The following is a 52393-nucleotide window of genomic DNA, read 5'->3' as shown; positions in this document are numbered from 1 at the left end:
GGCGGTCAGTCCGCTCGGCTGCAGGTGGGCCGCGGCCACCCGGATGATATCGCTGGTATCGACCGCCCGGATCCGCTCCAGGTAATCGTGTTCGCGGGGATCCCCGGTGAGCAGCTCAAAGTTGCCCAGCACCCGGGCCATCCCTTCGGCCCGTTCCAGGTTGAAGACAAAGTCCGCTTCCAGGTTGCGCTTGGCCCGCTCCAGTTCCTGCTCGCTGACCGGGAAGTGCTGCAAAGCGAGAATTTCGGTCATGATTTCCCGCAGGACCTCCCGGCTCTTGACGGCGTCCAGGGTCGCCCCGACATGGAAAAGGCCGGGATCGCGGGAACTGAACAGCGAGGAGTTGACCCGGTAAACCAGCCCCTGTTCGTGGCGCAGGCGCTCATAGAGGCGCGAGGCTTCACCCTGGCCCAGGATATGGGCCAGCACGTTGAGGGCGGCCGTATCCGGATGCCGGAAGGCGGGAATGGGGAAGGCCAGGGCCAGGTGGGTCTGGTTGATGCTCTGTTCTTCCAGGAAGAATCGGAAATCATCCTGGGCCGGCTCCGGGGGCAGATCGCGTTCGGCCACCGGGCTGCGGGGCAGTTCGCCGAAAAGGCGCCGGCTCTGGGCCAGCACCGCGGCGGCGTCTACATCGCCCACCACCACGATGGTGAAGTTTTCCGGATGATAATGGCGTTCGTGGTAGGCGAGGATGTCCTCCCGGCTGATGCCCCCCACGCTTTCCTCGCTGCCGCTGATCGGCAGCCGGTAGGGATGGGTGGTGTAGGCGCGGCCCAGCAACTCCTGGAAAAGGTGCAGTTCCGGACGATCCTTGCGCATCCGGATCTCCTCGAAGATCACCGGCTTTTCCCGCTCCAGCTCCTCGGCGTCGAAGAGCGAGTTGAGCACCGCGTCGGCCAGGACATCCATGGCCAGGGACCAGTGGCGGGCATCGAGGGTGGCATGATAGACCGTGTGCTCGAAGCTGGTATAGGCGTTGATCCGCCCTCCCACCGCTTCGATGGCCCCGGCCACCCCGCCGATCCCCAGGGTCGGGGTGCCCTTGAAGATCATGTGCTCGATCAGGTGGGTGATGCCGGCCTCGTGCGGCTCCTCGTAAACGCTGCCCGCGTTGACCCAGATCTGGACGGTGGCCACGCCGGTGCCCGGCGTTTCCCGGGAGATCACGGTCAAGCCGTTTTCGAGGACGCTTTTGTGGAGCCGGGGTGCCAGTTGTTGGGCCTGCAGGTCGTTGGTGGTCATAATGAAGCCCAAAATACCAGGCAAGAGGAAAAGGACAAGTTGTTTAAACCAAGAATGACGTAACATTATTGCTCTCGTTGACCAGCGTTTTTCTCGACCCCGGGACCGAAAATCGCCGCCGGGGGGTGATTGCTCAGCCGCCGGCCCGGGCAGGTCGGCGCCGGCTCACCAGCAGCCAGAGAACGGCCCCGGCCAGGATCATCAGGGCGCTCAAAAGCTGGCCCCGGCTGAAGAGCCCGAGCATCAGCCCCAGGTGGGCGTCGGGCTCGCGGAAGAATTCGACCAGGAAGCGCATGGTGCCGTAGCCCAGCAGAAAAACCGCGGTCAGGCGGCCGGCCGGCCACTGCCGGCGCCAGTAGAGGCGCATGGTGAACCACATGATGACAAACAGCACCAGGCCCTCGAGGAAGCTCTCGTAGAGCTGGGAGGGGTGGCGGGGCAGGGGGCCGCCGTCGGGAAAGACCATGGCCCAGGGCACATCGCTTACCCGGCCGTAGAGTTCGCCGTTGATGAAGTTGCCCAGCCGGCCCAGGCCCAGGCCGATGGGGACCGCCACCGCGTAGGCGTCGGCGGAGCGCAGGAAGGCAAGCCCGCGGACCCGGCAGAAGATCCAGCCGCCCACCACCAGGCCGAGCAGGCCGCCATGGAAGGACATGCCCCCCTGCCAGGTGGCGAAAATTTCCAGGGGATGCTGGATATAGTAGGAAAAATTGTAGAACAGCACATAGCCCAGCCGGCTGCCCAGAATCAGGCTGAGGATCAGGACCAGGTTAAGGCTGTCGAAATTCTTTTCCAGGCCGGGATGGGGATAGCGCCGGAACTGGTAACGGACCAGGAAATAGGCGGCCAGAAAGCCCAGCACATACATCAGGCCGTACCAGCGCACGGCCAGGGGACCGACCTGGAAGATGATCGGATCGATTTGAGGATAGGTAAGCATCGTGGGTTTCGTTATCGGCTGTGGTTGGCGGGTCGGGTTTGGGCGGCAGCGCCCGCGCTTGTCAAGGATTGCCGCGGCCGGTATGATGGCCTTTTGCCGCCGCACTTTGTATTTTTAACCCTTCCCTGCCGGAATGACAATGCTTATCCGTCTGGTCGCCCTCAATGCCCGCTTTGTCCACTCCTCTCCGGCCCTCTTTTATCTCCGCAACCTGCTGGCGGAAAATCTGCCCGATGGTGAGCTGGAGCTTTGCCAGTTCACCATCAACGATCCCTATTACGACACCCTGCTGCGCCTGGCCCAGGGATCCCCGGCGGCCATCTTTTTTTCGGTCTACGTCTGGAATGCCGCTTATGTCCGCCGCCTGATCCTCGACCTGGCTCAAATCCGGCCGGACCTGGCCCTGGTGGCGGGGGGGCCCCAGGCCGCCCACCTGGAACTGCCGGCGCCCGTCAAGCTTACCGTGGCGCAGGGCCCGGCGGAGGGGCTGGGGCCCGATTTTTACGGCGACCTGGTCCAGGGCCGGCTGGGTTCCCTTTACCGGGCCGCTGCCGCCGCCCCCTTTGTCATGCCTTACCGGCCCGAGGACTGTCGCGGCGAACTGCGCCACCGTCATATCTACTATGAATCCTCCCGGGGCTGTCCCTTTGCCTGTTCCTACTGCCTCTCGGCGACCCGGCGCGGGGTGGCCTATCGCGACCTGGCTGCGGTGCTGGCCGAGCTGGAGCTGCTCCTGAGTTGTCGCCCCCCGGTGATCCGCTTCGTCGACCGCACCTTCAACGCTCCCCCGGAACGGGCCCTGGCGATCTGGCGTTTTCTGGCCCGGCGGGGCGGGGATACCCGTTTTCACTTCGAGATCGCCCCCGATCTTTTCGATGAGGCCGGCCTGGCCTTTCTGGCCACGGTGCCGCCGGGTCTTTTCCAGTTTGAAATCGGTCTCCAGTCCTTCAACCCGGCCAGTCTGGCCGCGGTCAATCGCAACCCCGACCTGGCCAAAGCCCGGTCCAACATCCGCCGCCTGGCGGCAGCCGGCAATATTCATCTCCACCTTGACCTGATCCTGGGCCTGCCCTTTGAAACTGCAGCCAGTTACCGGCACTCCCTCAACGAGATCCTGGCTTTAAGGCCCCACCACCTGCAACTGGGCCTGCTGAAGGTTCTGCCCGACACGCCTCTGGCCCAGCGCCGGGAGGAATTCGCTCTGCGCTGCTGCCAGGAGCCGCCTTACCCGGTTTTGGCCACCCGCTGGCTGGCCCAGCCCGACCTGGCCGAACTTTACTTACTGGGGGAATTGATCGAGGCCTATTACAATCCCCGCTACTTCCTGGCGACCCTGGCCTATATAATGGACCGGGAAACCGACCCGGCCGCCTTTTTTACCGCCCTGGCCGCCACCGCCGGGGAACACGGGTTTGCCGGCCGGGCCCGGACCCAGGAGCTGCTCAGCACCATCCTGGCCCACCATTGGCGGCGGCGGCCGGATGGCGAGCTGGGCCTGGAACTGCTCCGCTTCGACTGGCTGGCCTGCGGCCATCGCCGCCTGCCGGATCATCTGGTTCCGGCCGGGGTTGGCGATGAGCTCAAAACAGCCCAGGATCGGCTCTGGCGGGCCCTGCCCGACCATTATCCCCCCCTCTTCAGCCCCCAGAGCCGGAGCAGCTTTTTCAAGCGCAGCGTCTTCGCCCCCTTCAGTGCCGCCGCCCTGAACCAACTGGGCATGGGGCCGGGCGACCAGCCCGGCATCGTCGCCTTCCTGGCCGAGTCCACCGGCGGGCTCAAACCCCGCCAGGCCACGGTTTTTTTTCCGAGCCCTGACCGGTGACTAATGAGCGTCCCAAAAAAATATGGACAAAAAAGCAAAGCGGACTAGGTTGCCAAGGGGTCTTTAACCAAAACATGGGGTCGGCTCGGCCGGCAAAAACCAATGGCCTGATAAGGAATAGAGAGCAATGACAGCAGGTGAAAAAATGAGGGTGGCGCTGCTGGCCGGCGGCAAGTCCGGCGAGCGCGAGGTTTCCCTGGCCGGAGCCGAGGGCGTGGTCAAGGCGCTGGATAAAACGCGCTACCAGGTGCGCCGCTACGATCCGGCCACCGATCTGGCCCGGCTGGCCGATGAGGCCGGGCAGATCGATGTGGCCTTTATCCTGCTCCACGGCCCCCTGGGCGAGGACGGCAGCGTTCAGGGTTTTCTCGATCTGCTGGATATCCCCTACCAGGGCAGCGGGGTTCTGGGCAGCGCCCTGGCCATGGACAAGGACCTGGCCAAGCAGCTTTATCGCCAGGCCGGCTTGCGGGTGCCGGAATGGGAGATGGCCCGGCGGGCCGACCTGGCCGATCCCCGCCGGCTGCTGCGCAACCTGGCCCCGCCCCTGGTGGTCAAGCCGGTGCGCCAGGGTTCCAGCCTGGGCATGAGCATTGTCGACCGGGAGGAGGACCTGCCGGCGGCCCTGGAAAAGGCCTTTGCCTTTGATGAAGAGGTGATGGTCGAGGAGTTCATCGCCGGCCGGGAACTCACCGGCGGAGTTTTGGGCAATACCGAATTGACCGCGCTGCCCCTGGTCGAAATCATACCCGGCGAGGATTTCCGCTTTTTCGACTACCAGGCCAAGTATCAGCCCGGGGCCAGCCGGGAGATCTGCCCCGCCGAGTTGAGCCCGGAGCTCAGCGCCGAAGCCCAGCGCTGCGCCTGCCTGGCCCACCGGGTGCTGCGGCTGCGGGGTTACAGCCGCACCGACATGATCCTGGCCCCCAACGGTCTTTACGTTCTGGAAACCAATACCATTCCGGGGATGACTCCCACCAGCCTGCTGCCCCAGGCCGCGGCCGCCCATGGCCTGAGTTTCTCGGCTCTGCTGGATCGCCTGATCGAGCTGGCCCTGGAGGGCCGCCGGCCCTGAGAAGCGCCGGGGCGCCCCTGGCAAACCGCGGCGGTTGACGCAGCCTGGGCCGGCTGGAACGGGTTCCGCCTCAGGGGCTCAGGCGGGAGGCGAAGTAGGGCTTGAGGGCCTCCGGCAGGCGGATGGTGCCGTCGGCCTGCTGGTGGTTTTCGTAGATTGCCGCCAAGGTCCGGCCCACCGCCAGGCCGCTGCCGTTGAGGGTATGGACCAGAGCGCTTTTGTTGCGGCCGGCGGGGCGATAGCGGATCGAGCCCCGCCGGGCCTGAAAATCACCGAAGTTGCTGCACGATGAAATTTCCCGGTAGCAGTTCTGGGCCGGCATCCACACCTCGATATCATAGGTCTTGCGGGCCGAAAAGCCCAAATCGCCGCTGCAGAGGGTCACCACCCGGTAGGGCAGCTCCAGGTGCTGGAGAACGCTTTCGGCGTTGGCCAGCAGCTTCTCCAACTCCTGGTCGGAGGTCTCGGGGGTGGTGAACTTGACCAACTCCACCTTGTCGAACTGGTGCTGGCGGATCAGACCCTTGGTGTCCCGGCCGTAGGAGCCGGCCTCGGAGCGGAAGCAGGGAGTGTAGGCGCAGTAAGAGAGGGGCAGATCCTTTTCGGCCAGGGTCTCGTCGCGGTGCATGTTGGTGACCGGCACCTCGGCGGTGGGGATCAGCCAGAGATCGGTCTCGGCCACCCGGAAGAGATCGGCGGCGAATTTGGGCAACTGGCCGGTGGCGGTCATGCTGGCGGTATTGACCATGAAGGGCGGCAGCACCTCGGTATAGCCGTGCCTTTCGGTGTGCAGATCGAGCATGAAGTTGATCAGGGCCCGTTCCAGGCGGGCGGCAAAGCCGCTGAGCAGGGCGAAGCGGGCCCCGGCCAGCTTGGCGGCCCGGCTGAAATCGAGACTGCCGTCGGCCTCGCCCAGTTCCCAGTGGGCCTTGGGGGGGAAGCTGAATTCCGGCGGCGTGCCCCAGCGGCGATACTCGACATTGTCGGCCTCGTCGGCTCCCACCGGCACCGAGTCGTCAAAGAGATTGGGAACCCCGAGGACAATTTCAGCCAGGCGGGCGTCGATCGCCGTCAGTTGCTCCTCCAGCTCCTTGAGCCGGTCGCCCAGCTTTTTGGCGGCCGCCATTCGGGCCGCCGCCTCCTCTTCCCGCCCCGCCTTTTTCAATATCCCGATTTCCTGGGATTCGCTTTTGCGGCGGTTGCGGCCGCCTTCCAGCTCCGCCAGAATATCACGGCGCTGCCGATCGAGGGTGCTGAAATCTTCCAGCGGGGCGGCGTCCTGACCGCGCCGGGCGGTCTTCTCCTTGACCAGATCGAGATTTTCCCGAATAAAGCGTAGTTCCAGCATGGGGTGTCCTTACCAGGGGTTGGTGGTGAGCCGGCCCCAAACGGGGGGGCATCTTGCTTTAAAAACGTAAAATTTACCACAGAGCGCGGCGAGAGCCCAGGGGAAATGGGGCCGGCCGGCAAAAAGCGACTTCTGCGCCCCGCTAAAGGCCAAGGCCCGGCAGGCCGGCGGCCAGGGGCTGGACCCGGACCAGTTCGCCCTTTTTCAGTTGCCGGCGGTTGGGCGGGACCAGGATGATGGCGTTGATCGCCTCGTCGGGTCGGGTCAGGCGTACCAGCAGGGTTCCTGCTTCGGCATCGAGCCGACTCCCTTTCAACTGGAGAAAATCACCCCGGCGCAGGGGCAGGGGGTCGGTCAGGCGGGCCTGGACGGTCACCGGCCGGGGATGCCGATAACCCTGGGCCCGGCGCAGGGCCGGCGCGACCAGCAGGTAAAAGAGCAGATGAACGGCCGGGGGCGGACCCGGCAGCCCGAAAAAAAGAGTTTTGCCCAGGACCGCTGCCATGGTGGCCTTGCCGGGCCGCAGGCGCAACTCCTCGTAAAGCAGCTTGGCTTCCAGCTTGGCCAGGGCCCGGCTCACCAGGTCATATTTGCCCGGCCCCATGCCGCCGGTGGAAATGAGAGCGTTGAACCCCCCCGGGGCCTCGGCCGCCAGGATGGCGGCAATGGCATCGACGTCGTCCCGGACCGTGCCCAGGTCCACCGGCTCGCCGCCGTAGCGGCGAATCAGGCCGGCGAGGAGATAGCGGTTGCCGCTGATCAGGCTGCCGGGCGGGGGATTGCCCTCGATATCATCGAGCAGTTCGTTGCCGGTACAGAGCAGACCCACCCGGGGGCGCCGGTAAACCGCCAGTTCGCCGACTCCGGCGGTGGCCAGCAGGGGCAGGTGCTCGGGGCAGACCGGCCGGCCCGGCGGAACGATGATCTGGTTCTGGCGCAGATCGGTGCCCACCGGGCGGATATGGGCGCCGGGGCGACAGGGGACGGTGAGCATGATGTGGTCCGCTGCTTCCCGGGAGACCTCTTCGAAGGCGATCACGCTGTCGGCTCCGGGGGGCAGCATTCCTCCGGTCATGATCCGGTAGGCCTGGCCGGCCCGCAGCCCGGTTGCCGGTCTGGTCCGGCCGGCGGCGATTTCCCCCCGGACCTGGAGACGGACCGCGGCCGCCGGTTTTTGGGGCCTACCGGGCCCGGAGTTGCTTGCGCTGGGCCCGGCGCCGGCGGCTTGGGTGTCCTCGGCCCGGAGGGCGTAGCCGTCCCGGCAGGATTGGGGAAAAGAAGGTACGGCCAGACGGGCCCGGATCGCGGTGGCGGCAATTCGCCCCATGGCCTGGTCCAGGGGGACGATTTCGCCGGCGCCCGGCTGGATATGGGCCAGGATCAGGTTTTGCGCTTGCTGGAGGGTGGGGATGGTCATCTTTCAGGCCCGGGCTTGAGGTTCAAGGGTCCGGGAATCGCCGGCCTTCAGGGCAGGTCGCGCAAGTCCCGGGTAAAGTTGATGTTGGCGAAGGGGACCGGCCGGTCGTCGGCGAGGCCGAGTTCGGCGGCACTCATGGTTCGGACCCGCAGGGCGGCCAGGAGGCGGCTGATTTTGCCCTCGCCCCGGGCCAGGGCGGCGTCGATGGCCGGCAGGATCCGGCGGTGGTAGACGGCATGCAAAGGTTCCCCGCCGCCGGGCAGTTCCGGCATAATCACGTCCCAATCTCCCGGGCATCGGCAGATCCGGGTGATCACGGCGGCATCCAGCCGGGGCATGTCGCAGGCGACGATGAAGGCCCGTTCGGCCTGGATCTTGTTCAGGGCGGCCTGGATTCCCGCCAGGGGCCCGGCGTTGGCCACCAGGTCGCCGGTCATCGGCCAGCCGAGGAAGGCGTAGGCCTCCGGCGTATTGGTAACCAACAGTTTTTCGGTGAATATTTCGGCCATCACCGTTGCCGCATGGGCGATCAGGGGGCGGCCCTGGTAGAGGGCCAGGGCCTTGTTGCTGCCGAAGCGGCTGCTCTTGCCGCCGGCCAGAATCACTCCCGCCGGCCAAGGTCCAGCAGCAGCGGATCCCGCGTCGCTCGGCCCTGCTTGCCCAGCCGGCCCGCTCACCCCAACCTGCGGCCCTGCCGCGCCTTTGCTTATGCTGGAAGCCATGGGTTGATCCTTGGGAACCGTTACTCCGGCGGTTGTTCGCCGGTGGGTGCGCTTTCCTGGATTTCGATTTTGATCCGGCCGGGCTGCTCGCAACCCCGGAGGCTGGCGATCATCCCCTTGATGCCCAGGCGCAGGAAGGATTCGGCAAAGCTGTTGAGGGGAACCGGGTTGCCGTCGACCTCCAGGTAGATGAAAGAGCCGGGGGTCTGTTCCTCCCGGGCCGGCGCGGCCAGGAAGCGCTCGATCACGAAGTCGGCCAGGTCCGCCACCTGGTCCGGGGCGAAGCTGGGCAGGTTGCTCGCCGGCGGATCGGCGCTCACCATGGCGATCCAGGTCCGGTCCCGGCCGGGCAGGGGCTCGGGGTGAATTTCCCGCCGGTAGACCTCGATTTTGGGCAGGCCGGTTCGCTTGTAACCTTCGGCGATGACCAGGTCCATCCCGCTGAAATAACGCGCCACCAGCTCATCGACCCCGAGATCGCGGTCGCTGTCGCAAACCATGCCGATCCCGGCCGGGGAGGAAAGCACCACGGTATGGGCCCCGGCCTGCTTGTGGCGCCAGGTATCCTTGCCGGGGGTGTCCATGGCAAACTCATGGACATGGTGCTTGATGGTGCCGATTTTATAACCCCGCCGCTGCAACTCCGGCAGCAGCTTCTCCAGCAGGGTGGTCTTGCCGCAATCGGGTTTGCCGACCAGGGCCACAACAGGAATTCTCATCACTTATCCTTGCGCCATAAAGGTCAAAATCAAAATCTTCCCCGGCCTGCGTGAAAGCGGAAAACGGTTGTTAGTGCCGCAGGTTGCGGCCAGCGGACCGGCGCCGCGGTGTCAGAGGACAGAGAACAGAAAGCAGAAGACAGAAGAGGTTGGAGATTGAAAGCCTTCTCGGTTTTTTTCTGTCCTCTGTCCTCTGTCCTGTGGTATGCCGATCACCGCAAGACGATTTGCCGACCAAGGCCACAACAGGAATTCTCCTCGTTTATCCTTGCGCCATAAAGGTCAAAAACAAATTTCCCCCCCGGCCTGCGCGAAACCGGAAAACGGTTGTTAGTGCCGCAGGTTGCGGTAAGCGGACCGGCGCCGCGCAGCCCGCCTGCGTAAGCCGGGCCGATCGCCGCAAGATGCGGTGCTAACAACCGTTTTCCCCGTCAACCGGGGGGCCACGATAAAGGCCGTCCGCCCAGCACATGCATGTGGAGGTGAAAGACGGTCTGGCCTGCCGCCGCCCCGTTGTTGATGACCAGGCGGAAGTCGGGAATCCCGTTTTCCGCTGCCAGTTCGGCGCCCTTGCGAACCACGGCGCCGATGATTTCTTCATCCCCCGGACTCAAAGCGCCGGGTCCGCGCACATGCTGCTTGGGGATCACCAGAAAATGCTTGGGGGCCTGGGGGGCGATATCCCAAAAGGCCAGCAGTTTGTCATCTTCATATAATTTGCGGGCGGGAATATCACCTTTGATGATTTTGCAGAACAGGCATTCTTCCGACATGGGATCCTCCTGGCGCTGAATTGCGGCGGTTGCCGGGCGGCGATGGTGACGACGCGGGACACGGAAGCCGGTCACGGCGTGGTGGCGGTCGTTATCCGGTGGAAAATACCGGTCCCGGCCGGAACCTGTCAAGCCGTAAAAGGTAGGCCCAACATGGCGGCGGCCGATCCGGGCAAAGAGATCGTTTTTCCCGTCGTTCTCAAGAACATTATCAGTTATTATAATATTTTTCCAAGCGCCGCCCTGACCATCCGGCGCCGGTTTTTTTGCCGAGAGGACAATATGCGTCAACTGATGATAGACCAACTCAGCCGGGAAGAGTGGCTGAATCTTGAAAATTACTGCAAGCGCAATCTGCGTTCCGGCCCGATGGAGGGTCTTTTCTGGCTGGAGCTGCCGCCGGAGCTTTGGGGGAGCGCCCAGCAGGGCCACGAAGAATGCGCCCCTTTCTTTTTCGCCGTCGAACTGCCGGAAAACAAGCTTGTTTGCGAGCTGCTGGTCCGCAGTTCCTCCAATCTCCACTGCAGCTGCATCGGTTATGCCGATCCCGCCCAGCGGAACTTTCTGCTCGATTTTTTTGACCGGTTGCTGGCCGAGGAAAAAATCACGGCCTGACCACCGGCCTGCGGTCGGGCCTTGACATCGGTGAGGGCAAGAGCATAGCATAAAGCAACCAGTTGCCAGTTTCGGCCGGGGCGGCTTGCCGCGGCTGACTCGGCCCGATCCAACCTTATTAGCAGGGGGTGGTTTTTCTTCATGGTGGTTTCTTCTCCCGGCATCCCTCAGCAAGTCTCCCTGAGCCTTGATCAGCTTCTCCACAATGGCGAAATTGTGGCCATTGTCGACGATGACGCCACGATCCGCGAAGCCCTGCGCCGCTACTTCGTCCAAAAGGGTCTGGCCCTGGAAGAGAGTTCCAGTGCCGCCGGTCTTCTCGAGTTGCTGGCCAGGCGCCGGGTGGCCCTGGTGCTGCTCGACATCGGCCTGCCCGATATCGACGGAGTGACCCTGTTGCCCCGGATCCTCGAGCAGGATCCCGATCTCAGCGTGGTCATGCTTACCGGGGTGGCCGACCTGCAAGTGGCCATGGACTGCATCCGCAAAGGGGCCGCCGATTACATCTCCAAGCCCGCCGGGCTGGACGAAATTTTCCATGTGGCCCGCAAGGCCCTGGAAAAACGGCGGCTGATCCTGGAAAACCGCCGCTACCAGGAGCAGGTGGCGGAAGCTCATTTCCAGCTCCGCCTGCTCCACCAACTCTCCCTGAAAATGAACAACGTCTATCTCAGCGCCGGTGAGCTGGACGAAACCCTGCAGGCGATCCTGGTGGGAATCACCGCCCAGGAGGGGTTGGGCTTCAACCGGGCTTTTCTGGCCATGTTCAGCGAGGATGAACAGGTGTTGCACGGCCACATGGCCATTGGTCCCGACTGCCGCGAGGAAGCGAACCGGATCTGGGGGGAGATGCGGGAACGGGGGATGGATTTCAGCCAGATCGTGCAGGATGTCCGCAAAGCCTGCGGCAGCGAAGACCGGGAGATCAACCGGGTGGTCCGGCGGCTGACGGTGGCGGCCAGCGAAAGCGATAATCTGCTGATCAAGGCCGCCCGGACCCGGCGCAGCATCCTGCTTACCCGGGCGCGCAACGGAGTGCCGCTTCTGTTGGCCAAGGGCTGGGGCGACGAACTGGCCAACGACGAAGGGATCCACTTGCCGGAGGGAGATTCGCTGCCGGTACCCCATGAACTGATCGAGATCCTGGGCGAGGACAGTTTCGTGGTGGTGCCCCTCTATTCACCGGGACGGGCCTTCGGGGTGATTATCGCCGACAATTATGTAACCCGGCGGGACATCAGCAGCGTCCATGTCAGTGCCCTGGAACTCTTTGCCAGCCAGGCCAGCCTGGCCATCGAGCAGAGCCATCTCCACCAGGAGATGCAGCGCAAGCTGGCCGAACTGGAAGCCATTTACCAGGAACTCAACCGCAGCAAGGATCTGCTGGTGGAAGCGGAGCGCTATTCGGCCATCGGTCAGATGGCGGCCCAGCTGGTACACACCATCCGCAATCCCATTACTTCCATCGGCGGGGTTTCCCGGATCCTGGCCAAGAAGACCAGCGATGAAAGCTGGCAGAAATACATCAACGTGATCATCAAGGAAACCGCCCGCCTGGACACCACCCTTAAAGATCTTTCCGATTTCGTCAGCCCGGCCAAGCTGGAAAAAAAGCCCACCGAGCTCTGCGACCTGGCCAACCGGACCATTCTGTTGCTGCAGCATGAGATGGTGGCCCAGAAGATAAGCTGGGATGTCCAGTGCCCGACTCCGGGGGTGACGGCCAATGTTGACGAGCGCCAGATGCGCCAGGTCCTGCTCCAGTTGATCAAGAACTGCATCGAGGCCATGCCCGATGGCGGCAGGCTGACGGTGGCCCTGGGGGAAATGGAAGACGGCTATGCCTTTTTGCGCATCAACGACACCGGCCCCGGTCTGCCGGCTTCCCAGGTCGAGCGGGCCCGGGATCCTTTTTTCACCACCAAGACTTATGGCACCGGGATGGGCCTGACCTTGGTGGAGAAGGCAGTGGAGGCCCATGGGGGCGAATTCTGCCTCAAAACCTCGCCCAGCGGGGGGATGGAGGCGATGGTGCTGGTTCCCTTATGAAACCGGCTCGAGCGGCGGGCGGCCTGGCCGGCCTGTGACACGAGCATCAAAAAAGGGCTATTGGCAAACAAGGCTGGATATAGGGTTGGATAATAAAAAAGGGATTCAGCCGAATGGCGGCTGAATCCCTGTTATTGCTGGCGTCCCCAACCGGATTTGAACCGGTGTTGCCGGCGTGAAAGGCCGGTGTCCTGGACCTGACTAGACGATGGGGACCTGGTTGCCTGAACTTAACGGCGGCAAGGGTGCGGGCGGAAAAGCTATAACCGTCCGGCCGCCTTCCGCCTGTGGTCGATGGTGGGTCGTGTTGGACTCGAACCAACGACTCTCTGCTTAAAAGGCAGATACTCTACCGACTGAGTTAACGACCCCCCTTGCAAAGAGGACTTTTTTTACAACAGCCCGGTGGCGATGTCAAGCCTAAGCTTGCCGGCTCATATTTTTTTCGCGCGGCTCCGGGCCGGGAAAGTTCTTGTCGGCCCCGCCGGGGTCTGCTATCCTGCGAACTTTGTCCGCCGGCCGGGTAAAGCCCGTTCCGGGGGCATCTTCGAGTACTCTGCATCCGCGACGGATTGGGGGGCAGCCGCCCGGCCCAACCCCCCTCGCCGCCCTTTGTTTTCCGGGCGGCGGCAGCCGGGGCCTGAACGTATTTGCGAACTTGTCATCATTTCCTTGTGAGGAGAATTGTATGGGACTTCTGGCCCGGGCCGGCGGCTTCGTCCGTTACGCGGTGGAAGGGGAACTGCCGGAAAATTTCTGGGATTTTGCCGCCCCCCGCATCACCGCCAACGCCTTTCGCGATATCGATGAGACCTTCGACGAGCAGTCGGTGGGCTGGGTTTCCCTGGCCGGCATGTTCGACAGCGATTTCAGCCAGGCCCCTTACGCGGTGGGTGATTATCTGGCCCTGAGCATGCGGGTGGACGAGCGCAAGGTCCCGGCCCGGATTCTCAAAAAGTTCTGCCTCAAGGAAGAGGAGCGCTTGAAAAAAATGCACCAGGTGCCCAAGCTGAGCCGGGCCCAGCGCCTGGACATCAAGGACAACATGCACCTGATGCTGCTCAAGAAGGCCCTGCCGGCTCCGGCGGTTTACGACCTCTGCTGGAACCTGGCCACCGGCACCATCCTCTTCTTTTCCGCCAACCAGAAGGCCCAGGAGATGTTCGAGGAGCTGTTCCGCCGGACCTTCGAGCTGGGCTTGATGCTTCAGCCCCCTTTCCTGGTGGCCGAGCATCTGTTGCCCGCCGAGCGCCACCGCGCCCTGGCCGAGCTGACCCCGGCGATTTTCGTTTGAGGCTGAATCTACCGCGTCTTCTGGGCGCCGGAGGAAAATAAGTGGATCTGGTTGACCTGATAGAAGAAAAACACTTTCTCGGCCAGGAGTTTCTCGCCTGGCTCTGGTACAAGAGCGAAGAGCGGGGCGGGGCGGTGCTGGTGCCGGAGATCGGCCAGGATATTCTGGTGGTTTTCGAAAAGCACATGCTGCTGGAGTACGGGGAAGGCGAGGCCCACGAAAAGCTGGTCTGCCGGGGGCTGTTGACCGAGTTGCGGGAGGCCCGGGCCGGTCTGGCTTTGGGCAAGAAGCCCGAACAGGCCCGGATCCGGATCGAACGCGACGACCACGAGTGGAGCCTGACCCTCAAGGCCCGGCTCTTCGAATTCCAGAACGTCCGCTTGCCCAAAACCGAAGCCGGGGAAGCCGGGGGCAAGGAGAGCGATGATCCTCTGGCTCTCGAAGCACGGCTGCTGGACCAGATCGGCCTTTACGAACTGGCGGTCCGCACCGTGGACCAGCTTTTCCGGATGTTTCTTGAAATTCGCTGCGGTGACCAGTGGCCGGAGGAATTGGGCCGGGTCCAGCGCTGGGTCCGCAAAGGGAGCTAAGGTCAATGGAATTTGAAACCGTCATCGGGCTGGAAGTCCATGCCCAGCTGAAAACCAGGAGCAAAATTTTCTGCGGCTGCAGCACCGAGTTCGGTCGCCCCCCCAACAGCAACACCTGCCCGGTCTGTCTGGGCCTGCCGGGGGTGCTGCCGGTCCTCAACCGGCGGGTGGTGGAATTCGCCATCAAGCTGGCCCTGGCCACCGACTGCCGGATCAACCACAAAAACATTTTTGCCCGCAAGAATTATTTCTATCCCGACCTGCCCAAGGGCTACCAGATTTCCCAGTTCGACCTGCCCATCGCCGAGCACGGCCGGATTGAAATCGAGGTCGAGGATTGGCGCCGGACCATCGGCATCACCCGGATCCACATGGAAGAGGATGCCGGCAAGCTGATCCACGACGAGCGCGAGCCGCTAAGCTATGTCGATCTCAACCGGACCGGGGTGCCCCTGCTGGAGATCGTCAGCGAGCCCGATCTGCGCTCCCCGGCCGAGGCTGCCGCCTATCTCCGCAAACTCCACGCCATCGTCCGCTATCTCGATATCTGCGACGGCAACATGCAGGAGGGCAGCTTCCGCTGCGATGCCAACATTTCCCTGCGGCCCAAGGGCCAGGCGGAATTCGGCACCCGCACCGAACTCAAGAATATGAATTCCTTCCGCAACGTGCAAAAAGCCCTGGAATATGAAGAGCGGCGCCAGCGCGACCTGCTCCTCGACGGCGAGGAAGTGATCCAGGCCACCTTGCTCTGGGACGCCGACCAGGGAGTCAGCCTGCCCATGCGCTCCAAGGAGGAGGCTCACGACTACCGTTACTTCCCCGACCCCGACCTGGTGCCGGTGATGGTGGACGAGGCCTGGATCAGCCAGGTCCGGGCCGGCCTGCCGGAGTTGCCCCTGGCCCGCAAAAACCGCTTTATCAGCGAGTTGGGCCTGCCGCCGGATGACGCCGAGGTGCTGACTTCCAGCCGCGAGCTGGCCGATTACTTCGAACAGGCCCTGGCCGCTTACCCGGCGGCCAAGAAGCTGGGCAACTGGATCATGACCGAACTGCTGCGGGCCCTCAAGGGGGAGGAGGGGATCGATATCGGCGCCTGCCCGGTAACCCCGACCGGTCTCGCCCGCCTGCTGACCATGGTGGACGAGGGGCTGATCAGCGGCAAGATCGCCAAGACGGTCTTTGAAGAGATGATGCTCTCCGGGGCCGATCCGGACACGGTGGTCAAGGAAAAGAACCTGGTCCAGGTCAGCGACGAGGGCGAGCTGGTGGCCATCGTGCGGGCCATCATCGCCGCCCATCCTGACCAGGCCGAACAGTTCCGGGCCGGCAAAACCAAGGTCCTGGGCTTTTTCGTCGGCCAGTTGATGAAGGAAACCAAGGGCAAGGCCAATCCCCAGATGGCCAATGAGTTGTTCAGCCAAGAACTGCAGGGTTGATGACCGGCGATCAGGAGCGGCATAAGGGGGCGGGGCACCGCCAGCGGCTGCGGGACCGCTTTCTGGCTTATGGTTCAGCGGGCCTGACCGACAGCGACATGCTGGAACTGCTGCTGACCATGGGAACTCCCCGCCGCGACTGCAAGGAGGCCGCCCGGGAGCTGCTGGCCCGGTTTGACGGTTCCCTGAGCCGGGTGCTGGACGCCTCCCAGGTCGAACTGGAGCAGGTCCGGGGAGTGGGGCCGAAAAACGCCTTCGCCCTCCAGTTCCTCCAGGCCGTGGCCCGCCGCTACCTGCGGGAGCGCCTCAAGGGCAAGCACTATCTCCGTTCCAGCCGGGAGGTGGGCGATTATCTCCTCCATGCCATGCGGGGCAAGAACCGGGAAACCCTGGCGGCCATCATGCTGGACGCCTCCTACGGCATTCTGGCGGTGGAGGACGAAGTTGCCGTCGGCACCCTGACCGCCGCCTCGGTCCACCCCCGCGAACTGGTCAAGCTGGCCCTGGGCCATAACGCCGCCGCGGTGATCCTGGCCCACAACCACCCCTCCGGCAACACCACCCCTTCCGAACAGGACCGGCGCCTTACCCGCCACCTCTTTCTGGCCCTGGCATTCTGCGAAATCCAGCTCCTCGATCACTGCATCGTCGGGGCCGATCAGCGCCCTTACAGCTTTGCCGATCACGGCCTGATGGAGGAAATCCGCCGGGCCTGCCAGCCGGTCCTTTCGGGTTCGCCCGGATGACCGCCGGGAGACGCTTCCCTATCTCGCTTCAAGAACCTTCGGGATTGCCGGCGCCCGATGCCTCACCAGCCATGTCTGCAAACGCCGGAATTTATGTCCATATCCCCTTCTGCCGGAGTAAGTGCGCCTACTGCGCCTTTGTTTCCCTGCCCTGCCGCCGGCCCCCCGCCGCCTACCTGGCCGCCCTGCTGACCCAGGCCCGGCAACTGGCGGCCCTGCCCTGGAGCCGGGAGCGGATCTTTACCACCCTCTTTATCGGCGGCGGCACCCCGACCATATACCCCGCCGCGATGCTGACGGAACTGCTGGCCGGCCTGCGGAGCAGCTTCAATTTGGCCCCCGCCCCGGAAATTACCATCGAAAGCAACCCCAACACCCTGGACCTTGCCTTGCTGCAAAGCCTGCGCCGGGCCGGGGTCAACCGGCTCAGCATCGGAGTGCAGAGTTTCAGCGACCGGCTGCTGCGGACGGTGGGCCGGGGCCACAGCCGCCGAGACGCCCTCCAGGCCTTGGCCTGGGCGGGCCAGGCCGGCTTCACCAATCTCAATCTTGATCTGATTTACGGGCTGCCCGGCCAGACCCCGGCCCAATTTGCCGCCGACCTGGCCCGGGCCCTGGAGTTCGCCCCGGCCCACCTGGCCCTCTACCAGTTGACCCTGGAGGAGGAAACCCCGCTGGCCCGGGCGGTGGCCGCCGGCAGCCTGACCCAGCCCGACGAGGACCTGGTCGCCGAGATGGAACTGACCGCCCGGGCGACCCTGCAGGAGGCGGGCTACGAGCATTACGAGGTCGCCAATTACTGCCGCCCCGGCCGCCAGTGCCGCCATAATCTCCACTACTGGCACAACGGCTCCTACCTGGGCCTGGGGGCGGGGGCGGTTTCCTGCCTTTCAGGCCTGCGGATCAGCAATGTCCGCAGCCCCGGCCGTTATCAGCGCCTGCTGGCCGCCGGCCAGGTTCCCTACGCCGAAGCCGAGGCCCTGGGCCGGCCGGCCAGCTTCCGGGAAACGGTGGTCATGGGTCTGCGGCTGCGTCGGGGGCTCAAAATCGCCGAGCTGCAACAGCGCTTTGCTTTGACGCCGCAAGAGTATTATGGAACAATCCTTGAGGAACTGGTTCAGGCCGGCTTGCTTGAAGTCGATAGCCGGCGAATCGCCTTGAGCGAACGGGGCTTTGCCCTGGCCAACCAGGTCCTCAACCGGCTGGTATAATGATTATAAAAACTGCGTAAGGCTCTGGTTGATGGCGACTGACCCAAGTAAACAACAAGTTGCCCCGGGTTGGGGGTTATGCTTCGCAGCTTTTGCCGGGTTCAGCAAAAATTTTGACCACAGAGGGCACAGAGGACGCAGAGGGTAAACAGGAAAATCCCATCCGGTTTTTCGCCGGGCCAGCTCTGCTCACGGTCGTGTTTAATAGGGCCATGAATTTATCTGGCCCGCCAATTGAGTTCAATATATCCTGTAAGTAAAAAAAATGGCTAAAAACAAAACCATATATGTCTGCCAGGCCTGCGGGGCGTCCAGCGGCAAGTGGGCCGGCCAGTGTCCCGACTGCGGCCAGTGGAACAGCCTGGAAGAGCGCCGGCCGCCGCCGGCCGCTCCTGCCGATTCCGGTCGCTTGGGGGGCTACAGCGGGGTGGTAAGCCCGGTTCAGGCCATCGGAGCGGTTTCCCTGGACGAGGTCGCCCGGATCAGTACCGGCCTGGCCGAGTTTGACCGGGTTCTCGGCGGCGGTCTAGTGCCGGGTTCGGTGGTCCTGATCGGGGGCGATCCCGGGGTGGGCAAGAGCACCGGTTTGCTGCAAGTGGCCTGCGCGCTCGGGTCGCGCCAACCGGTGCTGTACGTCTCCGGCGAGGAGTCGCCCCGCCAGATCGCCATGCGCTCCCGCCGCCTGGGCCTGCCCCAGGAAGGGGTAATGCTGCTGGCCGAAACGGTGGTGGAAAATATCCTGGCCACCGCCGAGGAAGTCAAACCGGCGGTGCTGGTGATCGATTCGATCCAGACCATGCAGGTCGGCGCCCTTGCTTCGGCCCCGGGCAGCGTCACCCAGGTGCGGGAGGCCGCCGCCCTGCTGACCCGGTTCGCCAAGCAGAGCGGCATCGCCGTCTTTCTGGTGGGCCATGTGACCAAGTCCGGCGACCTGGCCGGCCCCCGGGTGCTGGAGCATATCATCGACGTGGTCTGTTATTTCGAAGGCAACCTGGACAGCCGCTACCGGATGCTGCGGGCGGTCAAGAACCGCTACGGGGCGGTCAACGAGCTGGGGGTTTTCGCCATGACCGACAAGGGGTTGAAGGAAATCAGCAACCCCTCGGCCATTTTTCTTTCCCGCCAGGAGGAAGTAACCCCCGGCAGCCTGGTGACCGCCCTGTGGGAAGGAAGCCGTCCCCTGCTGGTGGAAATGCAGGCCCTGGTGGACGAGTCCCGGGCCGAGATTCCCCGCCGGCTGGCGGTGGGTCTGGACAACAGCCGCCTGGCCATGCTGCTGGCCGTCCTCCACCGCCACGGCCGGTTGGCCACCTATGACCGGGATGTTTTCATCAACGTGGTCGGGGGGGTCAAGGTCAGCGAAACCAGCGCCGATCTGCCCCTGTTGCTGGCAGTGGCCTCCAGTTTGCGCAACCGGGCCCTGCCCGGCGACCTGGTGGTTTTTGGCGAGGTGGGCCTGGCCGGGGAAATCCGGCCGGTGCTCAACGGCCAGGAGCGCTTGCGCGAGGCCAAAAAACACGGCTTTCGCCGGGCGGTGCTGCCCAAGGCCAATGCCCCCCGGGAGAAGATGGCCGGCATGGAGATCACCACCGTGAGCAGGCTGGAGCAGGCCCTGGAAATCCTCTAGAAGGCCGGCCGGGCCGAAGGTCGTCGGCGCCCAAAGCTGCGCCGCCGACTGGGCGTGCTTGGTAACTGGTTGTATTGCCATTACCGACCAACCAGTTTTAGGGGTTTTTGCAAGGTTGTCATGATTGACAGGAGGGCGGGGGGATGGTACATAGTGCTTCCTGCTTGGAGGAGTGGCCGAGTGGTTTAAGGCGGCGGTCTTGAAAACCGTTGTACGAAAGTACCGTGGGTTCGAATCCTACCTCCTCCGCCAAAAAGAGACCTAAAGCCCTGAATCACGGGGCTTTTTTTATTTGTGCTTTCGGCTCCCCAACAAAAGAGCCAACAATCCCAAAATGGTTAAAAAACCCTACCAATACTCGTTAGCCGGGCAACCAGTAATTTTAGTGTCGTTATTTGTTCATTTCATAAATAAATACAATAGCTGGGATAATGAACAATATAAGTATTATTGCAAAGCAGCCAATTCTGCCCGTTGTCCATATATAACGCCCACAGTGCGGGCATCTTCTTGCGCTACCATCAATTTTCCCCCCACAGCTTTTGCATGTTTTCATCGCCATATTAGCCCCCTTTTTTCTTAGTTTGATTTTCAACCCTTCAAAGTCCCGTCAAGAAATTATTAAGAGGGTCATTTTATACTCGACACAGCCAACCTTTCGTTCCCAGTGGGAATGGGGAAATATGAAGGATTATGTCGGGTAACAAAGCTTCTTATTAGTATAAACCCGCCGCTCTCGGAAGGGCGGGGGGCCAAGTCCAGCAGGATCAAGCGTCATCGATCAGCGCATCATGCCTTTTCTTCATCCATCTTGGCCGGGTGGGGCGGATGTCCCTAGGCGGTTCAGTGTAAGCACCGCTAAAAAAAACTTGACAAGGAAGCCGCCCGGAAATATTTTAATACTTAATAGCGCTCTTGGTGGCATCTCTCCATTGGCTGACCTTTTAAGGTGTCGGCCTACCCATATAGCGGAGACTTGCTGCCAGGGGCTTTTTTTTGTCTACTTTATCTGGACGAAAAGGAAAAAATTTTGAACACGCATTTTAGCACGGCGATACTTATTGATGGCGGTTTTTTCTGTAAAAGATACCCGAAAGTTTTTGAGAATGGTACGAATCATGATTCAGAGGTTATGGCCAAAAATCTGTACAAGATGGCCTTGATGCATCTGAATCAAAAGCCAGTCAACCACTCTTTATATCGCATTTTGTACTATGACTGTCTACCTTTCTCTGGAGGCTCGCATAATCCGCTGACAAATTCTTACATCGATTTTTCCAAGCAACCCCAAGCAATTAAAAGAATTAAGTTTTTTAACGAGTTAAAAAAAAGGCGCAAGGTAGCTCTTAGGCTTGGAGAGTTGAAAACCTCAAAAAACTGGCTTATAAACCCACGCAAAACGAAAGCTCTAATTTCTGGAACAACCAATATACAAAGCTTAACTGAACAAGATGTTTGTTACGATTTGCGGCAGAAAGGGGTTGACATGAAGATTGGCCTAGATATTGCTGCTCTATCCATCAAAAGGATGGTGTCGCAGATTATCTTAGTTTCTGGGGATAGCGATTTTGTTCCAGCGGCTAAAACTGCCAGGAGAGAAGGTTTGGATTTTATCCTAGACCCTATGTGGAACTCTATCTCACCAAGCCTTCATGAACACATAGACGGATTGAAGTCCACTTGCCCAAATCCAAATAAACCAAAACCTAGCCCATACCATTTTGTAATATAATTTTTAAGAGATGGTTTCCTTTCGGGAGAATGAATTTAGCACCAATTCAAGCATTAAGATTTCCTAAATTCCCGCGATTTCATCCGGCCTATTTACAAGGCAAAATAAAGCCCGCTCCCCCTTTCGAGAGAGCGGGCCAATACAACCAGGAGTGGATAACGGCTTTATTTCGGCCTCACCGACCGGCACACAGCATGGTAATAGCGCTCCAGCGCTTCCAGGTCATGCCCTGAGCCTGGGACGGTCAGGGTAGCCAGCACATCGCCCTCGGCGGTGCAGGCCATGACGAGGGCCTCGTCGCCGTTCTGCTGTGCCTCGCAGTGATGATACGTAAAGCCCTTTGCCAATTCTTTCGACAATTCCGCTATCATCTTCCACCTCCTCGGCCATCCCGTCCTTTTTTTACCGCCAACTGCCAATCAGGCCCTGGGGGCGAGGCGGACGTCGCCTTTCTGCAAGCCCATAAACCGCCGTCAAAAGTTACAAAATCGCCAGGTCCATATTTCCCGCCAGGGGCATACACGCCCCGGTACTCGAACCCTCGCAGGTTCCCGGCTTGATCCTTCAAGGCGGCGATCTCAGCCCTCAGCTTTTGGATCTCGTCGGCCAGGGTGGAAAAAATCTCGTCGTCCATTTCCCGGGCAATCGCCAAGGCCCCCACCGGGCCAACCGTGTACTCCTGACCATCCACAAGACCCCGAAGAGCGGCCAAGCTGCCGACCTTGATTATCTTATTTTCCGCAGTCGAGCGCGATTCCATGATTTAAGCCCCCCAGGTGATCGTTTCAAGCACCGCCGCCGCGCTTGCCCGTTTCAAATCAGCGGCAAAAGAACGGATCGCCAGCACGCCGACACTTTCACTCTGGAACATCCCGACCAGCTCCGGGGTGCCTACGCCGGGGTTGTCATCCATCAGCAAAGACGCTTCGGAGGTGTATTTGATCCGCACATCGTCGGAGCCGGTGAACAAGCCCCGGGCGTCCAACAGGATGATGCTGTCATCCAAGCCAGCGGTGACGATTGCTTCAACTCCGAGCAGAGAGCCGCCCAGCGGCCCCATATCAGGAAAAACCAGATTATCGCCGTCAGTTTCACGCCAGGAGCAAAGCACAGAGGCTACGCTCGGGCCGATCAGGAAAAAGAGCCGCCCAAACCCGGTCGTATTAACATGCCCGATCAGCTTTCCCAGGTCGGCCACCGGATCGCCGGTCGCTGTTTCGGACTCAGCCGCACCGTCGGCCAGAATGCCGCAGAAAGCCTGGTCGGTCGCTTGCGCCACCGCTTCGCCCAATTCCCCCTCCAAATCAGCCGCACCCGCAGGAGACGCCATAGCCTCGGCAGTAGTCGCAGCCAGAGCCGCAACCTTGATGGGAGTCAGGCCGCTTGCGTCGAGGACGTATTTTGACATCAGCACTGCTGCACCCTCGGCAACGACACTACCCGTCAATGGCGCCGAGCCGATGAGCAGCCGGGTCCGAAATTCGGCTTGTCGGGAAAATGGCCTAACTCGGTCAAAGGCGCTCGGACCATGTTCCAAAATCCGCATCAACTCGCCAGCAGCAACGCCGGAAAAATCACCGGCCAGGTCGTCCAGGGCGGTCGATCCAACGCCCGCCTTTACCAGCCAGGGTGCGTGGTTTTTTACCATCATCGCCGCCTGCTCGCCGTCGCCTCCGGCTTGGTGGAGCAGTTGCAACCTTTTTGCCAGGTCTGAATTTTGTCGTTTGTCCATGATGATGATCTCCATCTGTGGTGGCGTTACCGCCTTTAATTGATGCCTAAATATTACCCCCCCAGCGCCCTCTTTTCCAGTTAGGCCGTGACGCTATGTGATGGAATGTGCAACCTTTTTCAATATTCCTCGGTTTCCATAAACTCGGCCAAATCTGCGAGAAGGTAATACGCTCGACCGCCGCGTCGGCTGAACGGTGGCCCATCGCCCCGGCACCTCCAATTTCTGAGGGTTCCCGGCTGCCGATCCAGGATAACGGCTGCAACCTTCTCGTTTACGGTGTCGTTGAAGGAAACAACTAGCCCCCGATCTCTACACCATCCCCTCAGCCGATCGGTTGCATCTGCCTCTTTATGACCACAAATCGGACACCGATCCATGTTTGCCCCCCCTAGTCGCGCAAAACCGGCGGGAGCGGATCGGGGGCCAGGTCGGCAAAAAAACGAGGATACCATCGCGCATAAGCAAGCCGCGTCCAGGGGTCAGCCTCGGCCAGCACGTCGCGGGCCGCCTCGATCTCTTCCGGGGTCACGCGCCCCAGCGGGCGGCCACCCGGCCAGTACATGGGTTTTACGCGCCTGTACAATTCAGGAAGTAAGCTAATCTCCATCGTTTCCTCCATTTATCCTCTTGATTTCCGCGAGGCGATTTTTGAATTTTTCGTTGATGTCTCGGGACGCTGTTTTTTCGGCGGCTGCCTGCTGCTGCTGGGGGGACTTCGCCGTCAGCGGGGAACGCTGCTTTTTTTGCTGATACGGCAAGATCGCCTTTGCAGCTTGCAGGCGTAGGGGATCAGCCACCACTCGGCCCTGAACCACCGCCAACAGGTAGCTCTCCGCGTCGGGAAATTCCATTAACTCCGGGCGCGCTTTTTTGGGCCGTCCAGCGCCTAGCCGTTTCCCGCCATGTCTTGCCATCTTGAATACCTCGTTTTTTTGGACATTTTATAAGCGTAAAATTGAACGTGGTTTCTGGGTTTCGCCTTCAACTAACAATCTCATGCCCCCCCCGGCCTCGCGCGCGCGCACGACAAAGCATTTAATTAATTGTTTGGGCTTAGCGATAGCAAAAGGGGATTACCCCGGTTTAATCACGATGGTCGCCAACACTGTAAGCCGCCCCCCCGCCTGCTGGTCTGTACCTCGGGCCGCCCTTTTGTAATAATCTGCGCCAGCAACGGCTTGATCTTCAACAGCCCTCGCCGGAGTTGGTCGTCGTCATACCCGGCCACCGCGCCCCAGAATTGACAGCAGCCGGAGCAAAGAAACCGGGCCGCTTCCCACCGCTGCCGGGGGGTGCCGCTGCTGAGGTCGGCCAGGGCATCGGCGATAACTGCCGCCGCCAGTGGTTGGTAATCCTCTGTCAACCATTCACCTCCTACGCGCGCGCGAGTGATCCGCATCCATTCTTAGTCATGCTCTGTCCTCTGCTTCGGTTCCTTTACTGTAAAATGTAGAGAATGTAGTACGCGCGTGTGTAGTGTAGATAAGACTTCTTGCCTCTCTCTTATATTCTAGTCCTTTTTCTTTCTTTGTTACGTGCGCGCATACTACAATTTCTACATTCCATCTTGATTTGTTCTTTTCAGGTCTGCCATGATCTTGGCAACCTCGGCCCGCCGTTGCTTCTCACGTTCTGCTTGACCAGTAAACCGCCGGTGGATATCAGGGTTGACCAGATACGCGGAAGGCTTGCCCCGCTCATTGATCTTTCCTTGTTCGGGAAATATCCAGCCGTATGCCGCCAGCCGATCAAGCATTTCTTCGCGCTCCCATTCCATCATCTTGCGGAATGCAATCATATTGTTGTGGAGGTCACGCTTAACGGTGAACCGCTCCCATCCACGGGCCAAAAGCAGACCGGCCAAACTCTTGGCGTGTGATTCTGTTGCGTCCAGACCGTCATAAAAGCGGATCGCGTGAGGCAAAAGCACCCGCCAGAGCAAGGCGGCAACGTTCCGGGCCGTCTGCTCCGGCACCTGCTTTTCGGTGGGATATTCCCGGCGGGCTGCACACTCGGCAACGTGGAACGTCAAGAGTACGCGGGCAAAGGTTCCTTCCCACTTGCCCAGCATTGCCGCCAGGTGGGGGTTGGGCAAGTTGACGGTGGCCCGGTGTAACTTGTCGTTAAACGCCGCTCTGACGGCGTGAGCGCCGTCTGACAGCTTCACCGGCTCATCGGTCGGCTGCAAACATGCAAGCTGCTCTACCAAGTCGGAATAGGCCTTCTTGGCTTCCATATCGGGGCGGCGGTCAATTCCTGGTTTAGCCGGTGCTGCGTGTACCAGAATTAACCGTTGCAGCATGCCGTCGTGATTGGTCACTTTGGCGTAACCTTGGATAACTTGCGGTTGAATGCCGCCCACCACACAAGCAGACCAGTTAGGCACCCAAAGGCTGCCCCGTTGGATTCGGTCCACTTCCTGGCCGCCGCCGTTGTATGCTTCCAGCCAGGCGGCCCGGTCCTTCCCGCCGCCGTTCTTGTAGGCGTCCATCGAATTGAGCCAGCCGGTCAACTCGTCGCGGTCAACCAAGATTCCACGGGGTTCCATTCCGGCCAGGATTTCGCCCAGCTTTTCAACGGTGCTATCGCTTACGGTTAGGCGTTTTGCTGCCGGTTTCGGCGGGAGTTTGGCCTTTTTATCATCGGTTTTGAGTTTTTCGCATTCATCCTCCCACTGCTGCACCGCCTCGGCGTGTTTTTTGCGCCATTCAGCGGCAACACGATTGGCGGGGGAAATGGCCTTTTTCATGCCTGGTGATTTCTTGGTCGCTGGATCGCCGATAATTCCAATCCATAACCGGGCCGATTCTCGCCAGGTGGGGTCATAGCGTTTTGGTTGAATCTGCAACCGATCATCAATGCACCCGGCCAAAGCGCCCAGGGCGGCCATGCAAATTATGGCGGGATCCACTCCCATCAACTCGGCCTGGTCTTTTGCAAAGTCGGCCACCACCGGCGGGAACAGGTCCACGGGGAAAGGCGGTTGCTCCATGTTCCCGAACAGGTCAACGGCGGCCACCGTTTCGTTGTTTTCCTGGTTTTCCTGCTGGCTTTCGGCGGCCTTTTCGGCCATGTGTTGGCGCTGCCGGGCTTTCTGTCCATGCGGGTCTAGCAGGTTGGCGTAGTTCCTGACTGCGGCCTCGACGTCCCCGCCATGCTCAAGGTGACAAACCGCGTCGAAAACGTCCAGGCTGTGGCCCCGGTCGTTTCGGCGAGATGTATGGTTGAGATGTGATAGCGGGTCGCTTTCGCCGTGGTGGGAGTAAACGCGCTCTTTCCCGCTGCCGCCCAGAATCACCACTCCGGGGTTGCCGCTCTCGCTGTTGGGTGAAAGGTACTTGCCGCCCACCTGCCGGTAGCCGTTCCTGACTAAAACCTCGTGCATGGTGTAATGTTTGCAAACCTTTTCGATTATGCCGCCATCGTCCGGCACGTTTGCCCGTGGTTTAGCCGGTGCTTGGTCTGCCTGCTGCCGCTGCTCTTTCTCGGCTTGCTGGTATGCCGCCAGGCAAGCGGAAACGAAAGGGGCAAGGGGATCATGGGGGTTAAGTGGTGGCCGGTCGGTGGCGTCGATGTAATCAAAGGGATTGCTGCCCCTGGTGATGTTGGGGGCGTAAAATACTTGTTGAATGCGGGCCTGTGCTTTGTCGGTTCCCATGACCAGGGCCGCGCCAACTGCCAGGGGCACGAAGTCAACGTGGTTGATCGGCTCGGCAAAGGGCACGACAACCTTCCAGCGGTTGGCGACAACTCCCTTTTTCGGCTGCCGGTGGCTGGACGTGGTAAAAGCAAGGTAAGCCACGCCATAACCATCATAAAGGGCTTTTATTCCTTCGCGGGTCAGGTTGTCGTGGTCGTGGTCATTGACCTGTGCGTAAAATTCAGAGGTCGCCGCTGCGTCTGCCGTTTTGGCGTCTGCATGAAACGGGGTGATCGCCGGGGCGGTTTCCTTCGGCCCGATGTTGATATCTCTCGCAAGCTCCACGATAGCAGCCAGGCTAACATAGCGGCTCGGCTTCGTGTGCTTGTGCGTGAGGTAGTAGGGATAGACCGGGGCGGCCAAAAAGGCTTGATTGCCGCCGCCGCCCGTGGTATTATTTTTTTGTGGATCGTGTGCGGCCTCGTTCCGGGCGCTTGGTGGGCATTCCGGGGCGGGGCCGATACTTTTTTCAAGCATGGCCTAGCCCTCCATGCTCTGTTCGTGAGCAGCAAGGGCAGAACCGCGCCACCGAGTACAGCCCGGCGACAACTTAATCGGTTTGGGGAATTGGCCGCGCTCAACCCATCGCCAAATGGTGCAACGACTGACGTTATAGCGGGCGGCGACCTGGCGGTCGGAATGGAAAGTTTCGGGCGTTTGCATCGTGTGCCTCCTTGCTGTTTTTAGTAGCACCTAGGCACACAATAGACGAAAAAACAGATAGATAAAGCGCAGTAAGCACTTACTGCGGGGTTTTGTTGAACTCAGCCTTTATGCAATTGACTATGCGGTCGACACTGCGGAATGAAAGTCGGCCCTTGCCGCCGCATCGAATGCACTTGCAGTTGAGGTAATGTTCGCCGGTGTTCTCATCGTTTTCCTCGATGTAGGTATCCCCGGCGCTGTTCCTGTATTTTACCTTAAGCCGCCGCTTGACCATAGCCGGAGTTGGATTTTCCATTCCCTCCATGATCTCCCTGATTATCTCGACAAAGTGCTGATTCCGTAAGTTGCCGGGAGCCAATTTTTGGCTTTTTTTCCTTTTCCACAGCTTGTTGTCGAATGATAGCTCGCCGAAGCTCGCCGTCATCATCCCAGCGAGAAATGCAGCTTTAGCCAATTCCTCAATTTTTCCAAAGGTTGCGGGGCTAACCTCTTGCTTAACCGCATCAAGAGCGGAAATTATTTGACCAAAGGATGATGCGAACCTTTCAACTCCTTCCTCGAGGCCGGACAAGGAAATAGGACTATTAGGGAAAACACTTGTCGTTTTCCTTTCGAGAAGGGCGACTCGAGCCTCAAGTTTTTCAATAAAGATATCCTCAAGCCTTCCGTCCATAGTCCAATCAGGCAAAAAGTCGCGTTTCATCTTTGCACCTCTTGATAGAGATATTCGGCCCAATCATTCATCAATGGGCGGCGCTTTTCCAGTAAATCCCCGCGCCTATATGCTGCCTCAGATTTGTCCCTGATTCCGTGCGCCAGGGCTTTTTCGCAAACCTCGTTAGGGTAGCCGGTGGCCTCTGCCGTCCAGTCCCGGAAGGCGGAGCGGAACCCGTGAGGCACCGCGTCAACCTGCATCCGCTTGCAGACAGCGGAAAGGGTCATGTCGGATAAGGGGCCACCACGGGGGGCGGGGAACAAGTACTCCGAACCTTCCAGCCGGGGCAGGGCGGCTAAAAGCTCAAGGGCGGCACCAGGTAACGGAACACGGTGTTCCCGGCTGGCCTTCATCCTGGTGGCTGGAATAGTCCATACTCTCTCTTGAAGGTCTATCTCTGCCCAGGTTGCACCGCGTACCTCGCCGGATCGGGTAGCCGTCAGGATTAAAAACTCCAAGGCACGGGCGGCCATGCCTTCTCGTTGGAGCAACAGGGGAATGAAGGACGGCATTTCCTTCCAAGGTAAAGCCCGGTGATGCTTGACGGTTGCCACCTTGCCGGGCTTCGGTAATACCGCGTCAAGATTGCCTTGCCACCTGGCGGGGTTGTCTCCTTTGCGGTAGCCGTGAACGGTGGCCCAGCTCAGGACGTTTTCGATCCTCCCCCGCAGCCGGGTCATGGTTTCGGTCTTGGTCGTCCATTCCGGCTCGAGGACACGGATAATATGGGCAAGCTCAATATCGGCCACCTGCATCTTGCCCAGCACCGGGGAAGCGTAGGTTTTTAGCGTCGCCTCCCATTGGGCCGCGTGCTTGGGATTGCTGAACTCCTTAGTTTTGCCAGCCAGGAACCGCCTGGCCGCCTCGTCAAACGTCACCACGTTCCTCTGTGCGGCTATTCTGTGCGCTCTAAGGGCTTTCTTGGTGTCCACCGGGTCAACCCCTGCCTTGAGTTGTTCCTTCGCCTCCACGGCCTTTTGCCGGGCCATTGCGAGCGATATTTCCGGGTAGGCGCCTAAGCCCAGGTCACGCCGAACAGCATATTCTCTGCCGGTGCTGCTGGTGCTGGTCTGGCCGGTGGCATATCTCAATATCCACGATCGCGCACCAGAGGGGGAAACACTCAGGTGCAGCCCGGCAACACCTCCCACAGCATACAAGCCCGGCTTGGTCAGTCGCTTTACCTCGATTGCCGATAACTCCTTTGCGCGTTTTGGCATGGGGCCACCTTTCCCTTGACGTTTACCGCTTAAAAAACTATCTTGCCAGATTCGGATGGGGCGGCGATAGTATGGCGGAGCCTTTCGGAATCGAACTCAAAATAAGTTGCTGAAAGTTCGTTACCCAAATCCCTACATCCTTCCCAACATAGAAACTAACATTGATCGCATTTAATTGCAACAACATGCGACAAGACGGAACCGGGAAGCGGTGTAAGTAGCGGTAAAATCAAGGGAAAAAAGGCGGGGTAAGACGGGGTGCAACACGCTAAAAGCGGCTACCTCCTCCGCCAGATCAACCCCGGCCTGACCCCGGTTGACGGTGGCCGTCCAGGCGGATAAAGTGCGTTGCAGATTGCGGAGAGATGACCGAGCTGGCCGATGGTGCTCGCCTGCTAAGCGAGTGTAGGGTCAAAAACTCTACCGAGGGTTCGAATCCCTCTCTCTCCGCCACTTCATAAGCCGGCTAGTCCGGAGCAGTTACAGAAGCCCTGATTTCTCAGGGCTTTTTCTTTTTCCTTTCCCCGTTTTTCCTTTAGGTAGGGCCCATCAATGTTTGATGCCCTGGGGTACTTCCCGGACGATAGGGCTGCCGCGGTCCTCTTAGATGTTATCGAGGTTTGCTCGTCGAGCTTAAAACAAAGTACCGGAAATTAAAAAGTCCGGAGGTTGACGGACGGCAATTATCCCCACCGGCGGTGTTCTGAGCCGCCGGTTGACAACGCCTTGCAATCACGAGAGGATGATTACAATCGGAACTTTCCGCACCATAACAGGTCAGGAATACAACAAAGATATAGAGGGAGTTTTGCCTTAATGAAAGCACGGTTGTCGCATCGTTGGGAAATCGCTTTGATCGCCTGCCTGGCCCTGACGATCTCAGCGGTCAAATTGGCCGGGGCCGAACCCTTGAGCGAGCGCGAACGGGAGCGCGAGACCTTCCGCCAGGGCTGGGCGGCGGCTCAAAGCGGTGATCTGGCCGGCTTCATAATGGCCATGGGCGCCTTGCCGGATTATCCGCTGGTCCCCTACCTGGAAGCCGAACTTTTGCGCCAGCGGGTGGATCAGGTGCCGGAAGCGGTGATGACCCATTTTCTGGCCCGCCATCGCGGCTGGTCGTTTGCGCCAACGCTGGAAACCACCTGGTTGCGCAGTCTGGGCCAGCGCGGCGAGTACCAGGCTCTCCGGCGGCACGGCCGGGATTCCACCGACCCGGAAGTCCGCTGTTACCAGGCCGCAGGCCGGATCGAGGCCCAGGAGCATGAGGGGCTCGCAGAAGAAATCGCGGGACTTTGGCTGGTCGGCCGCTCCCAGCCCGAGGCCTGCGATCCGGTTTTCACCTGGTGGCAGGCTCAGGGCAATCCCGCCCCCGACCTCGCCTGGCAACGCTTCCAGCTGGCCTTTGAGGCCGGGGATTTGGGCCTGGCCCGTTACCTGCGGCGCTACCTGGCCGGGGAAGAGCGTGAATGGGCGGAGCGCTGGCTGAACATGCAGGCCCGGCCCCACGAGACGCTGGGCCAGGCGCGGCAGTGGCGCGACCAGCCCCGGGCCCGGCAGTTGATCAGCAACGGACTCCGCCAACTGGTCCGCCGCGAATGGGAGCGAGCCGAACTGCACTGGCAGGCCTTGGCCCCGGCCTTCAGTTGGTCTGCCTCCGAGCAGGCCGCCATCGCGCGGGAACTGGCCCTTTACCGGGCGGTGAGGCTGGATGGCGAGGCCTTGGCCGCCATTGACGCCCTGCCCGATTCCGCCCGTGATCAACAGATGCTGGAATGGCGGGCCCGGGCCGCCCTGGCCCACGGCAACTGGCCGGCGGTGCTGGCCAGCATCGAGGCCATGACGGCCGCTGAACAGGAACAAGGGCGCTGGCGCTACTGGCGGGGGCGGGCCATGGCGGCCCTGGAAAGCCCGGAAGCGCTGACGGTGCTGGCGGCATTGGCCCGTGAACCCCATTATTACGGTTTTTTGGCCGCGGCCCACTTGGGCCGGGCCTTCAACCTCTGCAGCGAGGAGTTGGCCGTCGACAGCGCCGTGCAGGCCCGGCTGTTGGGCGATCTCGAGTTCGAGCGGGCCCTGGAGCTGTTTCAGGTCGGGCTTTACGATCATGCCAGGCGCACCTGGAACAGGGTGGCCCGGCGCTTGAGCCAATCCGAGCTGGAGCAGGCGGCTCTGCTCCTGACCGCTTCCGGCTGGTACGACCGGGCCATCGCCGCGCTGAACAATCCCCAAAATCGCCAGGCCTATCCCTGGCGATTTCCCCTGGCCGAAAAAGGGCTCGTCATGGCGGAAGCCGAACAGCGGCGGGTCAATCCGGCCCTGGTTTACGGCCTGATGCGGGCCGAGTCGGCCATGCAGCGGGATGCCCTCTCGCCGGCCGGGGCGCGGGGCCTGTTGCAGTTGATGCCGGGCACGGCCCGGGAGGTGGCCCGCCGCAACGGGCTGGCTTACAATGGCGCCGGCGATCTGCTCGATCCGGCCACCAACATCGCCCTGGGCGTTGCCCATCTGGCCGAGCTGGAAGAGCGCTATGCCGGCAATTGGGTACTGGTCGCCGCGGCCTACAACGCCGGGATCAACGCGGTCGCCCGCTGGCTTGAGGAGCGCCCGCTTGCCGCTCCCGACATCTGGTTGGAAACCCTGCCCTACCACGAAACTCGCGAATATGTGCCCCGCATCCTGGCCTTTGCCACCATCTACGAATGGCAACTGGCGGCCAAGCCCGGGGTGCTGGCGGCCAACATGCTGGGCCGCGTTTCCGATTCCGGCCGCTTCGCCTGTCCCGAATAAGGGGACGCTGAAGGAAGCGGGATCAGCAGAAATTAATTATCGGGGGGATTTCTGTTGGGGCCCCCGCAGGAGATCTTAGCCATGCCAACCACCAGTTTTCCCAGCCCGGCGCCGCTTCGCCCGGAGCGGCGCTTGCCGCGATCACTGATCGTTCTGCTGATCCTGGCGGTGCTCGGAGCCGGCCTCTGGGGTCTGATCCGCCTGTATTCCGGCCAGCCGGAGGCGGTTATCCTGGACGCCCGGGAAGAGAAGGTGCTGGATGCCAAGCTCGAGGCCGTTTCGACCCCCTCCGACCCCGACCAGCCCCTGGTGGCGGAAATCTACCAGGAAACCGACGCGGCCCGGGTCATCAGGTTCAGCGAGCGGGAGCTGAACGCCCTGATCGCCCGCGACCCCGACCTGGCCGGCCGGGTGGCGGTGCGCCTGAGCCCGGGCCAGGTGAGTACCCGCGTGCGCCTCGATGTACCGGCCGACGTGCCCCTGCTGGGCGGGCGGGTCCTCAACGTGCGCTCCGGGGTCCGCATCGAACACGCGGACGAGACCCTGACGGCGCGGCTGATCGGGGTGAGCGTGGCCGGGATCCCGTTGCCGGCCGCCTGGCTGGGCGGCCTGAAGGATGAAGATCTGCTGGCCCTGACGGCCTTCCGCGGCCTCGGGGCCGGCATCGAGCAGCTCGAGGTCGGCGAGGGCGAACTGATCTTGCGGCTCGCCCGCTGAGGGCAGGGAGACGGCGTGGCAAACCCGCCGCTATGACAGCCGTCTGCCCCAGCGCAGATAGGTCGGAATCTGCAGGTATTCCTCGCAGGCCGGCCCGACCAGCGGGGGTAAATTCCACCTTTCCCGCTGCCCCTGGTCCTTGGTCTCCCGCTTATCGTTAAGCGGCCCTTGGGGCCCGACCCCCCCGCATCCCGGGCAGACCCTGTTCGCTCTGCTGTTTGCTGCACTGTTCATCCCGGCATCCTCCTGTTGGAAAAAATCTTTGCTTCGACCATGCCGTGATTGTATGCTCCCGGGTAGGACATATGGTGTCCTGCCCGGAAAAAATTTTGCCTGGAATACACATGGCCGCCAACAAATCCCAGCTCGCCCGTCTGCTGTTCATCGACGACCAGATCCGCCAGGGCATGCGCGGCGGCCGCCTGGCCAACTGCTCGACCCTGGCCCGGGAGTACGAGGTTTCAACCAAAACGATTCAGCGGGACCTGGAGTTCATGCGGGAGCGGTGGGATGTGCCGGTGGCCTACGACCAGCGGCGGCGAGGATTCTATTACACGGAGGAGAATTACGGACTGCCGGCCTTGCACGTCAACGAAGGAGAAATCTTCGGCCTGCTGGTGGCCCGGCGGGGACTGGAGGCTTATCGCAACACCCCGGTGCACGACAGCCTGGTTTCGGTCTTTAAAAAGCTGGCCGAATCGCTGCCCGACAAAATTTCGGTCGATGCCGCCTGGCTGGGCAACCGGATCTCGGTGCTGCCGGAACACCATACCATCATCGACCCCGAGGTCTGGAACACGGTGTGCCGCGGTCTCCAGCAGAGCAGGACGCTCGAGCTCTCCTACCGGAAACCGGGGGCCGGCGCTGCCGGTTGCCGGCAAATCGATCCCTATCACCTGGTCCATTACCAGGGGGGCTGGTATCTGCTGGGCCGCTGCCACCGCCGGCGGCGGACCCTGACCTTTGCCCTTTCGCGAATCAGCGAAGTTGCATTGTTGACCGGAACTTTTGCCGTTCCGGCGGCTTTCAACCTGGAAGCAAGCCTGAAAAACAGCTTCGGCATCATTCTGGGCCGCCGGCCCCGCCGGGTGCGGCTGCATTTTTCCCGGGCCGCCGCACCCTATGTCGCGGAGCGAATCTGGCACCCGGGGCAGAGCTTGCGGCGGCACCGGGACGGCACCATCACCCTCGGCCTGCCCACCACCGACCTCACCGAAATCCGTCGCTGGGTGCTTTCCTGGGGCAGTGAAGCGCGGGTCCTCGCCCCCCGGGAACTGGTCCGGGCCGTCCGCCAGGAACTGGCCGGGGCACTGGCCGGCTACGATGTTAAGCTAAAATCCCGGCCGACCACGAAAGTTAAACGGTAACTCTGGCAGGTTGTCCGCGGGTCAGGCCACCTGGCAGCGATTGCGGCCGCCCCGCTTGGCGGCGTAAAGGGCCTGGTCAGCGGCGCCGATAACCTCGGCGGCGGTCTGGCCGTGCTCGGGAAACCCCGCCACCCCGATGCTGATCGTATTGCGCAGCTTCAGGCCGTCCTGGCAGTGAAAGAGGTGTTCGCTCACCGTCCGGCAGAGGCGGATGGCGCTCTGTTCGGCCTCCCGGGCACCGCCGGCCATCAGGACGATAAACTCTTCGCCGCCGTAGCGACAGGCGATATCGTCCTGGCGAATGTGCTGCCGGATCAGGTCGGCCAATTGGGCCAGCACCTCGTCGCCGACTAGGTGGCCGTACGTGTCGTTGACCGGCTTGAAGTTGTCGAGGTCAATCATCAGGACGCTGAAGGTCCGACGCCGATCTGCGCCATAGGTATCGATAAACTTGCGGATTTCCGCTTCACAGTAACGCTTGCTGTAGAGGCCGGTCAGACCGTCGGTGATCGCCAGCCGGTAGTGGCGGGCATTGGCCAGGGCCACTTCGATCTGCTCGCAGACCGCCGCCAGCAATTTTTTTTCCATCTCGTCGAAGGGCCGGCTCTCCGGCCGATGGATGCAGAGCAGGCCCAGGGAGACATGCTGGGTGGCCAGGCTGGCCAGGGCCACGGAACCTTCCCGCCCAAAGGCGATGCCGCTGGCCGGGTTCCGGCGCCAATGCTCCCAGGCCTGCTCCAGCCAGGCCGGCAGTTCCCCAGCCGCCGGCGGCGCCGGATCTTCCCGGTGCTGGCAGCGGCGGTCGTCGCTTTCCCGCCAGGATATTTCGGTAATTTCGCTCTCCCGCTTCTCCCGCCGCAACAGCAATGCCGCCTGCTCGGCCTTGAAGGTCTCCAGCAGCAGCTCGACGATCACCCGGCGCAGTCTGTTGTGCCATTCGGTTTCCTGGCTCAGGCGCCGGACGAAGGTGTAAAGCTGCTCGGTTTCCCAGTTTTTGCGGCGGATCTCGGCGAACGAGCGCTTGATGGCCTGGTTCATTACGTTGAACTGGACGGCCATGTCCTGGAATTCACCCCCGCCCTTGACTTCGACCCAGTGGTCGAAATTTCCCTGTCCGGCGCGGACGAAGCCCTCCTCGAGCTGCCGCAGGGGCCGGTGGACGTAGCGTCCGACAATCAGCGACAGAACCAGGGCCAGGACCAGGAAGGTCAACGCCCCGGTCAACAGGGTGCGGGTCAGCACGGTGCGCAAGGTGGCGAACAGTTCGCCAAGGGGGGCGTCATAGAACAAAACCCCCAGGTTTTGCTGGCCGGGATCGTGACAGCTCCGGCATTCCGACTCGTTGGTCAGCTTGATGACGTGGCGCAGCACCGGTCCGGCCGGGGTTTCGAGGAAAATCTCCCCCTGGCTCGGCGGGCTGTCCGGCCGGGAATGACAGGCGGTACACTCCGGCGCCCGGTGGCGGTCGAAGCGATGACCCTCGAGGGTTGAATCGCCGGCGACCAGCACCGTGCCGTCGCCACCGATGATGCCGAGATTGGCCGGCGCGAAGATCTCGTAAATATCGGCCGTCGTCCGGCGGATCAGCCCCCAGTCGTTGGCCACCATGGCCGGGAGCAGGGCCCGCTCAACGGAGCGGTTGGCCCGCAGCGCCTCGGCCTTGGCCAGCTCGGTATAGCGGTCCTGCTGGTAGGTCCAGATGCCGATCAGCGAGGCCCCGATCGAGAAGCCGAGCAGCAACAGAAGGCTGGCCAGCAGCTTGAAGCGCAGGGTGCGGATGATTTCGCCGATGGGTCTAGCCATCTTGCTTGCTCCCGTTCGCCGGTTGGATTGCCGGCCTAAGTTTCCCAGCTGAATGCCCGTTCGCGGAAGACGCGCAGACAGGCATCCACCACCAGCGGATCATATTGCCGGCCGCGGCCCCGCTCGATTTCGGCCAGGGCCTGCTCGGTGCCCAGGGTCGGCCGGTAGGGGCGGTGCGAGGCCATGGCCTCAACCACGTCGGCGACGGTCATGATTCGCGCCTCCAGGAGGATTTCGCCGCCCTTGAGGCCGCGCGGGTAACCGGAGCCGTCCATTTTTTCATGATGCTGGAAGACGATCTCGGCGATGGGCCAGGGGAATTCGATATCCTTGAGAATGGCATAGCCGACCTGGGGATGGGTGTTGACCAACATAAATTCGATATCGCTCAACCGGGTGGGCTTGGTAAGAATCTCCGAGGGGATTTGAATTTTGCCCAGATCATGAACCACCCCCGCCAGGTGGAGCCCATGAATTTTGTCTTCCGGCAGGCTCAGCTCCCGGCCGATGGCAACCGCCAGGTCGGCAACCCGGCGCTGGTGGCCGGCGGTGTAGTAATCGCGGGCCTCAACGGTGGAGGCGATGGCCTGAATCGATTGTTCCAGGCTTTTTTGCAGAATCTCGGCGTGATGCTGGTGCCGGTAGGCGATCAGGTCACGCTCGGCCCGGATCCGCAGGGTTTCGATCCCAAAGGAGAGATCATGGGCCAGCTCGGTGAGCAAAGCGACCTCATATTCATTGAAGGCATCGCGTTCCAGGGCATGGATGGATAAAACGCCGATGATTTTCTCCTTGACCACTAAAGGCAGAACGAAGCTGGCCGTATAGACGGGCAGCGCCGGGATGGCCGCTTTCAGGTCCATGATGCCCGGGGAGTCGGAGTCGGATCCAAGAACGATCTGGGCCTTGCCGGCAGCGATGGCGCACCGCATCGTCCCCTCACCGTCTTGCGGCCCGCATTCGGCGGCCAGGGCCCGGGAAACACTTTCTCCCTCGAGTCCGGCCCAGGCCTTGGGGATGAGGGTCCCCTCCGGGTTGTCGTCGACATACCCCACCCAGGCCAGGCAGTAGCCGCCCTCTTCCACCGCGACCCGGCAGATCGAGCGCAACAGTTGGGTTTCGTCGGTGGCCCGGACCAGGGTCTGGTTGCCGGCGCTCAGGGTTCTCAGGGCCCGGTTGGCGTGAGCCACCTCTTCCTCGGCGGCCTGGATGGCGGCGGCTGTTTCATCCATGGTCCGGGCCAGGCGGCCGATTTCGTCATCGGAATGGGGCAGGCCGCTGCGAGCGGTATGATCGCCGGCCCCAAAGCGAGCGGCGGTGGCGGACAGGGTCAGCAAAGGCCGCACCAGCAGCCGGTCGCCATACCAGTAAACCAGGCCGAAAATCAGGGCGAGGACCAAGGACGCCCCCAGCAGCTGGTTGCGCAGCTTGCGCCAGGGCTGGGCGAGCACCATTTCCCGCGGCAGGCTCAGGAAGAGGGTCATCTGTCCGGCAACGGTTTCAAACAGAGGAGCGAAAGCATAAAAGCGCCATTCCCCCGTCACGCCGGGTATTTCCAACACTCCCGCTTCCGTCGCCTTAACCGCGTCCTGCAAGATCTGGCGGGCGGAGCCGCCGGCCAGTCCTTCCTGGTCGGGGTAGCGCGCCACCAGCAGGCCGGTCCCGTCCATCAGCAGGATGCGTGCTTCCTCCTGGGGACGAATTCCCGCCAGGTCCTCCTTGAGCCATGAAAGGTCCATGGCCAGAAACAGCACCCCCGTCACTTCTTCCTGCGGGCCCTGGAGCGTCTTGGCAAAGGTAAAAAGGGTGACCCCGGTAATCCGTCCGGTCACCACATCGCTGACCACCAGGCGCTCGAGTTGCAGGGCCTGCTGGAACCAGATCCGGTCGCTGAAATTGACTTCGTTAAAGCCGGGATGGGCACTGCACATGACGGACCCGTCGGGCCTGGCCAGACCGATATTGATAAAGCCGGGATTTCTTTGCTGCTTCAATCGTAGCGCCGTTTCGCACTCCGCGGTCGAGGCCCCGGGCTGTAGGGCCGGATTTGCCGTTAAAGCCAGGGAGATCGCTTCAGCGTGGGCGGCAACGGCCTGCTGCCGGGCGGCCAGCAGCTTTACTTCGGCCAGGAGCCTGGACTGGGCTTCGACCTTTTTTTCTTCGCCCTGCTCGATGGTGTGCCAGACAATGACCCCGACCAGCAAAAAGAACATCGCCATGGGAATGAGCAACAGGCGGCCGCGCAAGCCGAAAAAGGAGGGTTTGGCAGGATTGGTCATCGTTTCGATCGGTTCCAGCTTGCCGCAGTCGGGATTGTCCAGCGGAATAACCACTTGGTAGCAGCTTAGAGGAGGGCCGCTTCGGTAGCCCGTCAGGGAGTCTCCCGTGTCGGGCTTGGTTGAAAACACCGGTAATAATTTACTTTTTTGTCGACCTGCCGGTTTTCGACCCCAAGTTCAACTGGTTAATCTTATTTCGTTTTAATTGCAAATAAATTTCCAAATCCCGCCGGCCGGCCAAACGGTTCAGCCCGGCTCAAAAAAGCAACCGCAAGTTGGTGCCCGTGTGGACGGGCGCCGCAATCGGCAGCTACCACTTGACCACGTTGACCAGGGCGGGGCCCCGCTGCACGCAGCGGTGATATTCCACGGCCGGTTCGCCGAAGGCCATGGCATAACCCAGGGTATGGTCGGCGGGGATGCCGAGCCGGCCGAGCGCGTCGGGACAGGCGGCCAGGGCCATCATGCAGATGCCGTCCCACACCGTGCCGAGCCCGTGGGCATGGGCGATGAGGTCGAAAGTAGTCAGGGCGATGAGGCAATCCTGCTCAGGGCAGGGGGCGGCGGTCGGCGCGCTGGTGATCAGGAGATGCGGCGCCCCCCGGAAGATAATGTCCCGGCCCTTCTCCTGCCAGGCATTGACCACCCAGTTGAGATAATTGCCGGCCAGGCCCCCGGGCAGTTGGCCGGCCTGCTGCAATTGGGCCAGGCGGCCGATGAGATGATCCCGCAGGCGATTGAGCACCGCCCGCTCTTTGACCACCGTGAAAAGCACCGAACCGGCATTGACCCCGGTGGGGGCATGGCAGGAGATCTCGAGCAGCCGGTCGATCAGCTCCGGGTCCAGGTCCTTTTCCTGGTAGCGGCGCACCGTGCGCCGGCCCTTGATCAGGGTGGTCAGTTGGTCCGGGTCGGGCAGGTTGCCGGGCAGCGGGGCGCTGGCGGCGGGATCCTTGCCGAGAATGGAGATGGCGGCGGTGGGGCAGACGGCCAGGCAGTGCTGACAGCGGATGCAGCCGCCCTCGTTGGTAATCTGCGGAAAGTCGTCCAGGGCAATGACCCCCGACGGGCAGTCCAGCGCGCACTCGCCGCATTGGATACAACGTTCTTGATCGACTTGAAACTGGAGCATGGTTTTCCTCCTCGGTGCGTTTTATGGCCTGATGCCGGCCGGCGCCGCCAGGATCTCAATTTCCGGGCATCGGGGACTGATCACGGCAGGCAAGCAAATTTATCGCGTAGTTTTACTCGGGGATTATTACGGTTACCTGGGTTTGGCGCCGCCCGGGGCGGGCAATTCGATTTAAAAGGTCAGGGGCTGCCAGGGTCTCTGCTGGGCCTCGGCCACCAACCGGTTGACCAGGCGGCCCCGGTAAACCGTAAGGCCGCGGGCCAGGGCCGGATCACGCCCGGCGGCCGCCTCCAGGCCCTGATCCGCCATGGCCAGGGCGTACGGCAGGGTGGCGTTGGTCAAGGCCATGGTGGCGGTGCAAGGGACCGCGCCCGGCATGTTGGCCACGCAGTAGTGAAGAATTCCCTCCACCTCGTAAACCGGGGCGGAGTGGGTGGTGGGCCGTGAGGTCTCGGCGCAGCCGCCCTGATCAATGGCCACATCCACGATGACCGAGCCTTTGCGCATGATGGTGAGCATCTCCCGGCTGATCAGGCGGGGAGCGCGGCCGCCGGGCACCAGAACGGCGCCCACCACCACGTCCGCTCGGGCCAGCTCCGCCTCGATGTTGTGCCGGCTGGAAACCATGGTGGTCAGCCGGCCGCGGAAGAGCTGGTCAAGTTCGGCCAGCCGCGGCAGATTGCGGCCGAGCATGGTGGTTTCGGCGCCCAAACCCACGGCCATCTGGGCGGCATTGACGGCCACGGTGCCGCTGCCCAGAATGGTCACATGCCCCGGGGGAACGCCGGGCACGCCGGGGAGCAGCACCCCGCGCCCGCCCGCCTCTTTTTCCAGGAACCGGGCCCCTTGCTGGATGGCCATGCGGCCCGCCACCTGGCTCATGGGCGCCAGAAGCGGCAGAAAACCGTTGTCGAGCTGGACCGTTTCGTAGGCCACCCCGATGACTCCTTTGGCCAGCAGCACCTCGGTTAGTTCGGCCAGCGGGGCCAGGTGGAGAAAAGTGAAGATAATCAGGTTTTCCCGCAAGAGGGGATATTCGGCCGGCAAGGGTTCCTTGACCTTCATCACCAGCTCGGCCCGGGTCCAGACTTCTTCGGCGCTGGGCGCCAGGACCGCCCCGGCCGCCCGGTATTCCTCGTCAGCCAGCCCGCTGCCCAGGCCCGCGCCCTCTTCGACCACCACCGTGTGGCCGGCGCTGACCAGGGCCTGCACCCCGGCCGGCACGATCCCGACCCGAAATTCTTTGTCCTTGATTTCCCCGGGAACTCCGATGATCATTTTGCCCCTCCTTGAGGGTTGCTTCCCCTGTAAAAAGCCTGATCAATCATAAACCATAATGGCCCGGGTCAGCAGGGCTAAAATTGCCTTTTACGCGAGTCCCATGACAAACTGACCGATCAGCAGGAAGGCCACCACCGCCAGCAGCCGGTGCAGCCAGCGGCGGTAGGTGGCCACCGGCAGGCGCTCCCGCAGCCGCATCCCCCAAAGCAGGAAGATTACCGAGAGCGCCAGCAAGGGCAGCGAGATGAGCAGGAACTGGCGATTGAACTCGCCCAGGGCGCTGAAAGTGGTGAGCTGGGCGACTTTGCCGGCCAGAAAACAGAGATTGATGATCTGGACCATGGCCAGGGGGGGCAGGCTCAGCTCCAGCAGGTAGATGAGCAGGATGGGGCCGCTGACGTTGACGGTCCCCCCCAGCATCCCGGCCAGCAAGCCGGTGCCGGCGATGCTGCTCCGGGGGTGAGTGCGAAAAAAACTCCAGGAAAGGGGATTGGGCCGCAGGGCGGTATAAAGGTAGAAAAAAATGGCCAGGGCCAGCAGCAGGCGAAAGTGGTTGGGGTTGGAGTTGACCAGAATCACCGTGCCCACCACGCTGCCGCTTAAGAGAAACAGGGCCAGCGGCCAGTAGCGGCCCACGCTTTCCCCCCATTGGCCGCCCCGGTAGATGCTGATCAGGTTCAGCGCGATATTGGGCAGCAGGGACGACATGATCGCGGTCTGGACATCGGTTACCAGGGAGAGCAGGGGGGTGACGACCATGGGAAACCCGATGCCGAGGGCCCCATGAATAAAGGCGGCCAGGGCCACCGCGGCCAGCACCAGAATAAGGGCTTCCATGCTGAGTTCAACCATTTGCAACCTTCATAGTCCGGCGGTCTGAAACCGGAATCGAATTGACTTACCGGCCCGGCAGTTCCGTGCCGCGACTCATGATCTCAAGATAACTTGCATAACTGAACAGCCGGTTGCGCTTCTGAGCGGTCAACTCCTTGACGATGCCGAGCTGTTCCAGGTGGCCGAGCGCCTTGTTGACCGTGGCTGGGGTGATGCCGGTCTTCTCCACCAGCGAGGCGGAAGTGGCGATGGGATGCTCCATGAGCCCCCGGTGGACCCGGAGGGCGGATGCCGCCGCCCGGCCCAGGCCGCTGATCTTGTCGCGAAATCCCGCGGATCAGCCTTCAGTTCGCCCCAGCTGTATTCGTTGATGAAGCTGACCGGGGTGATTTGCGCCCGGGTAGAAATGCTCCGCAGGTGGTCCATCTCCCGAGCCGTCAAGGGACGGTCGATGGCTAGAAACTCAAAATATTGATATTCACTCACGGCAACGCCTCACGCAGATTTTATGGCCCGAAAGGCGGAGTCGTCGGCCAGGTGCAGGTAAATGCGGCCGTTCAGCTCGCCATTTTCATTGACCGCCCAGCCCCTGCCGCAGACCGGATCGTTTTCCTCCTGCCCTGACCAGGAGAACTCGAAACGCGGCGCATGGCCGCATTGCTCAACCCTTCCATCGATATCCCCGGATACCAGCCCGAACTGAAAACGTCCGGTCCCATCCGAACCGATGCGGAAGTAACCAGGCACCTCCATATCAACATAATCCTGGTCCCAGACCTCCATCTCCACGATGCGCCATTCTCCGGCAAACGGTTTCAGCTGCTTCATAGGACACCTTTCTGTTACCTCACTCTGGCCCCCCAAGGGGTCATAGCTTTGTCACAACTCGATGTCACAAGCCATGTCGTGAGTTTGTCGCAAATTATCCACCGCCGTGCTGGGCCATCATCTGACGGCCCTTGTCGGTCAGGCGGTATTTCTGTTTGCTGCTGCGCGGCTTGTCGGGGATAGTCATTTCAATCAGGCCGGCTTCCAAAGCGGGGAGCAGATAGGCCTTGCGGAAATGCTCATCGTCTTTCAGCCCGAGTGCCTCTTTGAGCTGTTGCCGTGTCATCTCGGAGATCAAGACCGAAAGCAGTCGAACTTCCGGGGTGACATCCGGTGCGACTTCCGGGGTAGATGTGGTAACGGTATCCAGGATCATCCGCAGCATGAAGGTGATGAAGGACGCGGAATCGGTCTTTCGGGTGCTTTCCTGAATGGCCAGGTAGTACTCGGCCTGGTGCTCGAAGATCAGGCTTTCCACCGGGATGTCGGCGAACAGAGGATTCCAGCGGGCCAGAATCAGGCTCTGCCACAACCGCCCCATGCGGCCGTTGCCGTCGGCAAAGGGGTGGATGAATTCGAATTCGTAGTGAAAGACCGAGCTGGCGATGAGCGGATGGGCGTCGGTGGCGGCCAGCCAGCCAAAGAGGTCACCCATCAGTTGCGGCACCCGGTCGGCGGGCGGGGCCATGTGGAGCACCTGGCTTCCCGCCATTACCCCCACACCGCCGTGCCGATACAGCCCTGCCTCGTCGATCAGGCCGGACATCAGAATCCGGTGCGCCTGCAACAGGTCCTTTTCCGTCTCGGGCTTCCAAGTTTGGAACCGGTCGTAGGCGGCCAGGGCGTTTTTCACCTCCTGCACCTCGCGGGGCGGGGCGATGACCCGCTTGCCCTCCAGAATCGCGGTAATCTGCGCCTCGCTCAGGGTGTTGCCTTCGATGGCCAGCGACCCGTGGATGGTGCGAATACGGTTGATGCGCCGCAGCCGCAAGGCTCTCGCCTGGTCGGTGAGCACGGTCAACCGCCCGATGGCCTCGCTGATCGCGGCGACCCGGTTCAGGATCTCGGGGGTGATGGTGTAGGGTGGCTGATATTTCATGTTTTTTTTGAAACGATCCAGCGGGGTCTGGTTAGGCCCATTGGTAAAAAAATGTGAGGTCGGTGTGTTGTTTGTTCATTTAATGACCTCATTCATTTGGAGGTTTCCCTTCTTGACATTGTCTTTAAAAAATTGCTCGAACTGCCGCTGTGCCAGCTTAGACGGAACGGTCTTGCCGTTCTCCCAGCGATTGACCGTGGCGAAGCTTACCCCGAGGGCGTGGGCCAGTTCCTCCTGGGAGAGCGCCAACTGCCGCCGCACCTCCTTGACCGTTTCCGGAAAGTTTTCGGGTTGGCGGATCATGGCCATTGGTTTGAACCCCTTTTGCACGCGAAGGTGCGAATACGCGAAGAAAGGCATTTTATAAAAGGACTAAAACACTCGCGGTTGCTGCAAACCAGGCCAATCAATGCCAATTCGTGCTTCATATGTCTTTACCCTTCGCGGCTTCGCGTGAGGAAATTCATCTTCTTACCTTTTGCACCAAATGCAGCAGGCCGGGTGCGACGTTCCACTGGTGGCCGTCGTCGGTGGCGATGCTGATGGTCTTCTTGTTGAGGCGCAGCACCAGGCCTTCCAGCATCCGGCCGTCCGGGGCCTGGAAACCGACCCGGTCGCCCCTGGTGAAGCTGGTCATCAGCGTGGTGGCGCGGGCCTGGGAAACGAGCTTGAGCCGCTCGACGATCAGCCGGTTGAGAAAGAGCAGATCTTCTTCGTTCAATCGCTTGATCGCCTCGACGGCGGAGACGCGGTCGACGATCTTGACGCTGCCGGGTTTCATGACTGTGCCTCCTGATTTTGATACACGCGAAGGCTCGATGATGCGAAGTTGGTGTGTTTGTTGACGACGCGCTGCAGGCCATCCTTCAGGATGGGTGCGCCGAAGTTGATGAGTAGGATGAGTAGTTCGAGGAACAGGCTCATCATGCGCAGGCAGGTCAAGGGCACGATGTCTGTTCATCGCTCATCCTCTAAGGACATTTTATGTTCCGGGCTTTCGCGCACTGGCAATCGATGGGCGCACGAGGACCATTCAAAACAACTCGACAATATAACATCTGCTATGCGGCGTGCAACTCAAAATTCGAGGAAGTTCCGCCAGATTTGAAACCGCTCCGGTAATTATGCCCCCAGAAAGCCAGCACGAAAAAAATTCAGCCGACGCCCGACACTTTCTCCGTCTCTCCGGTAAGTAAGCGGGGAAGCAATCAGAAATCAAAACGAGGAGCGACCGACCATGGACATCAACGACCTGTTTGACGGAATCATGAAGAGTATCAACCAGTTTGCCGACGAAATCGCCGAGCACCGGTTGCAGGAATAAATGCAGGACACCGGACGAGGTCCGGAGAATGGGGGCAAGAATGCGGAGAATTTCGAGGCGAAAGAGAAGCGGGGTATGACCAACTTCCCGAAAAGGGAGTTATCGGGGCGGCAGCGCCGACACCCTGAAAGCGACGTAAGTCGCTGACAATGCGCAGAAAAAGAAAACCCATCCAATAACCGGACGCGGTTATTGGATGGGTCTGTCTTTTTTAAATGGGGCGCCGTCACCTGAAATCATACTTTATCATCATGTTTTCGTGTGATAATTATATTTCGGTTTTATGCAGTTACCCCCAAAGTTACCCCCAGGACTCGTTGGTGAATATTAATTTCAAATATAAAATTAATAAAGCTGGTTGGCAACTACTTACCAGCGGATCGATCTGACCCAGCATGCTGGCTTGGCGGAAGAACCCTTTTTCCTGTCCTGCAAGTCTGGTAAGATGCCCCCATGAAAATCTCCCCCATCATCGCCGCCGTCTATGGCTTCAACCGTAAGACCGAGCTGAAACGCCCCCTCTTTGCCGGCGGGGTTTCGGCCGGCTTTCCCTCGCCGGCCGACGATTATATTGACAGTCGCCTCGATCTCAATGACTTCCTGGTCAAGCATGCGGCCGCCACTTTCTTTGTCCGGGTGGCCGGCGACTCCATGATCGGGGCCGGGATCCACGATGGCGATATTCTGGTGGTGGACCGCTCCCTGGAGCCGGTCAGCGGCAAGGTGGTGATCGCAGTGGTCAACGGAGAGCTGACGGTTAAAAGGTTGCAGCAGGAGAATGGCCTGGTCCGCCTGGTGGCCGAAAACCCCAACTATCCCCCCATCGAACTGACCGAGGAGACCGCCGGTGAAATCTGGGGGGTGGTCACCTCCGTCATCCACTCTCTCTAGGATGAGGCCATGGCCGGGGTTTTCGCGCTGCTCGACTGCAACAACTTCTACGTTTCCTGCGAGCGGCTGTTCAACCCCAAACTCGAAGGCCGGCCAGTGGTGGTGCTGTCCAACAACGACGGCTGCATCATCGCCCGCTCCAACGAGGCCAAGGCCCTGGGGATCAAGATGGGCGAGCCCTTTTTCCAGTGCCGCCATCTGATCGCCGCCCACCAGGTCGAAGTCTTTTCCTCCAATTACCCCCTTTATGCCGATCTCTCCCAGCGGGTCATGGACATCCTCGCCCAGCTCGAACCCGAGGTGGAGGTTTATTCCATCGACGAGGCCTTTATCCGCTTGCCCGCAGCCAGCCCGGCCGCCCTGCGGGAAAACGGCCGCCAGCTCCGGGCGAAAATCCGCCGGCAGGTCGGGATTCCGGTGGCCATCGGCTTTGGCCCCACCAAGACACTGGCCAAGGTGGCCAATCGGGTGGCCAAAAAACAGCCGGAGCAGGACGGGGTCTTCGTGCTGCCGGAAGCGGGCCGCGAGCGGGACCAGCTTCTGGCCGCCCTGGCGGTGGAGGATGTCTGGGGGATCGGCCACCGGTCGGCGGCTAAACTGGCCGCCCGGGGGATCCGCACCGCCCTGGCTTTGAGCCAGGCCGACGAGGAGTGGCTGCGCAAAAGGCTCACGGTGACCGGCCTGCGGACCGCCCTGGAGCTGCGGGGGGTCTCCTGCCTGCCGCTCGAGCAAAGCCCGGCGCCCAACAAGTCGATTATCACCTCGCGCTCCTTCGGCCAGCCGGTGACCGATCTTAGCGGGCTACGGGAGGCCCTGGCCACTTACGTCTCGGTGGCCGCCGCCAAAATGCGGGAGCAGCACCTCAACGCCGGCTGCCTCCAGGTATTTCTCACCACCAATCGCTTTCGCCCCGGTGATCCCCAATACGCCAACAGCCTGACCGTCGCCCTGGCTCAACCCACCGCCTCCACCCCGGCATTGATCGGCCGGGCCACCGAGGCCCTGCGCCGGATTTATCGTTCCGGCTTCGCCTACCAGAAGGTGGGGGTGGTCCTCTTGGACTTGGCCGATGCCGGCTATGTCCAACCCAGCCTCTTCCAGCCACTCCGGCAAGGCCAGGAAAAGCTGATGGCCGCCATGGACCGGATCAATCAACGCTGGGGGCGGGATACCCTGCACAGTGCCGCCACCGGGTTCCGGAAGTCCTGGAAGAACCGGCAGACCAGTAAGTCGCCGGCCTACACCACCTCCTGGTATGAGTTGCCGGTGGTTTCTTAAGGGGTGTGCCTTAGGCCTTGGTTACCGGCTGGATGCACTCCGCGCTGTCATGGCGGGGATTGTTGACCAGGGTTGAGACCGGCCAGGATTGCAGGATTTCAGCGGGACAGGGCTGCAGGAGCGGCCGAAGCTTGGCCGGGTCGGTGACGGATTGATCCAGCCAGAGGGTGAAATCAGCGGGCTGGCAGATGACCGGCATCCGGTCATGGATCGGCTGCAGCAGACGGTTGGCCGCCGTGGTCAGAATTGAGAAGCTTTCCAGCACCTCGCCCTCCGGAGTATCCCAGCTATCCCAGATCCCGGCCAGCGCCATCGGGACACCATCCTTCATGCTGATATAGTAGGGCACCCTCTTGCTGGCGGTTTTGGCCCACTCATAAAAGCCGCTGGCGGGGACCAGGCAACGCCGGGCCCGGAATGCTTTGCGGAAGGCCGGCTTCTCATGCACCGTCTCGCTTCGGGCGTTGATCAGCCGATTACCAATGGTCGTATCCTTAGCCCAATGGGGAATCAGGCCCCAGCGGGCCATGGTTAGTTGGCGGGTTTCTTCGCCGGCCGACTTGATGGCCGGGACAGTTTGACTCGGCGCGATATTCCAGTGCAGGGGGATCGTCGGCGTCTCAGGCAACGCAAAAAAATCCATCAAAATCTGGGGAGGGATCGCATTGGCGAAACGGCCGCACATGTTATGCCCCTATCAGTTGAGATAACTCCCGAGGAAATCTGAAGTCGGCGGAATGTATAGCAGATAAAGCCGGAAATTAAATTATGCAATTATCTACTTAACGGGGTAGCTTACGCCCAGCACCTTTGAGGGAGTTCTTAATGGGTTCCCAGCGCTTCTTTTTGTAAATGCCATACTGCCATATGCAAACTTACAAGTCCCACCCCAAAAGCACAACCTATAACAAAATGATAAAAAACCCTCACCAGATGGACAGTAAGTCCACTGGCAGAAAAAGGTGGTGTTTGTAGTGAATAGTGGAGTGCCAACCCAATAGCACCTGCTAATGTTGCTTGCAATAAGCATTCAGCAGAAAAACGATAATGCATCGACTTATTAATTTTCTCAGGGCATGATCTTGCCGCCGAGTAACAAAGTGCCGATAAAACGGCTGAAAACGCGATTAAACCAGCCAGCAGCTCGATCGCCTCTGACTTATTCATAAGGACCAATATGAGGAAGTATCCCGATACAGGAATGGTACAAACTTGAACTAAGTGCGGAAAATATCGCAAACCTCTTACCCCCTATCATTGGCCCCAGCGGTAGCTTGCGCCATTCGTTGGAACCGCTGGGTACGCCGGGCAACGGCGTGATCTTGTGGGGTGTAAGCCCCCCGCAGGTTAATCCTGATTCTGTTGTAAAAGAACCACAAATACCAACTGAAGGCAAGGGAGAGGTTTAAATGGAGGAGAGAGAATGGTAGGGGGACCACTCATCTTTTTTGTTACTGATCGCCTATTTGGAGCCATTTCGTTGTCGGCTTAATGCCGCCAATTTGTGATCGCCTTAATGGCTCCACTTTTTCAATCAGGCCTTTATCCAGGAACTCGCCTCTGGCCGCTTTGTCAATGAGCCGGCCAATCTCCCCATCGCCTGTACTTGAGGCACCGGCAAGAGCCACCTGGCCCAGGCCCTTGGCCATTGCGCGGGTTTCGCCAAGGGCACGATGTCATCTTCCTTAACCAGACCCAGCTACTTGGCAGCCTGCAACGCGCCAAGGCCATGGGCACATACGAGCGGAGCTTCCAAGCGTTGGCCAAGGTGCCGCTGCTCAGTGACCGTCTGCATATCGGCTAGTCAGGCCTTCTACACTGCCGCCTCGTAGGTCAGCCCGAACACCGTGTCGGTCAGCCATCGCCGGAAGCCCTCGTTGTCCATGAACTGCTTGAACAGCTCGGTATCGTCTTTGAGCACCGCGGTCATCACGCGAGCCAGGGCCTTGTCGTGCTCGATGCGGGCGTTCTGTTTGTCGGAATTTTTCCTGGCGTTCTGGTAGGCCGCGTCCGCGGAAACTCGCCCGGGAATGTCCTCGGTAATGAGCTTGTGCACGCGGTCGGAATCGGTCCACGGGATGTTGCCGAACTGGTCGTTGAAGACCTTGAGGATGTTCGAGAGCCGGTCGATCTCGGGCTCGAGCTTATGGCCGCCGCCGGTGGTCGGGACCGGTTCGATCTCCGCGTCGGCGTCGAAGAGCTGGATCTTCATCGCCGCCTGCTTCTCCACCCGGTAGCTGTCCATGTCGATGGCCTCGAGGATGCCCTTGGAAAGGTCCTCCTCCACCGGGGCCGGCAGTTTGGGCACCAAGAAGGTGAGGAAGATCGAGAGCTTCTCCCACTCGGCGTTGGTGTAGGGCAGGATCGACGAAAGAAAGCCGTAGGCGCGCAAAAACGCCTTGGCCTTGCCCTTGAAGTCCACTTGCCCGTCTTCGTCGAGCTGCCCCTTATACACGGCAACACAGGCATCAAGGATGGGATCGAGCCGGTCCCGATCCGCCCCACCTATGTAGAGCGTCACGAGCTGGTCGATCTGTTCGGGTGCGTAGACCTGAGATCCATCGAGGGCGGCCTTGAGGTCGTGCAGCTTGTTGGGGTCGGTCTCCTCGGCCAGGATCGTGGTGCGGTAGTAGTCGGCGAAGGCTTCCTGGATGGTGTCGGCGTCGTTCATGAAATCAAGCACGAAGACGTCGTGCTTCTTGGGGTGGGCGCGATTGAGCCTCGAGAGCGTCTGCACCGCCTTAATCCCCGAGAGCACCTTGTCCACGTACATGGTGTGCAGCAGGGGCTCGTCGTAGCCGGTCTGGAATTTGTCGGCGCAGACCAGGAAGCGGTAGGGGTCCTGCTGAATCCGGTCGGCGATCCGGCTCGACGGGAAACCGTTGAGCGACGCCTCGGTGACTTTGGCCCCGCCGTACTCGTGTTCGCCGGAGAAGGCCACGATAGCCTGGTGGCGGCTCTTACGCTCGGCCAGGTAGTCGCTGATGGCGTGGAAGTACTGAATCGCCCGCTCGATCCCGTTGGTGACCACCATGGCCCGCGCCTGGCCGCCGATCTTGTTGAGCGCCAGCACCTGCTCGTGGAAGTGGTCCACCATGATCTCGGCCTTGAGCCGGATGGCATGCTCGTGGCTCTCCACGTAGCGGCGCAGCTTCTTCTTCGCCCGCTTGCTGTCGAACTCGGGATCGCCCTCGACCTTCTTGACCAACTTGTAGTAGCTTTCCACCGGCGTGTAGTGCTTGAGCACGTCCAGGATGAAGCCCTCCTGGATGGCCTGTTTCATCGTGTAGCTGTGGAAGGGCCAGTGCTTCACCTTGCCGTCGGCCAGGGGATCGGGCTCGCCGAAGATCTCCAGCGTCTTGTTCTTCGGCGTGGCGGTGAAGGCGAAGTAGCTGGCGTGGTCGAGCATCTTCCGCGCCTGCATCCGCTTCTCCAGCGCGTCGTTGATTTGGTCCTCAGGCTCGGCCAGCGCCTCGTTCATAGCACCGGCGGCCTTGCCTCCCTGGCTCGAGTGCGCCTCATCGATGATAATGGCGAAGCTACGACCGCGATGCTCGCTGCCAATCTCGTCGAGGATGAACGGGAACTTCTGCACCGTAGAGATGATGATCTTCTTGCCCTCGGCGATGAATCTGCGCAGGTCGCCCGAGTGCTCGGCGTGTCCCACCGTCGCGCCCACCTGGGCGAACTGCTTGATGGTATCCCGGATCTGCTGGTCGAGGATGCGCCGGTCGGTGACGACGATGATCGAGTCGAACACCGACCCCTCGTCTTTTTTCAATCCGATGAGCTGATGCGCCAGCCAAGCGATAGAGTTCGACTTGCCGCTCCCCGCCGAGTGCTGGATCAGGTAGCGCCGGCCCGGGCGATGCGCCCGCGAGTCGGCCAGCAGCTTCCGCACCACGTCGAGCTGGTGGTAGCGTGGCCAGATCTGCACCGCCCTTCTGCGGCCGGTTTTTTCGTCTTTGGTCTCGACCACCTGGGCGTAGTTCTCGAGGATGTCGGTCAAACCATCGCGGGTAAGGACGCGCTTCCAGAGGTAGTCGGTCTTGAGGCCGTTCGGGTTGGGCGGGTTGCCGGCGCCGCTCTGCCAGCCCTGGTTGAAGGGCAAAAACCAAGAACTCTTGCCTTTCAGGTGGGTGCAGAATCGTACCTCATGATCGTCCACCGCGAAGTGCACCACGCAGCGCCCGAACTCGAAGAGTTTCTCGCGGGGATCGCGGTCGCGCTGGTACTGCTGGACGGCGTCCTCAACCGTCTGCTTGGTGAGGCTGTTCTTTAGCTCGAAGGTGGCCACCGGCAGGCCGTTGATGAACAGCCCCAGGTCCAGCGCCCGCTGGGTTTCGTCACGACTGTAGCGGAGCTGACGGGTTACGCTGAAGCGGTTGGCGGCATAACGCTCGGCAGCCCTTTCGTTGCCCGGCGAAGGGGTGCCGTAGAAGAGGTCGATGGTATGCGGCCCGTGTTTGAGCCCGTGGCGCAGCACGTCGATGGTACCGCGCTTGCTGATCTCGCCTTGCAGCCGCGCCAGGAACTTGCGCCGCGTCGGGCCTTCCTCGTCGAGTGCCAACGCCTCGGCGACCTCGGGCTGGGTTACGGTAAGGAAGGCCGAGAGCTGGGCCAGATCCACGCAGTACTCGCGGTCGTAGTCCTCGGGCGTGCCACAGATCCAGCCGCCTGAGTGTGCCGTGACCGGCGCGGTAAAAAGAGCGCCGTAGACCCTCGGACGTTCGTGCATGGCGATGGCCGGACCTACAACGGGGTCGCAGGCTTCGCCGGTCAGCGCGGTGCAGATCAGGCGCTCCAGGCCGCGTTCGCTGGTGTCGGTGGTCATCCTTCGGCCTCCTCGGTCACCTCGTCGCCTACATAGCTCGCGCCTTCCTCCAGGTCGGTTTCAGCTTCGAGCTCGTCCAGCGGCTCCGTCGCCTCCACTTCCTCCGGCAACCGCGCCGCCGCTTCTCGCACATCGAGCTTGCCGGTGACCACGTCGGCGGTCATGCGGATGCGGTACTCACGAAGGAGGGTGATTTCGCGTTCGAGGCGGGAGATGGTGGTGGTGAGCGGTGCAGTTTCCATTTTTACGCATTTGGAAATTTGTCGTTGTTCCGCAATCGGTGGAATCGGGACTTTGGTATTGGCGAGTAATTGGTGTTCGATGCTTTCAACCGTTGCGCCATGTTTGGTCCACTCACGTAAAAGGCGGTTCTCACAGCCGCGAATGAATTGAACGAAATAGTCGAGGTCTATCAGCCCCTTGCTTGTCAGTGCCTTCATATCTTGGTTGAGGGCTACTTCGCGGCTACACCGGGCTACAGGAATCTTGCGCTGCAATATTCCCGAGCGAACTACCATTAGCAACGAACCCTTAGGGAC

At 61.2% G+C, this 52393-nt stretch carries 47 protein-coding genes, 4 tRNA genes and 1 pseudogene; 18 read left to right on the top strand and 34 right to left on the bottom strand.

Going from position 1 to position 52393, the window contains the following annotated elements; genetic code table 11:
• Both ACHHTY_RS05420 and lgt read right to left on the bottom strand, forming a co-directional pair.
• The coding region (locus tag ACHHTY_RS05420) for a M16 family metallopeptidase (RefSeq protein WP_395493082.1) at positions 1-1245 on the bottom strand (1245 nt) is incomplete at its 3' end.
• Positions 1246-1378: 133 nt separating this feature from the next.
• Positions 1379-2185, bottom strand: a complete 807-nt coding sequence (lgt, locus tag ACHHTY_RS05415; RefSeq protein WP_395493081.1) for a prolipoprotein diacylglyceryl transferase — start codon at positions 2183-2185, stop codon at positions 1379-1381.
• 139 nt (positions 2186-2324) lie between these two features.
• On the opposite strand from lgt, the gene ACHHTY_RS05410 reads away from it, so the two are divergent.
• Both ACHHTY_RS05410 and ACHHTY_RS05405 read left to right on the top strand, forming a co-directional pair.
• Positions 2325-4007 carry a B12-binding domain-containing radical SAM protein gene (locus ACHHTY_RS05410; RefSeq protein ID WP_395493079.1) on the top strand — a complete coding sequence of 561 codons (1683 nt, stop codon included), beginning with the start codon at positions 2325-2327 and terminating at the stop codon, positions 4005-4007.
• A 127-nt stretch (positions 4008-4134) separates the two neighbouring features.
• Positions 4135-5082, top strand: a complete 948-nt coding sequence (locus tag ACHHTY_RS05405) for a D-alanine--D-alanine ligase family protein (RefSeq protein ID WP_395493078.1) — start codon at positions 4135-4137, stop codon at positions 5080-5082.
• Positions 5083-5152: 70 nt separating this feature from the next.
• Here ACHHTY_RS05405 and serS read toward each other — a convergent pair whose 3' ends face one another.
• The 5 genes from serS to ACHHTY_RS05380 form a co-directional block, all read right to left on the bottom strand.
• Positions 5153-6430: a serine--tRNA ligase gene (gene serS / locus ACHHTY_RS05400; protein WP_395493077.1), complete on the bottom strand. Its 1278-nt coding sequence runs from the start codon at positions 6428-6430 to the stop codon at positions 5153-5155.
• A 142-nt stretch (positions 6431-6572) separates the two neighbouring features.
• Complete coding sequence (locus ACHHTY_RS05395; protein ID WP_395493076.1) at positions 6573-7847, bottom strand: molybdopterin molybdotransferase MoeA; 1275 nt, start codon at positions 7845-7847, stop codon at positions 6573-6575.
• Between the two features lie 47 nt (positions 7848-7894).
• Entirely contained in the window at positions 7895-8452 is a 558-nt protein-coding gene (gene mobA / locus ACHHTY_RS05390) for a molybdenum cofactor guanylyltransferase (protein ID WP_395493075.1), read from the bottom strand.
• A 137-nt stretch (positions 8453-8589) separates the two neighbouring features.
• Positions 8590-9288, bottom strand: coding sequence for a molybdopterin-guanine dinucleotide biosynthesis protein B (gene mobB, locus ACHHTY_RS05385; protein ID WP_395493074.1), 699 nt, complete (start codon positions 9286-9288; stop codon positions 8590-8592).
• Between the two features lie 431 nt (positions 9289-9719).
• Positions 9720-10061 (bottom strand): histidine triad nucleotide-binding protein, encoded by a 342-nt coding sequence (locus ACHHTY_RS05380; protein WP_395493073.1) that lies wholly within the window; start codon positions 10059-10061, stop codon positions 9720-9722.
• A 153-nt stretch (positions 10062-10214) separates the two neighbouring features.
• Between ACHHTY_RS05380 and ACHHTY_RS05375 the strand changes: the two genes are divergently transcribed.
• Positions 10215-10676: a hypothetical protein gene (locus ACHHTY_RS05375; protein ID WP_395493072.1), complete on the top strand. Its 462-nt coding sequence runs from the start codon at positions 10215-10217 to the stop codon at positions 10674-10676.
• Between the two features lie 141 nt (positions 10677-10817).
• Positions 10818-12725, top strand: coding sequence for a response regulator (locus tag ACHHTY_RS05370; protein WP_395493071.1), 1908 nt, complete (start codon positions 10818-10820; stop codon positions 12723-12725).
• A gap of 138 nt (positions 12726-12863) precedes the next feature.
• Here the strand turns inward: ACHHTY_RS05370 and ACHHTY_RS05365 are convergent.
• Positions 12864-12941, bottom strand: a tRNA-Glu gene (locus ACHHTY_RS05365).
• A gap of 79 nt (positions 12942-13020) precedes the next feature.
• Positions 13021-13096 (bottom strand) — tRNA-Lys (locus ACHHTY_RS05360).
• Between the two features lie 317 nt (positions 13097-13413).
• Here ACHHTY_RS05360 and rdgC point away from each other — a divergent pair.
• The 8 genes from rdgC (at position 13414) to ACHHTY_RS05320 (ending at position 21364) form a co-directional block, all read left to right on the top strand.
• Positions 13414-14019, top strand: a complete 606-nt coding sequence (rdgC, locus tag ACHHTY_RS05355) for a recombination-associated protein RdgC (protein WP_395493069.1) — start codon at positions 13414-13416, stop codon at positions 14017-14019.
• A gap of 41 nt (positions 14020-14060) precedes the next feature.
• Entirely contained in the window at positions 14061-14609 is a 549-nt protein-coding gene (locus ACHHTY_RS05350) for a hypothetical protein (protein WP_395493067.1), read from the top strand.
• Between the two features lie 5 nt (positions 14610-14614).
• Positions 14615-16048 carry an Asp-tRNA(Asn)/Glu-tRNA(Gln) amidotransferase subunit GatB gene (gene gatB / locus ACHHTY_RS05345; protein WP_395493066.1) on the top strand — a complete coding sequence of 478 codons (1434 nt, stop codon included), beginning with the start codon at positions 14615-14617 and terminating at the stop codon, positions 16046-16048.
• Positions 16048-16794 carry a RadC family protein gene (gene radC, locus ACHHTY_RS05340; RefSeq protein WP_395493065.1) on the top strand — a complete coding sequence of 249 codons (747 nt, stop codon included), beginning with the start codon at positions 16048-16050 and terminating at the stop codon, positions 16792-16794. The genes gatB and radC overlap by 1 nt, the downstream gene beginning before the upstream one ends.
• 71 nt (positions 16795-16865) lie before the next feature.
• The gene (hemW, locus tag ACHHTY_RS05335; protein ID WP_395493064.1) at positions 16866-18005 is read left to right on the top strand and encodes a radical SAM family heme chaperone HemW; all 1140 of its coding nucleotides are present in this window, start codon (positions 16866-16868) and stop codon (positions 18003-18005) included.
• Positions 18006-18270: 265 nt separating this feature from the next.
• Positions 18271-19632 carry a DNA repair protein RadA gene (gene radA / locus ACHHTY_RS05330; protein WP_395493063.1) on the top strand — a complete coding sequence of 454 codons (1362 nt, stop codon included), beginning with the start codon at positions 18271-18273 and terminating at the stop codon, positions 19630-19632.
• A gap of 166 nt (positions 19633-19798) precedes the next feature.
• Positions 19799-19884, top strand: a tRNA-Ser gene (locus ACHHTY_RS05325).
• Between the two features lie 778 nt (positions 19885-20662).
• On the top strand, positions 20663-21364 hold the full coding sequence (locus tag ACHHTY_RS05320; protein WP_395493062.1) for an NYN domain-containing protein: 702 nt from the start codon (positions 20663-20665) through the stop codon (positions 21362-21364).
• Between the two features lie 164 nt (positions 21365-21528).
• Here the strand turns inward: ACHHTY_RS05320 and ACHHTY_RS05315 are convergent, their stop codons facing one another.
• The 10 genes from ACHHTY_RS05315 to ACHHTY_RS05270 form a co-directional block, all read right to left on the bottom strand.
• Complete coding sequence (locus ACHHTY_RS05315; protein ID WP_395493061.1) at positions 21529-21735, bottom strand: hypothetical protein; 207 nt, start codon at positions 21733-21735, stop codon at positions 21529-21531.
• Positions 21732-22124: a hypothetical protein gene (locus ACHHTY_RS05310; protein WP_395493060.1), complete on the bottom strand. Its 393-nt coding sequence runs from the start codon at positions 22122-22124 to the stop codon at positions 21732-21734. Before ACHHTY_RS05310 ends, ACHHTY_RS05315 begins: the two co-directional genes overlap by 4 nt.
• Before the next feature lie 3 nt (positions 22125-22127).
• Positions 22128-23111 carry a hypothetical protein gene (locus tag ACHHTY_RS05305; protein WP_395493059.1) on the bottom strand — a complete coding sequence of 328 codons (984 nt, stop codon included), beginning with the start codon at positions 23109-23111 and terminating at the stop codon, positions 22128-22130.
• Between the two features lie 104 nt (positions 23112-23215).
• Entirely contained in the window at positions 23216-23476 is a 261-nt protein-coding gene (locus ACHHTY_RS05300) for a helix-turn-helix domain-containing protein (protein WP_395493058.1), read from the bottom strand.
• An 11-nt stretch (positions 23477-23487) separates the two neighbouring features.
• Positions 23488-23661 (bottom strand): hypothetical protein, encoded by a 174-nt coding sequence (locus ACHHTY_RS05295; protein ID WP_395493057.1) that lies wholly within the window; start codon positions 23659-23661, stop codon positions 23488-23490.
• Positions 23662-23695: 34 nt separating this feature from the next.
• Positions 23696-23950, bottom strand: coding sequence for a hypothetical protein (locus ACHHTY_RS05290; protein ID WP_395493056.1), 255 nt, complete (start codon positions 23948-23950; stop codon positions 23696-23698).
• 704 nt (positions 23951-24654) lie between these two features.
• Positions 24655-27276, bottom strand: a complete 2622-nt coding sequence (locus ACHHTY_RS05285; RefSeq protein ID WP_395493054.1) for a DUF3987 domain-containing protein — start codon at positions 27274-27276, stop codon at positions 24655-24657.
• Between the two features lie 3 nt (positions 27277-27279).
• Positions 27280-27462 (bottom strand): helix-turn-helix transcriptional regulator, encoded by a 183-nt coding sequence (locus ACHHTY_RS05280; protein ID WP_395493053.1) that lies wholly within the window; start codon positions 27460-27462, stop codon positions 27280-27282.
• A 79-nt stretch (positions 27463-27541) separates the two neighbouring features.
• Positions 27542-28168: a hypothetical protein gene (locus ACHHTY_RS05275; protein ID WP_395493052.1), complete on the bottom strand. Its 627-nt coding sequence runs from the start codon at positions 28166-28168 to the stop codon at positions 27542-27544.
• Positions 28165-29400 (bottom strand): tyrosine-type recombinase/integrase, encoded by a 1236-nt coding sequence (locus ACHHTY_RS05270; RefSeq protein WP_395493051.1) that lies wholly within the window; start codon positions 29398-29400, stop codon positions 28165-28167. The genes ACHHTY_RS05275 and ACHHTY_RS05270 overlap by 4 nt, the downstream gene beginning before the upstream one ends.
• A gap of 359 nt (positions 29401-29759) precedes the next feature.
• Between ACHHTY_RS05270 and ACHHTY_RS05265 the strand changes: the two genes are divergently transcribed.
• The 4 genes from ACHHTY_RS05265 to ACHHTY_RS05250 all read left to right on the top strand — a co-directional run bounded on the left by ACHHTY_RS05265 (position 29760) and on the right by ACHHTY_RS05250 (position 34271).
• Positions 29760-29853 (top strand) — tRNA-Ser (locus ACHHTY_RS05265).
• Positions 29854-30216: 363 nt separating this feature from the next.
• On the top strand, positions 30217-32187 hold the full coding sequence (locus ACHHTY_RS05260) for a lytic transglycosylase domain-containing protein (protein WP_395493049.1): 1971 nt from the start codon (positions 30217-30219) through the stop codon (positions 32185-32187).
• Positions 32188-32268: 81 nt separating this feature from the next.
• Complete coding sequence (locus tag ACHHTY_RS05255) at positions 32269-32904, top strand: hypothetical protein (protein ID WP_395493048.1); 636 nt, start codon at positions 32269-32271, stop codon at positions 32902-32904.
• A gap of 344 nt (positions 32905-33248) precedes the next feature.
• Entirely contained in the window at positions 33249-34271 is a 1023-nt protein-coding gene (locus ACHHTY_RS05250) for a helix-turn-helix transcriptional regulator (RefSeq protein WP_395493046.1), read from the top strand.
• Positions 34272-34292: 21 nt separating this feature from the next.
• Here the strand turns inward: ACHHTY_RS05250 and ACHHTY_RS05245 are convergent, their stop codons facing one another.
• The 10 genes and pseudogenes from ACHHTY_RS05245 to ACHHTY_RS05200 form a co-directional block, all read right to left on the bottom strand.
• Positions 34293-36074 carry a sensor domain-containing diguanylate cyclase gene (locus ACHHTY_RS05245; RefSeq protein ID WP_395493044.1) on the bottom strand — a complete coding sequence of 594 codons (1782 nt, stop codon included), beginning with the start codon at positions 36072-36074 and terminating at the stop codon, positions 34293-34295.
• A gap of 35 nt (positions 36075-36109) precedes the next feature.
• Positions 36110-38407, bottom strand: a complete 2298-nt coding sequence (locus ACHHTY_RS05240) for an HD domain-containing phosphohydrolase (protein WP_395493042.1) — start codon at positions 38405-38407, stop codon at positions 36110-36112.
• Positions 38408-38663: 256 nt separating this feature from the next.
• The gene (locus ACHHTY_RS05235; RefSeq protein WP_395493041.1) at positions 38664-39485 is read right to left on the bottom strand and encodes a nitroreductase family protein; all 822 of its coding nucleotides are present in this window, start codon (positions 39483-39485) and stop codon (positions 38664-38666) included.
• 171 nt (positions 39486-39656) lie between these two features.
• Positions 39657-40763: an alanine dehydrogenase gene (gene ald, locus ACHHTY_RS05230; RefSeq protein ID WP_395493040.1), complete on the bottom strand. Its 1107-nt coding sequence runs from the start codon at positions 40761-40763 to the stop codon at positions 39657-39659.
• 90 nt (positions 40764-40853) lie between these two features.
• Positions 40854-41618 (bottom strand): sulfite exporter TauE/SafE family protein, encoded by a 765-nt coding sequence (locus tag ACHHTY_RS05225; protein ID WP_395493039.1) that lies wholly within the window; start codon positions 41616-41618, stop codon positions 40854-40856.
• A gap of 46 nt (positions 41619-41664) precedes the next feature.
• A pseudogene (locus tag ACHHTY_RS05220) lies at positions 41665-41928 on the bottom strand (winged helix-turn-helix transcriptional regulator); the annotation flags it as partial.
• Between the two features lie 167 nt (positions 41929-42095).
• Entirely contained in the window at positions 42096-42428 is a 333-nt protein-coding gene (locus ACHHTY_RS05215) for a hypothetical protein (RefSeq protein WP_395493038.1), read from the bottom strand.
• 94 nt (positions 42429-42522) lie between these two features.
• The gene (locus ACHHTY_RS05210; RefSeq protein WP_395493037.1) at positions 42523-43527 is read right to left on the bottom strand and encodes a Fic family protein; all 1005 of its coding nucleotides are present in this window, start codon (positions 43525-43527) and stop codon (positions 42523-42525) included.
• Between the two features lie 75 nt (positions 43528-43602).
• Positions 43603-43830 (bottom strand): helix-turn-helix domain-containing protein, encoded by a 228-nt coding sequence (locus ACHHTY_RS05205; protein ID WP_395493084.1) that lies wholly within the window; start codon positions 43828-43830, stop codon positions 43603-43605.
• Between the two features lie 160 nt (positions 43831-43990).
• Entirely contained in the window at positions 43991-44308 is a 318-nt protein-coding gene (locus ACHHTY_RS05200) for a hypothetical protein (protein WP_395493036.1), read from the bottom strand.
• Positions 44309-45304: 996 nt separating this feature from the next.
• On the opposite strand from ACHHTY_RS05200, the gene ACHHTY_RS05195 reads away from it, so the two are divergent.
• Positions 45305-45742, top strand: a complete 438-nt coding sequence (locus ACHHTY_RS05195) for a LexA family protein (protein ID WP_395493035.1) — start codon at positions 45305-45307, stop codon at positions 45740-45742.
• A 9-nt stretch (positions 45743-45751) separates the two neighbouring features.
• Entirely contained in the window at positions 45752-47020 is a 1269-nt protein-coding gene (locus tag ACHHTY_RS05190; RefSeq protein WP_395493034.1) for a Y-family DNA polymerase, read from the top strand.
• Positions 47021-47030: 10 nt separating this feature from the next.
• Here ACHHTY_RS05190 and ACHHTY_RS05185 read toward each other — a convergent pair whose 3' ends face one another.
• The 5 genes from ACHHTY_RS05185 to ACHHTY_RS05165 all read right to left on the bottom strand — a co-directional run.
• Positions 47031-47705, bottom strand: coding sequence for an SOS response-associated peptidase (locus ACHHTY_RS05185; RefSeq protein WP_395493033.1), 675 nt, complete (start codon positions 47703-47705; stop codon positions 47031-47033).
• 137 nt (positions 47706-47842) lie between these two features.
• The gene (locus tag ACHHTY_RS05180; protein ID WP_395493032.1) at positions 47843-48187 is read right to left on the bottom strand and encodes a hypothetical protein; all 345 of its coding nucleotides are present in this window, start codon (positions 48185-48187) and stop codon (positions 47843-47845) included.
• Between the two features lie 284 nt (positions 48188-48471).
• Complete coding sequence (locus ACHHTY_RS05175) at positions 48472-48669, bottom strand: hypothetical protein (RefSeq protein WP_395493031.1); 198 nt, start codon at positions 48667-48669, stop codon at positions 48472-48474.
• 164 nt (positions 48670-48833) lie between these two features.
• Entirely contained in the window at positions 48834-51854 is a 3021-nt protein-coding gene (locus ACHHTY_RS05170) for a type I restriction endonuclease subunit R (RefSeq protein WP_395493030.1), read from the bottom strand.
• Positions 51851-52393: restriction endonuclease subunit S (locus ACHHTY_RS05165; protein ID WP_395493029.1), on the bottom strand; the 543-nt coding region annotated here is incomplete at its 5' end. The genes ACHHTY_RS05165 and ACHHTY_RS05170, both read right to left, overlap by 4 nt.

The sequence above is a fragment of the Desulfurivibrio nitratireducens genome (genome assembly GCF_044068515.1).
In the GTDB taxonomy this organism is placed as follows: Bacteria; Desulfobacterota; Desulfobulbia; order Desulfobulbales; family Desulfurivibrionaceae; genus Desulfurivibrio.
This window is presented reverse-complemented; position numbering and strand designations above follow the sequence as displayed.

Excerpts from the sequence above, each read along its gene's own strand:
- ACHHTY_RS05195 (WP_395493035.1), top strand. The coding sequence starts at position 45,305 with ATGAAAATCTCCCCCATCATCGCCGCCGTCTATGGCTTCAACCGTAAG.
- ACHHTY_RS05180 (WP_395493032.1), bottom strand. The coding sequence starts at position 48,187 with ATGAATAAGTCAGAGGCGATCGAGCTGCTGGCTGGTTTAATCGCGTTT.
- serS (WP_395493077.1), bottom strand. The coding sequence starts at position 6,430 with ATGCTGGAACTACGCTTTATTCGGGAAAATCTCGATCTGGTCAAGGAG.
- ACHHTY_RS05250 (WP_395493046.1), top strand. The coding sequence starts at position 33,249 with ATGGCCGCCAACAAATCCCAGCTCGCCCGTCTGCTGTTCATCGACGAC.
- ACHHTY_RS05190 (WP_395493034.1), top strand. The coding sequence starts at position 45,752 with ATGGCCGGGGTTTTCGCGCTGCTCGACTGCAACAACTTCTACGTTTCC.
- ACHHTY_RS05280 (WP_395493053.1), bottom strand. The coding sequence starts at position 27,462 with ATGCAAACGCCCGAAACTTTCCATTCCGACCGCCAGGTCGCCGCCCGC.
- ACHHTY_RS05370 (WP_395493071.1), top strand. The coding sequence starts at position 10,818 with ATGGTGGTTTCTTCTCCCGGCATCCCTCAGCAAGTCTCCCTGAGCCTT.
- ACHHTY_RS05225 (WP_395493039.1), bottom strand. The coding sequence starts at position 41,618 with ATGGTTGAACTCAGCATGGAAGCCCTTATTCTGGTGCTGGCCGCGGTG.
- ACHHTY_RS05300 (WP_395493058.1), bottom strand. The coding sequence starts at position 23,476 with ATGGATCGGTGTCCGATTTGTGGTCATAAAGAGGCAGATGCAACCGAT.
- ACHHTY_RS05210 (WP_395493037.1), bottom strand. The coding sequence starts at position 43,527 with ATGAAATATCAGCCACCCTACACCATCACCCCCGAGATCCTGAACCGG.
- ACHHTY_RS05215 (WP_395493038.1), bottom strand. The coding sequence starts at position 42,428 with ATGAAGCAGCTGAAACCGTTTGCCGGAGAATGGCGCATCGTGGAGATG.
- ACHHTY_RS05245 (WP_395493044.1), bottom strand. The coding sequence starts at position 36,074 with ATGGCTAGACCCATCGGCGAAATCATCCGCACCCTGCGCTTCAAGCTG.
- ACHHTY_RS05255 (WP_395493048.1), top strand. The coding sequence starts at position 32,269 with ATGCCAACCACCAGTTTTCCCAGCCCGGCGCCGCTTCGCCCGGAGCGG.
- ACHHTY_RS05375 (WP_395493072.1), top strand. The coding sequence starts at position 10,215 with ATGGCGGCGGCCGATCCGGGCAAAGAGATCGTTTTTCCCGTCGTTCTC.
- ACHHTY_RS05270 (WP_395493051.1), bottom strand. The coding sequence starts at position 29,400 with ATGCCAAAACGCGCAAAGGAGTTATCGGCAATCGAGGTAAAGCGACTG.
- ACHHTY_RS05235 (WP_395493041.1), bottom strand. The coding sequence starts at position 39,485 with ATGCTCCAGTTTCAAGTCGATCAAGAACGTTGTATCCAATGCGGCGAG.
- ACHHTY_RS05305 (WP_395493059.1), bottom strand. The coding sequence starts at position 23,111 with ATGGAGATCATCATCATGGACAAACGACAAAATTCAGACCTGGCAAAA.
- ACHHTY_RS05285 (WP_395493054.1), bottom strand. The coding sequence starts at position 27,276 with ATGCTTGAAAAAAGTATCGGCCCCGCCCCGGAATGCCCACCAAGCGCC.
- ACHHTY_RS05170 (WP_395493030.1), bottom strand. The coding sequence starts at position 51,854 with ATGACCACCGACACCAGCGAACGCGGCCTGGAGCGCCTGATCTGCACC.
- lgt (WP_395493081.1), bottom strand. The coding sequence starts at position 2,185 with ATGCTTACCTATCCTCAAATCGATCCGATCATCTTCCAGGTCGGTCCC.
- ACHHTY_RS05185 (WP_395493033.1), bottom strand. The coding sequence starts at position 47,705 with ATGTGCGGCCGTTTCGCCAATGCGATCCCTCCCCAGATTTTGATGGAT.
- ACHHTY_RS05395 (WP_395493076.1), bottom strand. The coding sequence starts at position 7,847 with ATGACCATCCCCACCCTCCAGCAAGCGCAAAACCTGATCCTGGCCCAT.
- ACHHTY_RS05200 (WP_395493036.1), bottom strand. The coding sequence starts at position 44,308 with ATGAAACCCGGCAGCGTCAAGATCGTCGACCGCGTCTCCGCCGTCGAG.
- radC (WP_395493065.1), top strand. The coding sequence starts at position 16,048 with ATGACCGGCGATCAGGAGCGGCATAAGGGGGCGGGGCACCGCCAGCGG.
- ACHHTY_RS05405 (WP_395493078.1), top strand. The coding sequence starts at position 4,135 with ATGACAGCAGGTGAAAAAATGAGGGTGGCGCTGCTGGCCGGCGGCAAG.
- ald (WP_395493040.1), bottom strand. The coding sequence starts at position 40,763 with ATGATCATCGGAGTTCCCGGGGAAATCAAGGACAAAGAATTTCGGGTC.
- ACHHTY_RS05315 (WP_395493061.1), bottom strand. The coding sequence starts at position 21,735 with ATGATAGCGGAATTGTCGAAAGAATTGGCAAAGGGCTTTACGTATCAT.
- gatB (WP_395493066.1), top strand. The coding sequence starts at position 14,615 with ATGGAATTTGAAACCGTCATCGGGCTGGAAGTCCATGCCCAGCTGAAA.
- ACHHTY_RS05290 (WP_395493056.1), bottom strand. The coding sequence starts at position 23,950 with ATGGAATTTCCCGACGCGGAGAGCTACCTGTTGGCGGTGGTTCAGGGC.
- ACHHTY_RS05380 (WP_395493073.1), bottom strand. The coding sequence starts at position 10,061 with ATGTCGGAAGAATGCCTGTTCTGCAAAATCATCAAAGGTGATATTCCC.
- radA (WP_395493063.1), top strand. The coding sequence starts at position 18,271 with ATGGCTAAAAACAAAACCATATATGTCTGCCAGGCCTGCGGGGCGTCC.
- hemW (WP_395493064.1), top strand. The coding sequence starts at position 16,866 with ATGTCTGCAAACGCCGGAATTTATGTCCATATCCCCTTCTGCCGGAGT.
- ACHHTY_RS05410 (WP_395493079.1), top strand. The coding sequence starts at position 2,325 with ATGCTTATCCGTCTGGTCGCCCTCAATGCCCGCTTTGTCCACTCCTCT.
- rdgC (WP_395493069.1), top strand. The coding sequence starts at position 13,414 with ATGGGACTTCTGGCCCGGGCCGGCGGCTTCGTCCGTTACGCGGTGGAA.
- ACHHTY_RS05275 (WP_395493052.1), bottom strand. The coding sequence starts at position 28,168 with ATGAAACGCGACTTTTTGCCTGATTGGACTATGGACGGAAGGCTTGAG.
- ACHHTY_RS05310 (WP_395493060.1), bottom strand. The coding sequence starts at position 22,124 with ATGGAATCGCGCTCGACTGCGGAAAATAAGATAATCAAGGTCGGCAGC.
- ACHHTY_RS05205 (WP_395493084.1), bottom strand. The coding sequence starts at position 43,830 with ATGATCCGCCAACCCGAAAACTTTCCGGAAACGGTCAAGGAGGTGCGG.
- ACHHTY_RS05260 (WP_395493049.1), top strand. The coding sequence starts at position 30,217 with ATGAAAGCACGGTTGTCGCATCGTTGGGAAATCGCTTTGATCGCCTGC.
- mobB (WP_395493074.1), bottom strand. The coding sequence starts at position 9,288 with ATGAGAATTCCTGTTGTGGCCCTGGTCGGCAAACCCGATTGCGGCAAG.
- ACHHTY_RS05175 (WP_395493031.1), bottom strand. The coding sequence starts at position 48,669 with ATGGCCAAGGGCCTGGGCCAGGTGGCTCTTGCCGGTGCCTCAAGTACA.
- ACHHTY_RS05295 (WP_395493057.1), bottom strand. The coding sequence starts at position 23,661 with ATGTACTGGCCGGGTGGCCGCCCGCTGGGGCGCGTGACCCCGGAAGAG.